Origin of the sequence: Selenomonas sp. WCT3 (genome assembly GCA_900100835.1) — a bacterium.
Lineage (GTDB): Bacteria > Bacillota > Negativicutes > Selenomonadales > Selenomonadaceae > Selenomonas_A > Selenomonas_A ruminantium_E.
In genome coordinates, this window is sequence record FNCM01000003.1 from 57,672 (window position 1) to 115,342 (window position 57,671).

Genomic DNA, 57,671 nt, shown 5'->3' on the forward strand with positions numbered 1-57,671 from the left:
ATGATGAATAAGACGTTCCGTCTGCCAGTGGATTTGGTGGAGCGGCTCACTGAGGTGGCAAAGGCGCAGGATGTATCGGTTAATAATCTGGTACAGCAGTGCTGTGAGTATGCGCTGGGGGATATGGATGGTGAGGCGCACCAGGAGGCGAAGCAGAGGATGTGAGCGAGAGCGAAATAGAATCTTTTCCGGCTGATTGATTTTGAGTTGCAGGATAAGGCAAAAACAGACTATAAAAAACCATCGTTCTCGGATGAGTGAGAACGATGGTTTTTCGGTTATTTTTGTAGAGCAAGTTTTTCGACTTCTTCACGCGAGAGATTGACGAGTTCGATGATTTCCTCGATGGATTTATTTTTGGCTAACATTCGTTTGGCTGTACGAAGATCAGCATTTCGTTCACCTTCGGCACGGCCCTCAGCACGGCCCTCGGCACGGCCCTCAGCACGGCCCTCGGCACGGCCGTCATCGTGGGCTTCACGCATTTTCATTTCGTAGGTCATATAACTCACCCTTTCCTCGTGGTTGGTTTTTGTTTCGGTGATACAGGCATCGATTTCTTTGATGAAATCATCAGTTGCTGGTAGTCCGTTCATATAGTCAAGGAATGCGCGTACATCTGGAGAGATGTCGTTGGCAGTACCTTTACTGCTGAGAAATATCTTGGTGGCACCGTCGTTTAATTCAAGGCTTTTATCTTCGATGCAGATATTGCGGAATGTATAGATGTGACGGTTCCGGTCAAAGAGTTCAAAGGGACAAAGAAAGATGATGATGGAGGAGCGAAGCTCCTTGTACAAAGCCCCTCTGGCTAGGGAATCAACATCAATCATGGACTGATAGTATCTAGTACGCTGGGCAAGTTCTTGATCGCCGTAATCGCGTACTTGCATCTCGATATCATAAATCGTCTCATCACCTTCGACGTAAACATCAAGACGTATGCCTTTGCTATCGTATTTCAGCTTTAGTGATTTTTCTTCTTCCAGATATTTGATGTCTCGGATTTTAATGTTGAGAATTTTTTCGATAAGCCGTTTGCAGAATCGCTTGTGGCGCATGACGAGTTTGAACATGTAGTCATCGATGATGGTAAGTTCTTCCCAGGGTTTAATCTCACGACGATAAGCAGACATGGTAGATACTCCTTTCTTATATTATATAGAATGATGAATTTCTCTGCAATATGCAGAGAAATAAGTAACAAAACATATATTCTCCACACATATATTCTAACACAATCCAAACATAAATTCCATATGGCGCAATGTATACATAGCAGGATTTTGTCTTTGAGGAGGCGAATAGTTTAGGCATGATTTTATCGTGGGGGGATTATTATGAACAGTCAGCTGCTTTGTGAATTCTTGGAGAAAAAGACGGCATCTTGCAAGGTGTTGGTGGTCGGCGATATCATGCTGGATAAATATTATTATGGGGAGGTTACACGTATCTCTGGTGAGGCACCGGTGCCGATTACGCGGGTGAATTCCTCTGCGGAAAAGCTTGGCGGCGGTGCTAACATTGCCTACAACTTGTCGGTGCTTGGCTGTCAGACGGGACTTTCGGGATTTGTTGGCGATGATGCCCATTGTGTGAGCATGGTGGAGAAACTGGCCGATTATGGTATCGATAGTGCTGGCCTTATTCGGACTGACCGGCCGACTACGACGAAAGTGCGTATCATGAGTGGCAATCAGCAGATGTTCCGGTTGGATTTTGAGCAGGTGGGGCCCATGGCGGATGAGGATGCGGAGTCCTTCCGCCGCTATATTGCCGAAAGGCTTAACGAGAGTCTGGACTGCGTGGTGATTTCCGACCACGATAATGGGGCCTGCACGGAAAAAACTTGTGCCAAAATCATTGAGCTTTGTCATAATCACGGGGTGCCAGTGGTGGTGGATATGAGTGGCCATAACTGGGTGAATTACGCTCATGCCGATTATATCGTGGCCAATATGAAGCGCGTGAATCAGGCGCTTTTGCAGCCTATCGATAATGAGGATGCCAAGGTGGAGAAGGCTGCCCATTATCTTATGCGGAAGTATAAGGTACGCAATGTAATCATGACCCGATCGGAAAAAGGGCTGTCGCTGGTGGGGGATACCATCATAAAGCATATTCCGACCAAGGCCCAGGAACTTTTTGATGTATTGGGTGCTACCGATACGATTGCCGCTGTTTTTGCCTTGACGTTAGCAGGCGGATTAAGCCCGCAGGAAGGGGCTTATCTGGCAAATCTGGCAGCCAGCCGTGTTGTGGCAAGGTTGGGTACTTATGCGGTGACCCGAGAAGAGCTTCAGGGGTTACTGCAGGAAGGTTCTATGGTATAATAGATAAATAGTATTAATTAAGGAGGCCTTTTGTTGGACGTAAAAGACATAATACATGGATTTAGAGTTGTACGTAAGAGTGTCATTCCTGAGACGGATTCTACGGCTTGGTTCTTCGAGCATGAGAAGAGCGGTGCGCAGCTGTTTTTTTTGCAGAATGACGATGACAATAAAGTTTTTTCGATTTCTTTCCGCACGCCGCCGGTAGATGATACGGGAGTTGCGCATATTGTGGAGCATTCTACGCTCTGTGGCAGCCGCAAATATCCGCTTAAGGAACCCTTTGTGGAGCTCGTCAAGGGATCGCTTAATACTTTCCTCAATGCGATGACCTATCCGGATAAGACGATGTACCCGGTGGCCAGCCGTAACGATAAGGATTTCCAGAATCTCATGGATGTTTATCTCGATGCGGTATTCTATCCGAATATGCGGGAAAATCCGCAGGTCCTCATGCAGGAGGGCTGGCATTATGAGATTGAAAATCCGGAGGAGCCGCTCACGTATAGTGGTGTTGTCTACAATGAGATGAAGGGGGCATTGTCCGCACCGGATGATTTGTTGCAGAGCCGCATCATGTCAGCCCTTTATCCAGATACTACCTATGGGTTTGAGTCCGGTGGTGACCCGGAGGCAATTCCCCAGCTGACCCAGGAGATGTTCACGGGGTTCCACAGCAAGTATTATCATCCTTCGAACAGTTATATTTACCTCTATGGCGATATGGATATCCAGGAGAAACTTGCTTATCTGGATAGGGAATACCTCAGTCAGTTTGACCGCATTCCGGTGCCATCACGCATTGATCGGCAGCAGGCCTTTGACCAGGTTAAGCGGGAGCAGCTTTCTTATCCCATTAGTGCTGAGGAGGAGACGGCGGAAAAATCTTTCCTTTCCCTTAGCTGGGTGGTGGGGGAGAGCCTCAACACGACGGATATGATGGGGCTGGAGATTCTCGAACACGCTTTGTTGCGCACGCCGGCAGCCCCCTTGCGCAAGGCGCTGATTGATGCCAAGCTGGGCAAAGATGTGGATTCGGATTTTGAAGAAGATATGCTGCAGCCCTTCTTTAGTATCATGGTTAGCAATTCCGAGGCTGACCGGGCGGAGCGGTTCTATGGGATTGTCATGGATACCCTCAAAAAATTGGCGGATGAGGGGATTGACAGCACGCTGATGGAAGCGTCGATGAATCTTTTGGAGTTCCGTCTGCGTGAGTCGGATTTCGGTTCTGCTCCCAAGGGACTCATCTATGGCATTCGGGCGATGAAGACCTGGCTTTACGGCGGCATTCCGGAGGAGAGCCTTTTCTATGAAAAGGTGCTGAGACAGCTGAAAGAGGGCTTGGATAATGGCTACTTTGAGGGACTTATCCGCAAGTATTTCCTCAATAATTCTCATGCCGTGCTGCTGACCCTTAGCCCCAGCACTACGATGGCGGCTGAGCGCGAGGCACAGCAGGAAAAAGAGCTGGCGGCGAAAAAAGCTGCGATGTCGGCGGAGGAAATCCAGCAAATCATCGAAACGACCAAGGCCCTTAAGGAGCGCCAGCAGAGTCCGGAGACGGAGGAAGCACTGGCAACAATTCCGGTGCTGAAGCTTTCGGATATCCGCAAAGAGGCGTATGATTTGCCGCTCAAGGAATTGGATCTTGACGGTACGAAGGTGCTTTTTAGTGATGTAGAGACCCACGGGATTGTCTATTTGACGTTGTTTTTTGACGCGTCGACTATCACCAAGGAGCAGCTTCCCTATGCCTTCCTGCTCAGTGAACTCATCGGCAATGTGGATACGGAGCAGCATACTTATGCAGAACTTGCCAATCTCAAGAATCTGCACACTGGCGGCATTGCCTATGATATTGTGACCTATACGAAAAACGGGGAACCGGATTCCTGTCAGCCGACTTTCCGCATCAAGGCGAAGGTGCTCAAGGAGAAAATGCCGGAGCTGCTTTCCCTGTTGCAGGAAATTCTCACGAAGAGTCAGTACAGCGATAAAAAACGTGTCCGCGAATTGTTGGACCAGGAACAGGCTGCGATGGAGCTCAATCTCCAGCGTTCGGCACATCAGGTGGTGGCGTCCCGGCTGGCATCCTATCTTTCTAAGGCTGGCCGCTTTGCGGAAGAGGGGGGTCTGCCTTTCTATCAGTTTGTAAAGGGGATTTTGGATAATTTCGACGAAGAACTTGCGAAAATGCAGCGGGTCTTTGCCGATATGCTGCCGAAACTCTTCAATACCAACGGACTGATTGTGGCGCTTACGGAGCGGGAGGCCGATTATCCGGCGACGGCAAAAGAGGTGGCTGCTTTCCAGCAGGGACTTTGCCATGCCGCTTATCCCGTACAGGAATACAGCTGGGAGCTTACGCCGCTCAATGAGGGCCTTACGTCTTCAAGCCGCGTCCAGTATGTGGGCAAGGGAGCAAATTTCCTGAAGCTTGGTTATGAATTTACCGGGACCATGCATGTTTTGGAGACGCTGCTTCGCTATGATTATTTCTGGACGAAGATTCGTGTCCAGGGCGGTGCGTATGGTGCCTTTACGAGCTTTAACCGCAATGGCATGATGTATTTTAGCTCTTATCGTGACCCGAACCTTGCAGAGACCCTTGATGTCTTTAACGGCACCGCGGATTATATCCGCAATTTCGAGGCTTCGGAGCGCGAGATGGATAAGTTCATCATCGGTACTATGAGCGGGGTGGACACTCCGCTGACGCCGCAGATGAAGGGGAGTGCTGCCGTTACCTGCTGGATGCGCGGCATTACAAAGGAAGACCGCCAGCGCAATCGCGACCAGATTCTCGCGACTCGTCAGCAGGATGTTCGCAATCTGGCTGACCTGGTAGATGCCTGCATGAAACAGAACATCCTCTGTGTATTTGGCGGCCAGGAAAAAATTGACGCCAATAAGCAGGTATTTGGTACGGTTCATTCTGCACTTTAAGGATTTATATGCGTTGACTTTGCATAAATATCATGGGATAATGATAAGAACGATTGAAAGCTAAATCGAGACTCATATGTGGGAGGCTTTTTCATGAAGAAACCAATTTTCAAGGGCGCTGGTGTCGCAATTATCACGCCGTACACGGAAGATGGTATTAATTTTCCGGAACTGGGCCGCATTATCGAGGACCAGATTAAAGGCGGTACGGATGCAATCGTAATCACGGGCACGACGGGCGAGTCGGCTACGATGTCGGATGCCGAGCATCGGGCAGCCATTAAGTTCGCAGTTGAACAGGTCAAGGGCCGCATTCCGGTTATTGCTGGTACGGGGTCGAACGAGACGTCCTATGCGATTGCTTTGTCGAAGTATGCAGAAGAAGTTGGTGCGGATGCCCTGCTGGTGGTTACGCCGTATTATAACAAATGCACGCAGAAGGGCTTGGTGGCTCACTACACGGCTATTGCTGATGCGGTAAATATCCCAATCGTTCTTTATGATGTGCCGTCTCGCACGGGAGTAGCTATTTCCACGGAGTCTTATGTGAAGCTCTCGAAACATCCGAATATCGTAGCGGTCAAAGAGGCAAATGGTGATTTGTCGAAGATTCTTCGCCTCAAAGCTGCTGTTGGGGATGATTTGGTGCTTTATTCCGGCAATGATGACCAGATTGTGCCGATCCTTTCCCTGGGGGGCCAGGGGGTTATCTCGGTGCTTTCTAACGTGGCACCTAAGGAAACCCATGATATGTGCCAGGCTTTCTTTGATGGGGATACGGAAAAAGCAGCCAAGATGCAGATTGAGTATACGGACCTCATCGATGCACTGTTCTGCGAAGTCAACCCGATTCCGGTTAAAGTTGCAATGCGCAAGCTTGGCTATGATGCTGGTCCGCTGCGTATGCCCCTTTGTGAGATGGAGCCGGAAAATGAAGCAAAACTTGAGGCAGCCCTCAAGAATCACGGCCTTTTGAAATAAGAAGCAAAAGCATAAATAGCAAAGCCTTCCCCTGCGGGGGAAGGCTTTGTCGTTCGAGGTGATAAATTCATGCATGGAGTGTTTGATATTGTCGGGCCAGTGATGATTGGTCCGTCCAGTTCCCATACAGCTGGGGCTGTGCGGCTAGGGTTGATGGCTCGGAAGATTTTAGGGGAGCCGGCCGTGAAGGCAGAAATTAATCTGCATGGTTCTTTTGCCCAAACCTATCGGGGACATGGTACGGATAAGGCGCTGATTGCGGGGATTCTTGGTTTTTCCCCGGAGGATGAACGCATTCGCGATGCTTTGACTCTGGCTAAGGAGCGGGGGATAGACTATAGTTTTCAGACGGTAAATCTTGATGATGCCCATCCCAATACGGCGGTTATCTATCTGGTGGGAAATACTGGCCGGGTAGCCCGCGTTCGTGGGGCGTCAGTGGGAGGGGGTAATATCCTCATTACGAATATCGATGGGTATTCGGTGGAACTTACGGGCCAATATCCCGCCCTTATTACTATTCATCGCGACCGTCCCGGGGTTATTACCCAGGTCACCCAGATTTTGTCCCGTTATGAGGTGAATATTGCCTTTATGCGCGTATCGAGGCAGAATCGCGGGGAGACGGCCATGATGATTATGGAGCTGGATGACCAGCCGGCTGATGATGTGATGGAGGAGTGCCGCGAGGTCTACGAGGTGGAAAATGCCTTTACGATTCCGGCAATCTGATGTGAGGATGGAAGATTACGATGATTAATTTCAATACGATGGGGGAACTCATCGCCATGGCCGAGGAGAAAGAATTGCCAATCCATGAAATCGTGATTGCTCGGGAGATGCATGTGAGCCAACGGTCTCGGGAGGACATTCTCGAGGGGATGAAGCAAAACTGGACGGTCATGCAGGCTTCGATTGAACGCGGTATCCAAAATACCGAGCATTCCGTAAGCGGGCTTACGGGTGGGGATTCGAAGAAGTTGTTTGCAGGCAGGGAAAACGGTTATTTGGGAACACAGGCTTTAGCGGCTGCCGCCTATGCAGTGGGAATCAGTGAAGTCAATGCGGTCATGGGGCGGATTGTTGCCTGCCCGACGGCAGGTTCCTGCGGAATTGTGCCAGCGGCTCTTTATGCCGCTCGGGAGGAACGGCACCTTTCCGATGAGGTGGTTATCAAAGCTCTCTTTACAGCAGCTGGAATCGGCATGGTGGTAGACCAGAATGCTTCGATTGCTGGTGCAGAAGGAGGATGCCAGGCTGAGTGCGGCACGGCAGCTGGCATGGCTGCGGGGGCTCTCGTGGAATTGGCTGGCGGTACGCCTTCTATGGTGGGCAATGCCTGTGCGCTTTCCATTAAGAATCTGTTGGGACTGGTTTGTGACCCTGTGGCGGGGCTGGTGGAGGTGCCCTGCGTCAAGCGCAATGGCTTTGCGGTGGTGGAGGCGATGCTGGCGGCGGATATGACCCTTTCGGGAATCCAGTCGGTGATTCCGGTGGATGAGGTAATCGATGCTATGAATCGCATCGGCAAGGCGTTGCCGAAATCCCTTCGCGAAACCAGCGAAGGGGGCCTGGCCACAACGCCGACGGCCAAAGCGGTGGAACGGCGGATTTACCCGGATTCATGATCCCTTTATCGGATTAAAGTTTCATGAGTTGCTGGAAGATTCGACGAAAATAGTGTAGAATAAGTAGTAATGCGAGATGAATTCGCAAACAATCTATATTATGGAGGGAAAGTCCATGAAGAAAATCGTTCAGATGCTGATCGTTCTTTGCCTGGTGGTGTTTGGCACTCAGGCAGCTTTTGCCAATGCGGATAAGACGACCGTTCAGGATGGAGCCGATATCACGTCAATCAAACGGCTGGCGGTTGCTGCACCACGTTATCAGCAGGTTGATCCGCAGTCGCCGGATAAGGCGATGCTGACTCAGATTATCTTTGATGCCAGCCGGGTATCGCATAGCTATGTGGCATCCTATGATAAGGTAGCTGCTGACATCAAAACGGCATCGAATGTTGATATCAAGTCCTTGGATCGCCGTCAGGCCGCCAAGGTTTTCAAGGAAAATGTCGGCAACTATGCGGATGCATATGTTGTTTTGACGGTGGCCAACAGTGGCCGCACGACGTTCTTCTTTGACGTTTATAAAGCAGGCAGCGACGAGCTTCTGTTCACCTATGAGATTCGTGCCAACAGCAATGAAGGCAATACGGTTGCTACGTATAACAACATGTGCGAGCAGTTCTATAAGCACTTCGAGCGGGCGGCTACGGATCAGTACAAAAACAGCATCAAAAAGAAATGATTAAAAAAGACTTCCCGGTGCGGGAAGTCTTTTTTAATGGGCTAGATAGATTGGTTTGATTTTGGCGGAGGCCGCCGTGCTCTCATCGATGTAGCCGTTGTGTTCCATGGCATCGATGACGATGAATTGACGTTTCTTGGCCATGAGAAAATCGACATAAGGGGAGTAAAGGGAAGGCGCATTGGGGAGCCCTGCCAGCATGGCCGATTCCGGCAGCTGCAGTGCCGAAGGTTTCTTGCCGAAATAGCCTTCAGCTGCTGGCCCTATTCCATAATAATTGGAACCATAGTAAATGGTATTGAGGTAGAGCTCGAGGATTTCATCTTTGCTGTAGTTGGCTTCAAGGTCAAGGGCCAGCAGCAATTCTTCGGCTTTGCGCCCGTAGGACTGCTCGTTGGAGAGGAAAAGGTTTTTGACCAGCTGCTGGGTGATGGTGCTGGCGCCTTCTTCAATCTGACCGTATTGGATGTTGACCAGTGTGGCTCGCATGATTCCCTGGATATCAAAGCCGTGATGGCTGTAAAAGCGGGTGTCTTCTACGGCGACGATGGCCTGCTGCAGGGATTCGGGAATATCGCGTATCTTGACATAGTTTTCGTGATTGATGCGGGCATCAACGGCTCGCTTGATGAAGATAAAACGACTGATGCGGTCTGTCGTGCTGACAACAACCTGCGAATCTGTCTGCTGGATAGCGGGAAGCTGGGCTTCGACCTTGGGCAGGAAGTCGCCGAGATGCTGCCAGGTCTTCGGCGAAAATACCGAGGTGCCGCCAGCTAAGAAAAAGGCGAGGAAAAATATCAAAATGAGTAAAAAGACGAAGCGGAGGAAGCTTATAGCTAACCTTCGTTTTTTTGTTTTTTTCATAGAAATCTCCTTTATTTGGTGGATTGCTCCTTATTATAACACGACTAGCCGGTCTTTTCTCCATCAATTTTTGCAGAAAGGAATACTTTTAGAAAAAACGCTTGCAATAATATACAGGATAGATGTATAATTATAAACATCATTTACAGAGTACGGCAAATAGCGGTACAATAGAGTTGCAGTATCCATTCCAGCAGAACAAAGTTCTAGATATTCGAAGGAGGAACCAGAATGAGAGTCAGTGTCTTAGGCGCTACCGGTTATGCCGGTGCCGAGCTTTTACGCATTCTTTACAATCATCCGAATGCGGAGGTGGTACATATCACTTCTGAAAGTCATACGGGTGAGAATATTTGTGATTTGTATCCTCATTTGCGCGGATTGTATGATATGAAGCTTGAAAGCATGAAGGATATCGAAGCCATTGGCAGTGACAGTGATTTCGTATTCATCGGCTTGCCTCATGGTCATGCGATGGAAGTAGGTAAGGTGCTGGCGGATAAACCAGTTCGCATCATCGACTTGGGGGCGGACTACCGATTTGCCGATACATCAGTTTATGAAGCCTGGTATCATGTGCCCCATACGCATACGGATGCGGTTCGGGTCTATGGCTTGGCAGAACTTTATCGGGAAGATATTCGCGATGCAAAGATAATTGGCAATGCAGGCTGCTTCACGACGGCGAGTATTCTCGCCTTGGCGCCGCTGGCCAAACAGCATTTGATTGATGTGAATACTATCATTGTCGATGCGAAATCCGGTGTATCAGGCGCTGGTCGTTCGGCCAAACAGCCCAATCATTTCCCGGAACTCTACGATAATTTCCGTGCCTATAATGTGGCAAAACATCGCCATACGCCGGAAATTGAGCAGGCCATCACAGATCTTTCCGGTGAGCAGACCGTGCTGAATTTTACGCCGCATCTGGTGCCGATGTCCCGAGGCATCCTGTCTACCTGCTATGCAACTTTGAAGGAAGGCGTATCGCCGGAGCTGGTGGATGCGGCCTTTGAAAAGCTATATGGCAAGGAACACTTTATTCGTCTGCTGGGGCGAGGGGCCTATCCTTCAACGAAAAATGTCCGAGGGTCGAATTTCTGTGATATTGCCTGGCACATTGATGAGCGGACGAACCGTGTAATCATCCTGTCGGTTATTGACAATCTGGTTAAAGGCGCTGCCGGTCAGGCGGTGCAGAATTTTAATATCGCTTGTGGTTTTGAGGAAAATACGGGACTGGATTTTGTTCCGATGTATCCATGATAGAAAGGACTTGTTACTATGTTTTCAGAGAAAAATGTAAAAGCTGGCGTTACGTTCCCGAAGGGGTTTAAGGCTGCTGGTGTCAAAGCTGGCATCAAAAAGAGCGGCAACCTGGATGTGGCGGTTATCTATACAGAGAAGGAAGCAGCGATTGCGGGAACCTTTACCCAGAATGCAGTGGCGGCTGCGCCGGTATTCGTATCCCGAGATGTGGTAAAGACAGGTTCGGCTCATGCAATTGCGGCAAACGCAGGCTGTGCCAATGCCTGCACGGGCGAGCAGGGCATGAAAGATGCCTTGGCTATGCAGAAAATCACAGCTGAGGCACTGGGCTGTGGTGCTGATGATGTGGTTGTTGCATCTACAGGTGTCATCGGCGTGAACCTGCCGATGGATAAGATGGAAAAAGGTATTCAGCAGGCCGTGGCTGAACTGGACGAAAACGGCAGTGAAAAAGCTGGCAATGCCATTATTACGACGGATACTTATTCGAAGGCCTGCGCCACGACGGTTACCATCGGTGGCAAGGAAGTCCGCTTTGGCGCCATTGCCAAAGGCTCGGGGATGATTCAGCCCAATATGGCAACGATGCTTTGCTTTATCACGACGGATGCTGCCATTGACAGCAAAATGTTGCAGAAGGCCCTGTCGGAAATCGTTGAGGTTTCGTTCAATATGATTTCGATTGATGGCGATATGAGCACCAATGATATGTGCATCGTATTGGCAAATGGTGCCGCTGGCAATGCGCAAATCACGGCGGAAGGCGACGATTACGAAACCTTCAAGAATGCCCTGCAGTCCATCTGTCAGGGGCTGGCGAAACGCATTGCTGCCGATGGCGAGGGGGCCACGAAATTCCTGACGGTCAATGTCAAGGGGACGAAGTCCTTTGCCGATGCTAAGACCATTGCCATGAGCGTTGCGAAGAGCCCGCTGGTCAAGACGGCGTTCTTCGGGGAAGATCCGAACTGGGGGCGTGTCATCTGTGCTGTAGGATATGCTGGTGTGCCTATGGACCCGCAGAAAACCGTGGTAAAATTCGGCGGGATTCCGGTTTATGCCAATGGCGTCGGGGCGGCTTTCGATGAAGAAGCCCTGCGCAAGGTTATGTCTGCCCATGACATCGTTATTGATATCGATATGGGGGAAGGTGAAGCCGAGGCTACGGTCTGGACTTGTGATTTCTCCTATGAATATGTGAAAATCAACGGAGAGTATCACACCTGATAGCATGGCAAAGGGGATGAATGGATTTGTTTAAACCAGAAGATAAGGCGGCAATCCTTGTGGAAGCACTCCCGTACATCCAGGAGTTTTACGGCAAGACGATTGTGATAAAATACGGCGGCAATGCCATGATCAACGATGCTTTGAAGGAAAAAGTCATGCAGGATGTGGCTTTGATGAAGTACGTCGGCATTCGTCCGGTCATTGTTCATGGCGGCGGCCCGGAAATTACCGGGTTCCTCAAGAAAGTCGGCAAGCAGTCCTCCTTTGTGGCAGGACTCAGAGTCACCGATGAGGAAACGGTGGAAATTGCCGAGATGGTCTTGGACGGCAAGGTCAACTCGGAGATTGTCAATCTGTTGAATCGCCGCGGCGTCAAGGCCGTAGGCCTGAGCGGCAAGGATGCTGGGCTTATCCAGGCTCGCAAGAAATTGGCTACCGTCTATGAGGGTGAGGAATCCAAAAAGGTGGATATCGGCTATGTGGGGGAAGTGGCGGCGATTCATTCGGGAATCATCGAAGATCTTTTGGATCAGGACTATGTGCCAATTATTGCCCCTATCGGTGTTGGTGAGAATGGCGAAAGTTACAACATCAATGCGGACTATGTCGCTGCAGAGATTGCCGGAGCCCTCGAGGCAGAAAAACTACTGCTGCTGACAGATATTGAGGGGATTTATAAGGATTTCCATGATAAGAGTACGTTTATATCTACCCTGCATTTGCCGGAGGCACGGCAGTATATCAAGGAGGGAATCATTGCTGGCGGCATGATTCCTAAGGTAGAGGCATGTCTCACCGCGCTGGAAAAAGGCGCTGGAAAAACGCATATTATCGACGGACGTCTTGACCATTCCATTATCCTCGAGGTATTTACCGAGCAAGGTATTGGCACGCAGGTTGTCAGATAAGGAGAATACTGTTATGAAAGAAACGGATCAGCTTATTTTTTCGGAAGATAAGGATAATTATCTTCCGGTCTTTAACCGCTATAAGATTGTTCTTGACCATGGCAATGGTGTATATGCCTGGGATAACAATGGCAAGAAGTATATCGATTTCCTGGGGGGGATTGCGGTCAATGTCCTGGGGCATAATTATCAGCCGCTAGTTCAGGCGGTGGCTGAGCAGGCTGGCAAACTGATTCACTGCTCGAACCTCTACTATACCCAGCCACAGGCAGATGCCGCCAGCAAATTGGTTAAATTGAGTGGCCTAGGCAAAGCTTTTTTTGGCAATTCCGGTGCCGAGGCCAATGAAGGTGCTATTAAAATTGCCCGCAAATATGCGCATAACATCAGCCCGGACAAGTCGCAGATTATTACGGCTTGGGATAGTTTCCATGGCCGTACGATTGCAACCCTTACCGCTACCGGGCAGCCCCATTATCACGAAGGGGTGGGGCCGCTGCCGGAAGGATTTGATTATGTTCATTACAACGACATTGACGAATTGGAAGCCATGATGAGCGACAAGACGGCGGCTGTCATGCTGGAGACGATTCAGGGTGAGGGCGGCGTCCATACGCCGGAAGGTGATTATCTGAAAAAAGTCCGCGCCCTCTGCGATAAGTATCAGGCTTTGTTGATTTTTGATGAAATCCAGGCTGGTATCGGCCGCAGTGGTAAGTTCTTCGCCTATGAGAAATACGGTGTCAAACCGGATATTGTCACCCTGGCCAAAGGTCTTGCCGGTGGCGTTCCTATCGGTGCCTTTATCGTTACGGATGAAGTTGCCAAAGCCTTTAAGCCGGGAGATCACGGTACGACTTTTGGCGGCAATCCGCTGGCGTGTGCCGCTGCGAATGTGGTTTTGGAAACGGTGCCTCAAGCAGAGTTCCTCAAACAGGTTGAGGAGGTCGGTGACTACTTCAAGGGCAAGCTGGAAGCGTTGATGAAAAAATATCCAGCCTTAATTAAGGAGGTACGCGGTACCGGATTGATTCTGGGGGCGGAGCTTTCTGGCCCGGAACACGGCCGTGATATCGTCAATGGCTGCCTGGAGAAAGGCGCAATCATCAACTGTACAGCGGGCAAGGTGCTCCGGTTTATCCCGCCCCTTATTATCACGAAGGAACAGGTAGATGAAGTGATGGGGATTCTGGATGAAGTTATGAGTCAATATGCATAATTTTTGTATATGTATACAAAATATTTGCGATTTCCTCTTCACAAGCAAAAAACAAAGTGTTATAATATGCAATAGTGACGGACATAAGTTACAGTAACGGAGGTTAAAGTATGCTGAAAGGAAAAGATATGTTATCCATCCACGATTTGTCGGTGGATGAAGTGCAGGAAATCCTGACACTGGCAAAAGAGCTCAAAGCCAAGCAGAAAGCAGGGATTGAGCATCATTTGCTCAAGGGGAAAACCTTGGGTATGATTTTTGAAAAATCCTCGACGCGTACGCGAGTTTCCTTCGAGACTGGTATGTATCAGCTAGGGGGACAGGCTTTGTTCCTCTCCAACCGCGACCTTCAGCTTGGCCGTGGTGAGCCGATAAAAGATACCGCTCGTGTCCTCTCACGCTATCTTGATGGCATCATGATTCGCACTTTTGGTCATGAGCGGGTGGAGGAGTTGGCCCAGTGGGCGGATGTCCCCGTTATCAATGCGCTGACGGATCTCTTGCATCCCTGCCAGGTGCTTACAGACCTGTTGACGATTCAAGAACATAAAGGCAAGAACCTCAAGGGGCTCAAGATGGCATACGTTGGTGATGGCAACAATATGACCAACTCGTACATGTATGGCTGCGCCAAAGCTGGTATGACCTTTGTGGCGGCAACGCCGGAAAATTATCGTCCGGATGAAACGGTTAGGAAGAATGCCATGGAAGATGCGAAACAGACTGGGGCTTCCATTTCCGTTATCACCGACCCGAAGGAAGCTGTCAAGGGGGCAGATATCGTGGTTACTGATACCTGGGCCAGCATGGGACAGGAAGACGAGCACGAAGCGCGCAAGAAAATCTTTGCTCCCTATCAGGTCAACAAAGAATTGATGGCATTAGCCGATAAGCGCGCCATCGTCATGCACTGCCTGCCGGCATACCGTGGCGAAGAGATAACCGAGGAAGTCCTGGAAGCAAATGCAGATGTCATTTTTGACGAGGCGGAGAACCGCTTGCATACCCAGAAGGCTGTCATGGCATTGACCATGTGCTGATACTCTTATAAAAGCTTCATGTATTGAATGTAAAGGAAAAGAGGTAAATTTCTATGGCTAAGAAACAGATTAAGAAAGTCGTACTTGCTTATTCCGGTGGTCTTGACACCTCCGTTATCATTCCCTGGTTGAAAGAAAACTATGATGGCTGCGAAGTTATCGCTGCTTGTGCTGACATCGGCCAGGGCGATGAACTCGATGCGGTACATGATAAAGCATTGGCATCGGGCGCATCGAAAGTTTATATCTGCGACCTGACGGAAGAGTTCCTGACGGAATATGTGTGGCCGACGCTTAAGGCTGGTGCAGTATATGAGGATAAATATCTGCTCGGCACGTCGTTCGCTCGTCCGATTATCGCCAAAAAACTGGTGGAAATTGCCAAGAAAGAAGGCGCAGATGCCATTGCTCATGGTGCTACGGGCAAGGGCAACGACCAGGTTCGCTTCGAATTGACGGTTAAGGCTTTAGCACCGAATATTACGCTGATTGCGCCCTGGCGTGAATGGGATCTTGATTCTCGCAGTGCTGAGATCGAATATGCCAAGAAACACGGGATTCCTATCGCAACGGATAACAAGAAATATTCCATGGACCGCAATATCTGGCATCTGTCCCATGAGGGTTCTGACCTTGAGGACCCGGCAAATGAGCCGGACAGCAGCATGCTGCTGATTTCTAAACCGGTTGAGGAAGCTCCGGACAAAGCCGAGTACGTTACCATTGATTTTGAAAAGGGTGAGCCGGTGGCTGTCAATGGTGAGAAGCTCGGTGCCGTTGAATTGCTGACCAAACTCAATGAGATTGGTGCCCGCAACGGCGTCGGTGTCGTAGATATCTGCGAGAACCGTCTTGTGGGCATGAAGTCCCGTGGCGTTTATGAGAATCCGGGCGGAGCACTTCTTTACTATGCGCATCGTGAGCTGGAGTATCTCTGCCTTGATCGCCAGACCTATCATTATAAACAGCAGGTTGGCATCCGCTATGCAGAACTCGTCTATGATGGCATGTGGTTCTGCCAGCTGCGCGAGGCTCTCGATGCCTTTGTCAACAGCACCCAGCAGACGGTAACGGGTTCGGTCAAACTGAAACTCTATAAGGGCAACATTATGTCTGCCGGCAGCAAGAGCCCGTATTCCCTCTACAGTCAGGAGTTTGTAACCTTCGAGCATGACGATGTTTACGACCAGGCCGATGCTACGGGCTTCATCAACCTCTTTGGCCTGCCGCTCAAAGTCCGCGCTCTCATGCAGGAGAAAGCAGGAAAATGAGCGAGGCAATGTGGGGAGGCCGGTTCACGAAGACCACCGATGAGATGATCAACGAGTTCCAGGCGTCCATAGGCTTCGACAAGAGAATGTATCACGAGGATATCGCTGGCAGCATCGCCCATGCAACGATGCTGGCTAAGGCTGGTATCATCTCGGCAGAGGATAAGGATAAGATTATCGCGGGGCTCAAGGATATCTTAAAGCAGATTGAAAATGGGGAGTTTGACTTTTCCGTTGACCTAGAAGATATCCATATGAATATCGAAAAGCGCCTGACCGATGCGATTGGTGAAGCTGGAGGCCGCCTTCATACGGCCCGCAGCCGCAATGACCAGGTGGCTTTGGATACGCATATGTATGTGCGCCGTCAGGTAGTGGAGGTCCAGAAGGAGATTCAAAATCTGCAGCAGGCACTAGTCGAGACTGCCGAGAAGTATGATGATGTCATCATGCCGGGGTATACGCATCTGCAGCGGGCCCAGCCAATCTTGTTTGCCCATCATCTGATGGCTTATTTTGGAATGCTATCCCGTGACTTTGCCAGATTTGAAGGTGTCTATAAACGGGCAGATATCATGCCACTGGGGGCCGGAGCGCTGGCGGGGACAACTTTCCCTATTGACCGGGAGTTTGTGGCCAAGCAGCTCAATTTTGAGGCGATTTATAACAATAGCCTGGATGCGGTCAGCGACCGGGATTACATCCTGGAATTTTTGAGCGCAGCTTCCATCTTGATGGTTCATCTGTCGCGTTTGTCGGAGGAGACGATTCTCTGGTGCAGCCGCGAGTTCTCCTTTGTGGAACTTGATGATGCGCACTGCACGGGTTCCTCCATGATGCCGCAGAAGAAGAACCCCGATGTATCAGAATTGGTACGTGGTAAGACGGGACGGGTTATCGGTCATCTGATGGCGATGTTGACGACGGTAAAAGGCTTGCCCCTGGCTTACAACAAAGACCTTCAGGAAGATAAAGAAGGTATCTTTGATGCCATTGATACGGTCAAATTCAGTCTGGCTGTTTATGCCCAGCTGATTCGTGGCATGAAAGTCCGCAAAGAGGTCATGATGACGGCGGTGGCAGAGGATTTCTCCAACGCTACGGATTTGGCTGACTATCTGGTTAAGAAGGGAATGCCGTTCCGTCAGGCTCATGCGGTATCGGGGACGGCTGTGCATAACTGCATCGCTCAGGGCAAATACCTGAAGGATATGACACTTCAGGAATTCCAGGAACTATCCCCACTTTTTGCCGATGATATCCAGGAGGCAATCAGCCCCGAGACTTGTGTGAAGAACCGCAATTCCTTTGGTGGAACTTCATATAAGCAGGTTGAGCTGCAACTCACGGCGGCCAAAGAGCTGCTTGCGGCGGAACAGAAAATCTGCGATGCGGCCCAGAAGGCCCAGGTTAACGTGGAGTAATCATGCCTGGAAGGCATAAATAAACCTTGAAGGAGACTCTGATTTTTAGTAGTATAGAGGTGTATGTACTTCTATATTTCTAAAGATTGGAGTCTTTTTTGATGGATTGGTTGCATAGAGCAGTAAAACCCATGGACGTTCTCATTGCGGCAGTTGGTTTGTATGTTTTTGTGTTTGGAATTAATTACAGTGACATGTCAATCATTGACACAGCCTATGCTGTCTCCTTTGGAATTTGGGGAGTACTGTTCGTAGTTCGTTGCTATATCTGTTGGAAAGGTTCGAAATGACAAAAGCTGTATTCTTTGATATCGATGGGACGCTTATCAATATTCATCGCGGGCGGACCAGTTTGACGGAACCGGTGAAAAAAGCTATTCGCGCTTTGCGGCAGGCTGGACATCATACTTTTATCGCCTCAGGGCGGCCCTGGGCATATCTCGGAAAAGAACTCACGGAGTCCGGACTGTTTGATGGTTTTGTGCTGCTCAATGGTGCAGTAGTTCTGTTAGATGGTCAGGTAATATTCCGTAAGGACTTGCCTTTGGACGTAGTTCGCGCTATTGTTAAGAGAGCAGAGGAGTGTGGTGTTGAGTATATCCTCGAAAGCAATCCTTCTGTTTATTTGAAACAGGAATATAAGGCGCTGGAGGAAGTATACACATCCATCGATATCTCCCTGGATGATTTTGTGCGCCATTACGATGCGAGCTTGGAAGGCTTGCAGATTGGCAAGATTGAATTTCTGTCCGAGACGCCAAATGCCGGCGGTCTTTTTCATGAACTCTTGGCCTGGCCGGGACTTACGGGACTTATCGACCCGACATTGTTAAAATACATGGAACTCTATTCGGCGGATATATCCAAGGGAACCGGTATTCTTGAGGCACTAAAATACATGGAAATTCCGGTGGAGGCAAGTTATGCCTTTGGCGATGGATTGAATGATTTGGAAATGATGGATACGGTCGGCACGAGCCTGGTCATGGGTAATGCTGGCAATGAACTCAAGGCTAAGGCAGATTATGTGCTGCCAAGCGTTGATGAAGATGGTGTAGCGGATGGGATATATCGCTACATCTTAAAGACAATCTGAGGTGTTTTTCATGCGAAAAAAATTAGGACTGATATTGGGGGCTCTGCTGCTCCTTACAGCTATGTTAGCGGGCTGTGGCAAGGCTCCGGATCACTCAGCTTCCAGCAGCCAGCCGGCAGCTGAAACGACTGCTGCTGCGGGAAATCTGGTGGTCAAGATGTTAAACGTGGGGCAGGGAGATGCCATCTTGATACAGTCGCCAGAGCAGACGGTCCTCATCGATACCAGTGACTTGGATGAACGGGATAAGCTGCGTCAGGAGCTTAAAAAGGCTGGTGTCACGAAAATCGATAAGGTGATTTTGACCCATCCCCATGCGGATCATATTGGCGGTATGGATGTGGTGCTTAATGAGTTTGAAGTAAAAGAAGTCTATGACAACGGCATGCCGTCTACGTCGAAGATTTACCTTGGTTATATGAAACAGCTCAAGGCTAAGGGGATTGCCCATAAGGCACTGAAGGCTGGGGATGTGGTAGATTTTGGCGGCGGAGCCAGCTTCCATGTCTATGCGCCGACGGAATCCCATCAGCAGGAAGGCCGTCAAAAGGGGTATAAGCATGACCCGAATAACGAGTCCGTTGTTGGCAAGCTTGTTTTTGGTGAATTTGCCATGATGTTTACAGGGGATGCGGAGAAGAAAGAAGAGGTGCCCATTGTGGGCGGCTTCGGCAGCGATTTGAAGGCGCAGGTATTAAAAGCCGGACACCATGGCAGCAAAACGTCTTCTTCGAAGGAATTCCTGCGGGCTGTTCAGCCGGAAACCGCTTTGATTTCCTGTGGGGAGGGGAATGATTATGGTCATCCCCATAAGGAGACCATGAAGAAATACAAGGCCCTTCAGCTTAAGATTTTCGAAACAGACAAGAATGGAACCATAACCGTTTCGACGGATGGCAAGACCTATACGGTTACGCCAGAACAGGGGGGAGAGCAATGATTTCTGCATACATTGACCGTCTCGAGGGGGATTTAGCTGTCCTCCTGCTGGGAGACGAAATGAAAAAAGTCAATTTTCCCGTTTGTTTCTTGCCGGATGAGGTAGGAGAAGGGGATTATCTGAAGTTGGATATTTCCTATGATAAAGAGGCAACCGAGCAGGCAGAACAGGAAGCCTTGGATTTATTGAAAGAGTAAGGAAAATGAGGAGGAACGATTTCATGAAGATGCTATTCCGCTGGGCAAGATTGGCGGGAGCACTAATTCTGGCAGCTATGGTGCTTTTGCCAGGATGCTCAGAGGCAGCCCGGCATGTACGGAACCATGAGCTCAATTATTTTCAGACGTCGAATGTCAAAGTAGATGGACGGGATGCACTGCGTATCGAAATTGGTATGGATAATGATAAGTTGGAGTACGAGACCAGCGTAAAACCTTATGCGGAGAAACAGCTTATCATCGACTTGGAGAATACGAAGCCCGGAGACCTTCGCAAGACGATTATGCTCAAGAGCAAATTGGCTTCCAAAGTTCGCATCGCCGAGTTGCAGCGCAATCACACGCAAATTCGGGTTGATTTCACGAATCAGGCCGTAGCGGATAACTATCGGATTTATACCCAGGAACGCGACCGCAAGGCCAAAAAGCCGTACCGTCTCGTTATCGATGTGTTGGATAATGGAACAACCGGCGGCAAAGTGACTGGGATAGCTGGCCGCACGATTGTGTTAGATGCCGGTCATGGTGGTACGGACAGCGGTGCTGTCGGGCCTACGGGGGTTATGGAAAAAACGGTAACCTTGGCTGTAACCAAAAAGGTTGAGTCGATTCTTAAAAATTCCGGCGCGCGAGTTGTCATGACGCGTACCCGGGATGTTGATGTTTATGGGCCCAATGATACGGCCAGCCAGGAACTTCAAGCGCGCTGCAATGTGGCCAACTTTGACCCGGCGTCGGATATCTTCGTGTCTATTCATTGCAATTCCTTTTCGAGTCAGGACGCCAAGGGAATGGAAACGTACTATTATGCTTCCTCCTCCCGGGGAAAACGGTTGGCAACCCTGTTAAACGAAGAACTGGAAAAAGCTGGCGGTCTTTTGAACCGCGGCGTTAAGACGGCCAACTTCTATGTGCTAAAGCACACCAATGTGCCGGCATCGCTGATTGAACTGGGTTTTATTTCCAATTACCGGGAAGAGAGACTGCTCAATACCGACAGTTATCAGCAAAAACTGGCTGGTGCTGTGGCGCGGGCAATTGCTCGGTTTTTTAACTAAAAGATGATGGATATGAGGTGATAGAATGAAAAGATTGAGAGTGATCCTGCTGGCTGTTTTAGCAATGACGCTTTTGGTGACGGCAGGTTGTGACCCAAATAATGAGAAAGGCACGCCCGGTGGTTCTTCGGCTTCAATCAGCGGGAACAGCGGTGCTTCTGCTGGCAGTGCAGCATCCTCTGCTGGAACGGAGAACGCTGCGAAAAAAATGAACATCAAAGTCTACTATCCGGACGAACAGGGTATGAAACTCATTGCCGTGAAACGTACGATTAAGGCTGATGGTTCGAATAAATACACAGAGGCAATGAAGTCTCTGCTTCAGGGACCGAGGGATAAGGGCCAGATTGCCGTTATTCCGAAACAGGCAAAACTCAAAAGCGTAAAGGTGAAGGGCGATGTGGCCTATGTCGATTTTAGTCAGGATTTGGTGAAACAGTTTACGGGAGGCTCCACCGGGGAAGAGATGCTGGTGGGTTCCATCGTCAATACCCTTACGGAGTTTTCGGAAATCAAGAAAGTCCAGCTCCTCGTTGAGGGAAAAGAAATCGAGACCTTGGCTGGTCATATGGATCTTTCTAGCCCGATTGCCCGCATGGCAGGTCTTTTGAAGTAAAACTTGATATTTTGACTTTTTCGGTTGGTACGCGCAGAAAACCTTGTCTTTCTGCGCGTTTTATGTTAAGATGACAAGAGTATGGCATACTAGAGCCTAGAGTGGCTTTGGGTTGTCACTACCTAAGAAACAGATATTACAGGAGGTCATTTCAGACAATGAAAGTTACGGTTGAGAATGGTGAGAACCAGCAGGTTACTCTGACGATTGAGGTTGAAGCAACAGAGGTTTCCAAGGCAGTTGAGCGTGCATGCAAACGCCTGGCTAACCGTGTAAATATCCCGGGTTTCCGTAAAGGCAAAGCTCCGCGTATGATCGTTGAGCGCCACGTTGGTAAAGATGCAGTAATGCAGGAAGCTTTCGATCTCGTAGCTCCGAAAGCATTCGGCGATGCTCTGGAAGAGCAGAAAATCGATCCGGTTACCCGTCCGAACATTGATATCGTTACCCTCGAAGAGGGCAAAGACCTCGTATTCAAAGCTACGGTTACGCCGCGTCCGGAAGTTAAACTGGGCGAGTATAAAGGCCTCAAAGTTGAGAAGGCTGCTGTAGAGATTAAAGACGAAGACGTTGAGAAACAGCTCAAGAACTTCCAGGATCGTCAGGGCAAGATGGTTGATGCTCCGGAAGGCGCTGCTGTTGCTGATGGCGACTTCACGACGCTGGATTTCGAGGGCTTTGTTGATGGCGAAGCTTTCGAGGGCGGCAAGGGCACGGATTACCCGCTGCAGATTGGTTCCGGCAGCTTCATCCCGGGCTTCGAGGAGCAGCTGATTGGCGCTAAGATTGGCGAAGAAAAAGAAGTAAACGTTAAATTCCCGGAAGAATACCATGCAAAAGAACTGGCTGGCAAAGATGCTACGTTCAAATGCACGGTCCGCAGCATCAAACAGAAAGAGCTGCCGGCTATCGATGATGAACTCGCTAAGAAAGTAAGCACCTTCGAGACGCTCGATGAGCTTAAGGCTGATATCCGCAAGAACCTGCAGGAGAATGCTGAGCGCAAAGCAGAGAACGACCAGAAGAGCGCTGCTATCGAGCAGGCTACGAACAACATCACGGTTGATATCCCGGCTGTCATGATTGACAACCGCGTAACGTCCATGATCCAGGAAATGGCTATGCGTCTTGAGCAGCAGGGCATGAAGCTCGAACAGTATCTGCAGTATGCTGGCACGGATATCGCAAAGATTCGTGAAGACTATCGTGAGACGGCTGAGAAGAACGTTAAGACGGATCTCATGCTGGAAGAAGTTGCTAAGGCTGAGGATATCAAAGTCGAAGCTAAAGATTTGGATGCTGAGGTCGCTGCTATGGCAGCTGCTTATGGTGCTACGCCGCAGCAGGTCCAGAAAATCATCAAGGAGCAGGGCCGCATCGGTGATCTGGCTGCTTCCGTTCTCCGCAAGAAAACGGCACAGTTCATTATCGACAACATTGCTGAATAAGCAGCCCTGATAATGGGGGTATTTCAATGAGTTATGTACCTATGGTCGTAGAACAGTCCAGTCGTGGGGAGCGCGCTTATGATATTTATTCGCGTCTCCTTAAAGACCGCATCATTTTTCTGGGCGGTCCGATTGACGACAATGTAGCCAATGTAGTTGTGGCACAGCTCCTGTTCCTCGAGTCTGAGGACCCGGATAAGGACATCTATCTCTACATCAATAGCCCAGGTGGCGTGGTCACTGCAGGCTTGGCTATCTACGATACCATGCAGTATATCAAACCGGACGTATCGACCATCTGCATCGGTCAGGCAGCCAGCATGGGCTCGCTGCTGCTGACGGCAGGTGCCAAGGGCAAGCGTTTTGCCCTGCCGAATTCGCGTATTATGATCCATCAGCCGCTGGGCGGTGCGCAGGGCCAGTCGACGGATATTCAGATCCAGGCTCGCGAGATCCAGCGTATCCGCGATGTTATCAACGATATCATCGTGAATGCTACCGGCAAAACGGTTGAAGAGGTTAATAAAGATACGGAACGCGATAATTTCATGACTGCTGAAGAGGCTAAGGCTTATGGGCTGGTTGATGAAGTTATTGTTCGTCCTAAGAAGAGCAAGAAATCGGAATCTAAGGATTAAGGGGGTGGCATGTTGAAGTTTGGGGATGAAAAAGGTCAGCTCAAGTGCTCCTTCTGTGGCAAGACCCAGGAGCAGGTGCGCAAGCTGGTTGCTGGTCCGGGTGTCTATATCTGCGATGAGTGTATTGAACTCTGCAATGAAATCATTGAAGAGGAATTCAGCGAAGATGTAGAGGTAGAGCTTAAGGACGTCCCAAAACCGAAGGACATCCGTGCTACCCTTGACCAGTATGTAATCGGACAGGATGAGGCCAAAAAGAGTTTGGCTGTTGCTGTCTACAACCATTACAAACGCGTTACCATGGGTTCTACCAAAAGCGAAGATGTTGAACTGCAGAAGTCCAATATCCTCATGCTGGGGCCGACCGGCAGCGGCAAAACGCTGCTGGCGCAGACTCTGGCGCGCATTCTGAATGTTCCCTTTGCCATCGCCGATGCTACATCACTTACCGAAGCTGGCTATGTGGGCGAGGATGTAGAGAATATTCTCTTGAAACTCATTCAGGCTGCGGATTATGATGTGGAAAAGGCCGAGCGTGGTATCATCTACATCGATGAAATCGATAAGATTGCCCGCAAGTCGGAAAATCCGTCGATTACCCGCGATGTATCCGGTGAGGGCGTTCAGCAGGCATTGCTGAAGATTCTTGAGGGTACAACGGCTTCGGTTCCGCCACAGGGCGGCCGCAAGCATCCGCATCAGGAGTTAATCCAGATTGATACGACGAACATTCTCTTCATCTGCGGTGGTGCCTTTGATGGCATCGAGAAGGTTATCGAGGCTCGCCTCGGCCAGAAGCAGATGGGATTCGGTGCGGATATCAAGTCCAAGCGCAAGCGCAGTGTAGGCGACAGCCTGCGGAAGCTTTTGCCGGAGGACTTGTTGAAGCATGGTCTTATTCCAGAGTTCATTGGCCGCCTTCCGGTGGTTGTCACGCTGGAATCCTTGGATGAAGAGGCCCTTGTCAGCATTTTGACGAAGCCGAAGAATGCTCTGGTGAAACAGTATCAGAAGCTTCTGGATATGGATGGCGTCAAACTGGAATTTGATGACGATGCTCTTCGCCAGATTGCCAAGGAGGCGCTTAAGCGCAAGACTGGTGCTCGCGGCCTTCGTTCTATTATCGAAGCCATCATGCGCAATGTAATGTATGATGTGCCGTCGATTCAGGGCGTAACGGCTTGCCGCGTGACGAAAGATGTCGTTACCACCAAGAAAGACCCTGTTCTGACCGTTGCGAAAAAAGCAAAGGACAGCGAAGAGGAAACTGCCTGATGGCAGCTTAATAGAAAGAGGCGCTGCTAAGGCAGCGCCTTGTTCTTTTTGAAATAGATTTTTGATGTAAGGATGGAAAATATCGAATAAGGAGGGATACATATGACGCAAACACGTACTTTGCCATTATTGCCGCTTCGCGGTATGATGGTTTTCCCCTACATGATGATTCATCTGGATGTGGGCAGGGAACGTTCGATGGCGGCGTTGGAGCAGGCGATGGTCGAAGACCGGGAAATCTTTTTGACGGCCCAGCTCGATGCCGAGACGGATAAGCCTGGTCTGGCAGATATCTATACGGTGGGGACTGTGGCTGAAATCCGTCAGCTGGTGAAAATGCCGGGGGAAAGTGTCCGCGTTCTGGTAGAAGGCCAGCATCGGGCGATTATCCGGGATTACCGTGAGACGGAAACTTATGCCGAAGTGGATGTCGAAGAATTCAAGGATAAGATTGACACTTCCATGAAGATGGAAGCTTTGAATCGTGCGGTGGTTCATCAGTTTGAAGAATGGGTCAAGCTGTCGAAAAAGATTCCGCCAGAGACGCTGGTGTCGGTAGCAATCATCGATGATGCGGGACGGCTGGCTGACCTTATTGCCAGTCATTTGAATCTCAAACTTGAGGTTCGCCAGGAACTTTTGGGCGCAATAGACATCAAAGAGCGTCTGGAAAAACTCTATGAGGTATTGACCCGCGAATTGGAAATCCTGCAGTTGGAGCATAAAATCGGCCGCAAGGTTCGCAAGCAGATGGATAAAATCCAGAAGGATTACTATCTGCGGGAACAAATCAAGGCCATTCGTGAAGAGCTGGGGGACAAAGACGGTAAGACCGCTGATATTGAAAACGCCAGGGAAAAGCTGGCGGAGGGGGATTACCCCGATGAGGTCCGCAAGGTTGTTGAGCGGGAAATTAACCGTCTCGATGGCATGAGCGGCATGAATGCCGAAAACAATGTCATTCGCAACTACATAGATTGGCTGCTGGAACTCCCTTGGCGCAAAGAGTCGGAAGACAATGTGGATATCAAAAAAGCACAGAAAATCCTGGATAATGACCACTACGGTTTGAAGAAAGTCAAAGACCGCATTCTGGATTATCTAGCTGTCCATCAGCTGGCGAAGGATAAGAGTGCGCCGATCCTTTGCCTGGTGGGGCCGCCAGGTGTTGGTAAGACTTCCCTGGCTTCTTCTGTGGCAAGGGCCACGGGACGCGAGTTCATCCGTGCTTCGCTAGGCGGCATTCGCGATGAAGCAGAGATTCGCGGTCATCGCCGGACTTATGTAGGAGCAATGCCGGGGCGCATCATCGAAGGAATCCGCAATGTGGGAACTCGCAATCCGGTGTTCCTGCTGGATGAGGTCGATAAAATCAACATGGATTACCATGGAGACCCATCGGCAGCCTTGCTTGAGGTTCTTGACCCGGCACAGAATTCCACTTTTAGTGACCACTATATTGAGGTTCCCTTCGACCTCTCCAAGGTCATGTGGATTGTCACCGCCAACAATCTTGGCAACATCCCGCGTCCGCTGCGGGACCGCATGGAAATCATCCAGCTTTCCAGCTATACGGAACTGGAAAAACTTGAAATTGCCAAGCGCTATTTGGTGGCGCGTCAGCGTGAACAGAATGGCCTCAAGGCAAAGGATATCCATTTTGGCGCCGGTGTGCTGGCCAAAATCATCCAGGATTACACCAAAGAATCCGGCGTCCGGGAATTGGAGCGGGTCATCGGACAGGTATGCCGCAAGGCTGCCCGCAAGATTGTCGAGGGAGAGGAAGCGCCGATTAAGGTCTCCAAGAAAAATCTCAAGGATTTCCTCGGCAAAGTTAAATTTGTTGACAGCAAGGCCAACAAAAAGCCTCAGGTCGGTGTGGTAACCGGCATGGCCTGGACGGAAGTAGGTGGTACAATTCTGCCTACGGAGGTATCGGTATTAAAGGGCAAGGGCAAACTGATTTTGACCGGTCAACTGGGGGATGTTATGCAGGAATCTGCTCAGGCTGGCCTTACTTATATCCGGAGCTGCTCGGACAAGCTGAAGCTGCCGGAGGATTTCTATGAAAAAGAAGATATCCATATCCATCTGCCGGAAGGAGCAATCCCGAAGGACGGGCCGTCTGCTGGTATTACGATGGCTACCGCCATGGTTTCGGCGTTGACGGGCCGCAAAGTCCGCAGTGATGTGGCTATGACCGGCGAAATTACCCTGCGGGGAACGGTGCTGCCCATTGGCGGCCTCAAGGAAAAAGTTCTAGCTGCTTATCGCGAGGGGATGAAGACTATCATCCTGCCGAAGGATAACGAACGGGATATTGAGGATATTCCGGAATCCGTTCGGGAAAAACTGGAATTTGTTCCGGTGGAAACGATGGACCAGGTATTAAAGACTGCATTGATGTAAAAAGAAAAGCCGACCCCGGGGATGCACTGGCATTCCGCGCCTGATGGCGTCCCTTTGGGGACGGCTTTTTTCGCTAAGGAGATGAAAAAATGGCCAAAGACCGTGTAATCATAACGCAGGGGAAATATATAGCCTCGGCGGTAAAACCGGATCAGTATCCGGAAAATGACTTGCCCGAAATCGTTTTTATCGGGCGTTCTAATGTGGGCAAGTCGTCCCTTATTAATTCCCTTACCCGTGTCAACAACCTGGCCCGGGTGTCGTCACAGCCAGGCAAGACTCAGACCATCAACTTCTTTGAAGTCGGGGTCAAAATCGAAGGCGTGGAAGGCCGTAAGGCCTTTTATCTCGTGGATTTGCCGGGATATGGTTACGCCAAGACCGGCAAGGAGAAGCGCAAGATTTGGTCGAAGTTTATCGAAGAATATTTCCTGACTTCACCGCGGCTTCAATTTGTCTGCCAGCTCATCGACATTCGTCATGACCCCATGGCGTCAGATGTGGAGATGTTCGAATGGTTGGTAAAGAACAACATCCCGGTACTCATTGTAGCCACTAAGGCGGACAAGATTGGCAAGAATGCCCGCCAAAAGAATATCGCGGCTATCAAGAGAAAGCTGGGGATAGCTGAGGTTCCCGTACTGCCCTATTCGTCGTTAAAAAATGAAGGCCGTTCAGATTTGCTTGACGTTATCGGGGATAGTTTGGTAGAATAAGAGTAAAGAAATGTGAATCTGATTCATATCTATCGGATTGAAGGGGAGGTATACCATGACAGAGCTTACGTCGTTTGACAAATCTTTACTCAACCTGTTGCAGGGAAATCTGCCGGTATGCAGCCATCCATTTGCCGTGTTGGCCGAGCAGCTCGGGGCGGATGAGCAGACGGTTTTGAGTCGGCTGCAGCACTTGAAGCAGGAGGGGTACCTGCGCCGGATTGGAACGTTTTTCAATTCCAATAAGCTAGGTTACAAGGGAACGCTGGTGGCGCTAAAAGTAGATCCCGCTTATATGGAGTCGGTAGCAGAAGCCATTAACCAGTATCCGGGAGCCACGCATAACTACGAGCGTGAAGGGCGTTATAATCTGTGGTTTACCTTACTGACACCTTGTCTGGAGATGGAAAAGCAGATTCTCGATGAGGTCGAGGCTCTTCCAGGCGTGGAAGACCTGTTGAACTTAAAGGCAAACAAAAAATATAAAATTAACGTGCAGTTTAAACTGCATTAAAGGGATGTTGGGGTAAGAGAAATGGCACAAGAAGTTGCAATGACAGAGCTCGATAAGAAAGTCATTCGGGCGCTTCAGGGGGATTTTCCTTTGGTGTCCGATCCTTATCAAGTGCTGGCGGACCAAGTGGGGATCTCGAAAGAGGATTTTCTGGCCTGCGTGAAAAAAATGGAAGAGAGCAATGTGATTCGTAAGATGGGAGCGGTGCTGCGTCATCGGGAAGTGGGGTTCCGCGCCAACGTCTTGGTGGCTTGGGCTGTTCCCGCGGAGCAGTTGGATGAGATTGCAAAAAAAATGGCAGCAAGTCCATCGGTATCCCATTGTTATGACCGCAATACAGCGCCGGATTGGCCGTATAATCTTTATACGATGGTTCATGGCCATAGCCGCGAAGAATGTGAGCGCATTGTGGAAGAACTCGGAAAAGCGTGCAAGGTTTATGAGCATACGATGTTGTATTCCAAAAAGGAATGGAAAAAAACTTCGATGCGGTATTTTATGGAAAAATAAAGAAGAGCAAAAGTCCGGTAGACAAGAACAAATAATGTTCGGTCTGCCGGGCTTTTTTAATTGCAGTAAAAGATATTGACAATCATTATCATTAATGATAATATAATGCATGCGTAATTGATAATAACTATCAGTTACGAATAAGATTCAAAAATGAACATCATTCATATTTTAGGAGGATTGAGGGCATTCGTATGAAGTTAGAAGCTTATTTGACGGGATTGCCGCAAGAGAAACGGCAGGCATTGCTAGGGCGGGACACGGAGGACTCCCTGCATCAGGCCTTTTCCCACAAGCGCGTGGTACACGCAGGATTGATTGGTGAAGCGATAATGCCGGCCAGGCAACAGCAGGTTTGGCAGGCAGCCATGCAGCAGCCGGCGGACCTTAGCAGCCAGCACGCGGTTTACATTCACATACCTTTTTGCCAGACACGGTGTCTCTACTGTGGGTTTTACCAAAATGCCAGCCGGCAGGAAGTGGAAGATGCCTACGTGGATGACCTGGTGGCAGAAATTGCGGCGGAAGCGGGAGCGGTTCAGCTGCGCAACACGCCTATCAAGGCAGTTTTTATCGGCGGCGGAACGCCTACATCCTTGTCGGCGGTTAATGCCAGCCGGCTGCTGGCTGCAATTCAGCGCAGTTTTTCCTTGGTGCCAGACTGTGAGGTGACTTTGGAGGGGCGCGTCCATGATTTGGTGCCTGAGAAAATTGAAGCCTGGCTTTCCCATGGCGTCAATCGTATTTCCTTGGGGGTGCAGTCCTTTGACACGGTTTTGCGCCAACGGGTGGGCCGCATTGATTCCCGGGAAGAAGTGCTAAGGCGGTTGGCTTTGCTGAAAACCTACGATGTCACGGTAATTGTGGATTTGATTTACGGATTGCCAGGGCAGACTATGGAGACGTGGATGGAAGATGTCAGGACACTGGAGCTGGCGAATGTGGATGGCATGGATTTATACCAGCTAAATGTCTTTCCCAACGGGCCGTTGGATAAGGCAGTGGCAAATGGCAGTGTGCCGCCGTGTGCGACGGTGGCTGAGCAGGCGGATATGTATGTGGCGGCACGTGACTATTTGCTGGCTGCAGGTGTGGAGCGGTTAAGCCTTTGCCATTTCCGGCGCAGCAAACGGGAGCGAAGCCTCTACAATACTTTGGCTAAGACCGGTGCAGCTATCTATCCCTTCGGCTGTGGTGCTGGTGGCAACTTTGGCGGCCTGACCTTTATGCAGCTTCGGGAGCTAAAGGCATATCATGCCGCTAGAGCCAAAGGGGAAAAGCCCCTGATGATGTTAGCACGGCAGGTGGAACCAAAGTTAAAGCAGGCTGCCGACAACATCATCGCCGATTTGGAAAAGGGATTTGTGGACTTCCGGCGGCTCAGCATGCTGGACTGTCGTTTAGAGGAGTTGGAAATCCTTTTGACTCTTTGGCAGCAGCGCGGGTTGATGACAGAGGATTTAGGCGTTTATCGGTTGACGAAAGCAGGAGAATTCTGGTATATCAGTCTGACCCAGAGTTTGGTTGAAGCAGCTCAAGTAGTCATGAAGGATAAGGAAGAGCCGATGTCATTGCCAGCTTGGATGCCCCCGGCAATGCGGGAGAAAATAATGGCGAAAATGGCAGAGAGTTAATTTTTTTGTTTCTATTATGATAATGATTATTATTATAGGAGGTTAGCCATGGAGGTTTTGATGACAATTGGCCACTGGTTTTCACAAGGTGGTGCGGTGATGTATTTGCTGTTGTTGGCTTCGATTGGTGCCGGTACGGTGATTATCGACCGCATGCGTTATTATCGCAGCCGTCAGACAGATTTTAAGCAGCATGCGGCAGAAGTCCGGCAGGTTTTGCAGACGAATAGTCTGGCAGAAGCGGCAGAACTGTATCAAAAGCGGCACACGTCCTTGGATAAACTGACGGCTGCGGCCTTTAAGGCCCGACTGAAGGGGAAAAGCGTTGAGCTGGCGATTGAAGGAGCTGCTCAATTGGAAGCCGCGCAACTGAAGAAGGGACTGCCATTGCTGGGAATGATGGTTACGTTGGCGCCGATTCTGGGCCTTATGGGAACCGTTATCGGGATGATTCAGACTTTTTCCGTTTTCAATCTGCAGGCCGGTTCCCCCATGGCGATTACTGGTGGTGTGGGCGAGGCCTTGATTGCTACGGTGACGGGGTTGGCAGTGGCAACCTTTGCCCTTCTCGGACACAGTTATTTTGGCTATCGGCTCGATGGCATGGTAACGGACATGGAACGCTTGGGCACTTGGCTGGAGGACAAGCTTAGTGCTGGTACGGCGGAACGGATTGTGAAACGGGGGCAGGAAAAGCATGAGGCTGCATAATGCCAGAATGTCGCAAACGCCACAGATTATGATTATTCCGATGATTGATATCATCTTTTTCCTGCTGGTGTTTTTTATGATGAGTACCCTTTATATGACAACTCAGGAAAGCATTCCGGTAAATCTGCCAGCCGCGGCCAGTGCCAAACAGGATGTGGTCAAAAGCTTTCAGGTAACGGTGTCTGCCGATGGCAAGTTGTATTTGGGCAAGGATGCTATGGATTTGCCACAGCTCAAGGCCAAATTGGCAAGTGAGGCGAAAACCGCTGATCTGGTGGTGACCCTGCGGGCCGATAAGGCCGTTGATTATGGCACCTTTATTGCCGTGATGGATGAGTTGAAAACCTCAGGGATTCAGCGCATCAGCCTGGCGGCGAAACAGTGAGGCATGGTATGACAGTCGTTCGTTTATCGTTAAAAAGAAGGGTTAGGCCGCTGCCACTGTCCTGTGCCTTCCATGGGGTCATTTTGTTGGCTTTGGGGCTTTTTATGAGCTTCCATCCCGAATGGCAGGCAGAGCCACCTGTGGCTGAAGTGGAAATGGAGGTAAGTCCAGATGAGCTGCCAGAGCGCCATGTGCCTCAAGCGGGAAGTCTGAACCCCTTTGCCGAAAATTCCGTCTGGAAACCGCCAGCGCAGAGTCCTGCCAATAGCGACCCGGTGAACCAGCCCAGTGGTGGCAGCGATGATGGGATGGTGGCGCCATCTACAGAGACTCCGGCAGCCAACGGTGATGGGGTGCCAGTGGGAAGCACCGGCGAAAGCGGTACTGGCAGTGGTACTTTGGGCACTGCAGGGAAGGCGGCTGGCAAAACCAGTACAGGCTCCGGTGACAGCGCCCCAGTCGCAGGAGACAGCGGTGCTGGCAGCGGCCCGTCAGAAACCTTAGCAAGTATTGCCAGCCGCTTTGCCGCTCGTGTCGAAGGAAATAAAGAATATCCGTATATGGCGGTGAAACGTGGGCAGACTGGTGTGGTGCGGGTTACGGTCACGATTTCTGCCGACGGGGATTTGGCCAGTGCTTATGTCAGTGGCTCAGCTGGCAGCAGTCTGCTGGATAACGCTGCCATGCAGGCCGTTCAGCAGTCTTGTCCCTTTTCCCATGGGGCTGGTAAAAGCATAACGCTGACTGTTCCGATTCATTTTGATTTGCAAGGGTAGGAGGATTTATGAAATTATTGGTTGTTTATTCTAGCAAAACGGGCAATACGAAAAAGGTTGCCATGGCTATTGGGGAAACGCTGGGGGTAGAGCCCGTGGCGGTGACAGATGCGCCGTCCCCCGATGACTATGATTGGATTGTGGCGGGATTCTGGGTGGATAAGGGCACCGCTGATGCGGCCATGAAAGCCTATCTGTCAAAGATTACCAACAAGCAGGTGGCGCTCTTTGCCACTCTGGGGGCTGAACCGGATTCAGACCATGCGCGGCAGTGCCTAGCGAATGCGGCAAAACTTTTGGGGCCAGGCTGTACCTTGACCGGTCAATTTATCTGTCAAGGGAAGGTGTCGGATGAAATGGTGTCAATGATGAAAAAGATGTTTCCGGAAGGGCATCCTCATGCTATGACAGCGGAGCGGTTGGCGCGAATTGAAAAAGCCGCCAGTCATCCTGATGCGGAAGACCTTTCAGCTGCCCAGGCGTATTTTGCCGATTGGCGGAAGGAGTGGATAGCTGGCTGAGAAGCAAAGGATAAAGGGAGGAAGTTTATGTCGGTGTTAGTGGAGCAGGTGACTTGCTCGCGCCATGGACAAGTGATTTTGCGCAATGTTTCGCTGGAAATGAAGACCGGTGAAGTCATGGGACTGTTGGGGCCCAATGGCGCCGGGAAGACGACGCTTATCCGCCTGATGGCTGGGCTGGCCCGGCCTGATGCTGGCCATATCCGCGTATTCGGAGAAGATGCAGCTCGGCGTAGTGTTAAATTCCGCCGCTTGATTGGTCTGGTACCACAGGAAAATACCTTTGAAAGTGAGCTGACCATCGAGCAGAGCATGTTGTGCACCGCTAAGTTGTATGGTATTGTCGATGCCCGGACGCGGGTGGAGGAGGTTTGTCGCCAGTTTCAAATTGGCAGCTGGCGCAAAAAATATCCCGAGAAGCTGTCCGGTGGGATGAAGCGGCGGGCGATGATTGCCCGGGCGATGCTGCCAAGTCCTGACGTACTGCTGCTAGATGAACCAAGTGTCGGCCTTGACCCGGATATGCGTCAGGATATTTGGCAGGCGGTTCGAAATTTAAAGGCCGCCGGCAAAACGGTGCTTTTGACAACGCACTACATGGAAGAGGCGGAGGAACTTTGTGACCGGATTGCTTTTTTGCGGGCGGGACAGGTCCTCTATACCGGGACGACAACTGGCATACGTCAGCAGATTTCGCCGGAGCAGGAGATAAGCCTGGAAGACGCCTTCCTGGCGTTGGCCCTTGAAGGGAGGCGAATCGGATGATGGCAGGGGTGCAAGCGGTCTTTTACCGTGAAATGCTTATGCTCATCCGTCGGATTGGCGGCCTGGGGTATTTGTTCTCAGGGCTGCTATTTCCGATGATTTACCTCTTGGCCTTCGGCTGGGGCCTGGGGGACAGCGTAGCGGTGGCCGGTGGTTATATCGCCTATTTGGCTAAGGGCATGTTAGCCGTAACCGTGATGATGAATGCCTTTCAGCAGACAGCCCTTTCGGTCAGTGCGGCAAGGTTTTATTACCGCACCTTTGCGGTCTTGCGGCTGAGCCCCATTCATGACGGTGCCATTGTTTTAGGTATTGCCCTGGCGGGAACGGTCCGGGCGCTGCTGGCGGCAGCCGTAGTCTTTGTGGCGGCAAAATTATTTTTTGGGATTGCGATAGTAACGGGGCCGGGACTGCTGGGACTGGTGCTTACCGCCTTTGCCTTTGCGGCCTTTGGAGTAGCGGTAGGCTTGTCCATAAAGGGGCAGGAACAGTTTTCGATTGTGATAAATTTCTTTATCACGCCGATGACATTTTTCTGCGGTTCCTTTTTCCCCATTACCAATTTGCCGTCAGTAGTACAGCAAATCGTGCGATTTCTGCCGCTGTCCCTTACCAATCAGTTGTTGCAAGCCACAAGTTTGGTGGGAGAGGCTGGTATCGCCGCTTTCGCGTTGGTGTTTTTTATGATGGTTATTTATCTGTACAGTACCTATCGGGTACATAACTACAGTGAATTTTGATGGATGTTTTGAGATTTTTAGAGAAAGAGGATTTACATGATTAGAAAACTTGCAAAAAAGAAACGCACTTTATTCGCAGCAACGGTTTTAGGAACCATGACGATGGGAAGTTGCGTTGCAGCCGAGGCGGCTGCTGACGATACGATACAGACCCGGGATGTGGTGGTAACGGCCTCCCGGACGGAGCAGCAGGTGAAGGAAGCACCGACTGCGGTGGAAGTCATTACTCGGGAAGATATTGAAAACACCGGTGCCGAGACCCTGGCCCAGGCCTTGGAGATGGCAACGGGAATCAACGTACTGGAAAATGGCATGGTGGGCAATCAGTCCTCCATCCGCGGGATGAATACCAACCAGACCCTTATTCTGATTGATGGCCGCCGGGTGCGCACGGAAAACACCAGCGAGACTCAGAACTATTACGAGCTGCAGCGCGTCAATATGGATGAGGTGGAGCGCGTGGAAATCGTGCGCGGTGCAGTAAGCTCCCTCTACGGTTCCGATGCTTTGGGTGGTGTCATCAACATCATCACGAAAAAGCCCGGCAATCCAGGTGGTTCTGCTTCGGTGGATTGGACTTCCCGTCAGCAGGATACGGGATTCCGTTATGATTTAGGCAAGGATGGCAAATGGGCCTGGGCCATGAACGGCAAGGTGTCGGATGTACGCCGCCGCATGAGTGGTGCTTCGTCGAATCAATATGGCCAGCGCTATTACTTTGGCCTTGATGGCCGCATGGATGTGGCAGAAAATAAAAAACTGGATTTCTTTGTCAGCCATTTGTACGAGGATCTCTATATGATTGATTCGGCAGCGGCCGGTACCGATTATGACCACCGCCGTCTTTCCACTGGTTTGAAGTATTCCGGAAAAGACCATTTGGGCGAATACGAAGCGCAGGCCTATTATACGTATTTTGACAAGGACCAGCGCACGCGTAATCGCACGACGAATGCACTCAACAGCTTTGACGATATGACCTTTAATTCCTATGTGGCTGATGCCCGCCGCACCTTTGATTTGGATGACCGGAATACGCTGACCGTTGGTGGAGAATTCCGTCAGGAAGATTATGAGAGCACCCGTATCAAAAATGGTTCCCTAGGGACGGTAACCCGTGAGGGCATCACCAATAACATCGGCAAGGTATCCATGGATTATGGTGCGCTTTATTTGCAGGATGAATATGCCGCTAACAAACGCTGGCTGTTGATTCCTTCGGTGCGTTGGGATCATAACAATGCCTTTGGGAATGAAGTAACGGGCAAACTCGGTACCACATATAAACTCAGTAAACATACCCGTTTCAAAGCAAATGTCGGCTCGGCCTATCGCGCCCCGACGGCTTCGGAACTCTATTTCTTCTGGAAGCACACGCCGACAGCTCGTATGACGGTGAACATCCAGGGTAATCCGGACTTAAAGCCGGAGAAGGCTTTGATTTTTGATGGCGGCTTTGAGGCGGAAAAAGGCCGTACGTCAGGCAAAGTAACGTATTTCCACAACAAAGTCGATGACCTCATCAATCTCAATACGGTGATGGGCTATGTGCCGGGAACCGGTATGGTCGCCAACGGCAAATATGAAAATGTTGATAAAGCCACGGTACAGGGCGTGGAGTTTGAGGGAAAACAGAAATTGGGCAGCCGTTTCACACTGCGCAGTACCTATACCTATCTCGATGCTCGCGATGACAACAGCGGGGAGCGCTTGACCGGCCGCGCCCGTCACAAGACTTCCCTGCAGCTCCTGTATAAAGATAAGGCCCATGGCTTGGATGCAACCCTTTGGAATGATTGGTTGGATGGGTATAACTATTCTTCTAGCGGTAAAAATGGCACGACTGGTGCCAGCATTATGAATGTGGTGGTCAATAAGAAAATCGGCAAACAGGCCAGTGCTTATTTTGGCATCAACAATCTTACCAATCGCAAAAATGACATCCTCTATTACGATGGACGCATCTGGCGTGGTGGTGTGAAAGTAACGTTTTAACGGTTTTTCTGGGGAGGTTATTTGATGGAACTTGCGGTAACACCAGTGCATCCTAAGGCACGAAAACGGTTTTGGGCGTTAGCTGGCGGCCTGCTCCTGTTAGGAGCGGCGTTGCTGTTTAGTATCTGTCAGGGGGCAGCGGTGTTTTCACCGCTGTCAGCCTGGCAGATTTTGTCTGGGGGGGCTGGGCAGGAAAATTTTACGATTCTCTACCACGTCCGTTTGCCACGTTTGATTACCGGGGCTTTGACCGGCGTAAATCTGGCACTGGCTGGCTGTATCCTGCAGGGGATTTTGCGCAATCCCTTGGCAGACCCAGGGATTATCGGGGTGTCAGCAGGGGCGGGACTGGCGGCAATGGCTGTTATGATTCTACTGCCCAATTTGGCCTCGCTGGTGCCAATGGCCGCTTTTGTGGGGGCGTTGGCAGCGGTGGCCTTGGTGTTTTTCCTGTCCTGGGAAAATGGGATTCATCCGCTGCGCATGGTGCTGGCCGGAGTGGCAGTGGCAGCTTTCTTCGGCGGTGCTATGACGGCGTTGATGGTGTTTTATTCCGATCGGGTGCAGGGAACAGTCAACTGGATGGCAGGGGGCTTTGCGGCTAGGACTTGGAGTCATGTGTATATGGTGCTTCCCTATACGCTCCTAGGGCTGGCGGGAACTTTTGCTGGCAGCCGTTGGCTAAATGCCTTGCAGATGGGAGAGGAGACAGCACGCAGTCTGGGGGTGCGCGTGGAACGCGTGCGCCTCTATTTGCTGGTGTTGGCCGCTTTGCTGGCGGCATCGGCCGTCAGCGTGGCCGGTATGCTGGGCTTTGTGGGGCTGGTAATTCCCCATATGGTGCGGCTGCTGACGGGGGCAGATTTTGACTATTTGCTGCCATCAGCGGCGATCTGGGGGGCGGCCCTAGTGGTGGGGGCAGATGCAGCGGCCCGAGTTGCCTTTGCTCCTATAGAAATTCCCGTGGGCGTTTTCATGTCGTTTTTGGGAGCGCCGTTTTTCCTGTACCTGCTGCGGCAGGGCATGCAAAGGGGGCGCTAAAGATGGCAGAACACGAAACCCTGCTTTTGGCGGAGAAGCTGCGCTTGGATTATGGTGGCAAGGTGGTGGCCGATGGTTTGAATCTTGCCATTCACCGGGCGGAAATCACGGCGATAATTGGGCCGAATGGTTCGGGCAAATCGACCCTCTTAAAAGCGCTGGCCAGATTGCTTCGGCCAGGGGCAGGCAGCCTCAAGCTGCAGGGAAAAGATTTATGGGCCCTTCCGGAAAAAGAGGTGGCCCAAAAAATTGCCTTTATGCCCCAGAGTGCTTCGATACCGCCGGATTTAACGGTGGCTGAGGTGCTTCGCATGGGGCGGCTTCCCTACCGCAGTTTTTGGAGTTCTTGGCAGGCAGGCGATGATGTCATCTGTCAAAAGATGATGGAGCTTACTGGACTGGAGGCATTTGCCCAGCGTTCAATGGGGGAGCTGTCCGGTGGCGAACGCCAGCGGGCGCGATTGGCGCTGGCGTTGGTGCAGGAGCCGCAAATCTTGCTTTTGGACGAACCGACCACTTATTTAGACATTTGTCATCAGTTGGAACTTATGGCAATTGTGACAAAGCTCCATGAAGAAACGGGGCTGACGGTGGTTATGGTCTTGCACGACCTAAATCAGGCCGTTCGCTATAGCCAGCGGCTGGTGGCCATGAAAGAAGGGCGTATTCTTGCTGATGGTGAGGTGGATGAGGTCTTTTCCTGTGAGTTAGTGCGTCAGTTGTATGGCGTGGAAAACGAAATCAAGACCGTAGAGGTACAGGGAGAGGTGCAACAGGTATTTTTTCCGTCGGCAGTGATGGGATTATGAGCGATAAAAGGAGATAATTATGCGAAAACTAATGGGCCTGCTGGCATTGCTTTGCTTGCTGGGCGTGGTGGCTTGCTGGCTATTGCCGCGGGCAGAGACGGCAGTCAAGGAAACGGATACCCGTCAGGTAATTGATAGTGCTGGGCGCGAGGTGACGATTCCAAAGCATCCTCAACGGGTGGTTATCCTCAATGCGTCCAATTTGGATCTTTACGTTGCCGCTGGCGGCGCGCAGGCGGTGGTGGGAAAGCCAGTGTCCCAGGCACTATCCCCTAGTGTAGCGGAAGCGGTGGCCGGAGCAGAAGAAGTTGGAATCATTCATTCGCCGGATGTGGAGAAAATCCTTAGTTTAAAACCGGATTTAGTCATCGGCACCAATGTGCCCTATCATACGAATTTGGCAGATACCTTGTCCCAGGCAGGGATTCCCCTATACGTGCAGTCCCTGGACAGCATTGAGGACTTGAAGACAGCGCTGGGTTTTTATGGTTCACTGACGGGCAAAGAAGCCCAGGCGCAGGAGGTGGTAGAGAAGCTTACAGCGGATATTGCTTCGGTTAAACAACGGGCCGCAGGAAAAACGCCGCCTAAGAGTTTAATTATCTTCGGCTCTCCGGAAAGTTTCAACATGGGAACGGCCAAGTGTTTCACAGGAAATCTGCTGAATGAATTAGGCGGTGGAAATATTGCCGATAGAGCTGTTGGCGATGGTGGTTATTTGCCCCTTAGTATGGAGTTTGTGGCCCGGGAAAATCCCCAGGTGATTTTTGTCATCACCCATGGCAACGCGGCAGAACTGGAAAGTAAACTGCGGCAGGAACTGGCTGCCAATGAGGTTTGGCAGAATGTGGCGGCTGTACAGAGGGAAAAGGTGTATGTGCTGCCCTATGAGTTTTTCGCGGTAAATCCGGGGATACGGACTGCCGACGCGATGAAGGTGTTGGCTAAGGCCTTATATCCTTGATATAGGACTGTGATTGTGTTTGGATGATAAGGATGGCTTTTTTTTACCGCTTTTTTATGGTAGAATGTAAACAGTGTTTTTTTACAAAAGATATTGTTTACATATAGAGGGAGTATCGCCATGATTAATCAAAAAATGTATGAACTCGGTACAAAGAAATCCACAATCCGCACAATCTTCGAATTTGGTCGCAAGCGGGCAGCGGAAGTGGGGGAGGAAAATGTCTACGATTTTAGCCTCGGCAATCCCAATGTGCCGACGCCGGAGGTTATCAAGGCAGCAGCTGTCGATATTCTGACGAATATGGAGCCTAGTGCTGTCCACGGTTATACGGTGGCTCCAGGTGCCCCACAGACCCGTGAGGCATTGGCCAATAGCGTCAACAAGCGCTTCGGCACGAATTTTGCGGCGAAGAATTTCTTTATGACGGCTGGTGCGGCAGCGGCCATTACGATTTGCTTTAAGGCATTGGCCCAGCCGGAGGATGAATTTATCACCTTTGCCCCCTTCTTCCCGGAGTACCGTGCCTTTGTTGAGTCGGTGGGGGGCAAGCTGGTGGTGGTGCCGGCACAGCCTGCTGATTGGCAGATTGATTTTGCGGCCTTTGAAAAACTCGTGACGAATCATACCAAGGCGGTTATTGTCAACTCCCCGAACAATCCCAGTGGTGCTGTCTATTCGGAGGAGACTATTCAAAAACTTGCGGAGATTTTGCGCCGGAAAGAAGAGGAGTATCATCACCCCATCTTCATCATTTCTGATGAACCATACCGCGAGATTGCTTTTGAGGGCTATACGGTTCCCTATGTGCCGAAGTTCTATGACAATACGCTGGTTTGCTATTCGTACAGCAAGTCCTTCTCCCTGCCAGGCGAACGTATCGGTTACATCATCGTTCCCGATGAGGTGGCTGATTTTGGTAAAGTATATGGTTCGATTGCCGGTGCTGCCCGCGTGCTCACCCACGTTAACGCGCCGTCGCTTTGGCAGCTGGTCATTGGACGTTGTGCGGATATGCCTTCGGATATTTCCACCTATGTCAAGAACGGTCAGATGCTCTATCAGGGGCTTATCGATGCTGGCTTTGAGTGCGTGAAGCCTCAAGGCGCCTTCTACCTCTTCCCGAAATGCTTGGAGGAAGATGACTACGCATTCTGCGAGCGGGCGAAAAAATATGACCTTTTGCTCGTGCCGGGTACCGACTTTGGCTGCCCAGGCTATTTCCGCGCGGCTTACTGCATCAAGACCGAAACCATCGAAAAATCCCTGCCACTGTTCAAGAAGCTGGCAGAGGAATATAAGAAGTAAGATCTTTCGAAAATGACTTGTCAATTGACAGGTCATTTTTTTATATGTAGGAAAGATATATTTGCTGGGATTTGACAGGAATTTGACATCTGAGAGCGAATATACATGTTAGAATTGTTTGAAAAATCACAAATAAAAGGAAGGTTTGTGATGATAATGTCCGGTAATTGGATTTTTGATGTAAGGGAGTGATGACTGGTGGCAGAAAATGAACCGATGGTAGAGGTCTTTATCTACGAGACGCGTCAGTTCCTAGAGCAGTTGGAGCAGGTCGCGCTTGCAAGTGAGGACAGCGGCAGCTTCCAGCCAGAGGATGTCAATGAGGTGTTCCGGGCCATGCATACCATCAAAGGCTCGGCGGCTATGATGCTCTACGATGAAATCTCGCATCTAGCCCATGCGGTGGAGGATATCTTCTTCTATATCCGGGAGCTGCATCCGGAGAAAATTGATGTATCGGCCGTGACGGACATCGTACTGACGGCTGTGGATTTTATGAATGGGGAGATGGATAAGCTTGACAGTGGAGCTCAGCCGGATGCCTCCAGTGAGGAACTGCAAAAATCCACCCAGGAATTCTTGCGGAATTTCAAATTGGAAAATGGCCATGACCCCGATGTGGATTTGCGCAAGGCGAAAAAGACGTCACCCAAAGCGGTAGAAGCGGCGGAACCGGCAGAGCCTGCCAAGCAGCAGTATTTTATCCAGGCGGTGAAACCCGAAGAGGTCAAGACGGAATCTGGCAGCAATCATGTCTATAAAGCTGTGTTGCACTTTGACCCTGAGGGCGGCATGGTAGAGGTTCGTGCCTTTGGGGTAATCAATCGGTTGGAGGATCAGGCAGGGGAGCTCCATTATCTGCCGGAAAAGATTATTGAGGATGAAACGGCGGCTGATACCATCCTCAAAGAGGGCTTCAAGCTCTGGTTTACCACGGGACTGGGTGTGGAAGAGGTTCGCAAGCTGTTGGATGAGACGATGTGTCTGACGGGATTGGAACTTACGGAGCTTTCGTCGACAGCTGAGTGTGAGTATTGGCCGACGCCTAAGCAGAAAGCTGTCCAGGTAGTGGAAGAATCCTCGCCGATTGTGCCGGTAAAACCTGAGGCCAAACCTCGGCCAGCCCCCATAAAGCAAGCGGGGCATGATGGACACGAATCCCAAATGATTAGCGTCCGGGTGGATAAACTCGATCGTCTGATGGAATTGGTGGGGGAGATGGTCATTGCCGAATCGATGGTGACCCAGAACCCCGATATTCGCGGAATGGAGCTTTCGAATTTCGATAAGGCGGCCCGGCAGCTGCATAAGATAAACGGCGAGTTGCAGGATCGCGTCATGGCACTAAGGATGGTGCCATTGGAAGCAACCTTTAAGAAGATGAACCGCATCGTGCGGGATATGACCAAAAAACTTGGCAAACAGGCGAAACTGGTATTGGTGGGAGCGGATACGGAGGTTGACAAGAATGTCACGGAACATATTGGCGACCCGTTGATGCACATCATCCGCAATTCCATCGACCATGGCATTGAGATGCCCGATGTGCGCGTGGATGCCGGTAAGCCGGAACAGGGAACCGTGGTGCTGTCGGCACAAAATGCCGGTGGTGAGGTCGTCATTCGCATTGAAGACGATGGCGGCGGCATGAACCGCGACCGCATCATGAAGAAGGCCAGGGAGAAGGGAATCCTGACAAAACCAGAGGAGGAATATACCGATCAGGAGGTCTATAGCTTTATTTTTGCACCGGGGTTTTCGACGAAGGAACAGGTCACGGAATTTTCCGGCCGCGGTGTTGGGATGGATGTCGTCGTATCGAATATCAAAGCTTTGGGCGGAACGATAACGGTGGACAGCAATCCTGGCAAGGGAAGCGTAACCATCATCCGGATTCCTCTGACGCTGGCAATTGTGGAAGGAATGTGCATTAAGGTGGGGGGCTCTGGGTATACGATACCCATTAGCTCAATTCGCCGCTCCTTCCGGCCGGAGGAGGGAGATATTTTCCTGGATGTATCGGGACAGGAAATGTTCATGGAGGCGGGAAGCCCCTGTCCGATTGTGCGGCTTCACAGGTTATATGATATTGGAACCGCTAAGGAGCAGCTAACGGAGGGGATTCTGCTGGTGACGGAGGCGGATGACCACTATTTGGGAATCTTTGCCGATGAGCTGGTGGGGGTTCAGCAGATTGTCGTAAAGCCGGTACCGGGGTATATCCAGGCTATGACAAAGATGACTGGTATCACGGGCTGTACGATTTTGGGCGATGGCAGCATCAGCCTGATTATCGACCCGGGAAAACTTATGGGATTGCTGGTTGAGTAATAGGAGGAACGGAAATGGATGAAGAACTCCTGCAAGAGGAAGATACCCAAAAGGATAAATATTTGACCTTCACGTTGGGGGAGGAGCTCTATGGCATCGATATCCGCGTAGTTATCGAAATCATTGGCATCCTGCCCATTACCAAGGTACCGGAGGTGCCGGATTATGTGCGCGGTATTATCAATTTGCGCGGTAAAATCATTCCGGTTATCGATATGCGACTGCGGTTTGGCCGGGAGTTCCGGCCCTATACGGATCGTACCTGTGTCATCGTTATTGAGGTCAAGGATATACTGCTGGGACTTATTATCGATGGGGTCAGCGAAGTGCTGTCCATACCGGAAGGCCAGACTGTGGCTCCGCCGGAACTGAAGGCTGCCAGCAATCGCTATATACGGAATATCGGCAAGCTGCCGGATGCGAAGGTGGTACTTTTACTGGACTGGGAAAAATTATTTGATGTGGAAGAAGAGAAGATGCTCAGCGGGATGAATGAGGAAAGAGGGACAGAACATGGAACTGTTTAAGAATATGAAAATCAGTACCAAATTAGTGACTTTGACCGGAATACTCGGTGCTTTGGTGGTGCTTACCGCTGCTTGCTGTCTCTATCTTTTGAGCTCGGTAAGTGAACAGTATCAAAAGGTTTATGACGAAGATGCCTATGCGGCAACACTGGCGACACAAGCAGGGAAACTTTTTACCGAGTCCCGCAACGAGTATACGCGTTTTTTGACCCGGGTTGACCCGATGCTGCGGCAGGAATCCTTGACCAATATGCAGAAATGCGATAAGGAACTGGATGTGGTCTTTGGCGAACTGGAAAAACGGGCTATTTCGACTGAGGCCAAAAGGGTGATGAGCGACATCCGCGGGCAGATTGATACCTTCCGCAGCCAGCGCGATGCCTTGATTAAAGCTCAGTCAGCACCGGGGGCACCAGTGGAGAATCTGCCCGAGGCGAAAAAAGCATCGGAAACGGGATATAAACTGGCCCAGAGTTTTGACTCGGTGATGGAGATGGGCAATAAGGGAACCCAGGCAGAGTTTAAGAAAATCAAAGAGGAAATCGATAAAGCCATACTGATTTCGGTCATCAATATCACGGTTGTGGTCATCCTGGCGATGTTCTTCGGTCTGCGGTTGGCCCGCAATATCAGCGATCGCATCAACCGCATGGCTGACGCGGCTGAAGTGATTGGAGGCGGTGACCTCAGTCAGCCTATGAAGTCGGAAGGAGACGATGAAATTGCCCTGGCCGTGGCGCACTTTGAGAGTATGCGTCAAAATCTCAATCAGTCCATGAACAATATTCATGTGGCGGCGGAGCAGGTGGCGGCAGGTTCGCGTAATGTTTCCGAGGCCAGTGTATCCCTTTCCCAAGGCGCTGCCGAGCAGGCCTCTTCGGTGGAGGAACTGTCGGCGTCGATTTCGGAGATTTCGTCCCAGACGGCCAGCAATGCGGAAAATGCTGACAAGGCAAATAATCTTACGATACAAGCCCGCCAGCAGGCTGCGGTTGGGGATGCGGATATGAAGGAAATGCTGGCGGCTATGGAAGATATCAATACGTCTTCGGCTAATATCTCTAAGATTATCAAGGTGATTGATGAAATCGCTTTCCAGACCAATATCCTGGCACTCAATGCCGCCGTGGAGGCTGCCCGTGCCGGACAGCATGGCAAGGGCTTTGCCGTGGTGGCGGAAGAGGTGCGGAACCTAGCTGCACGCAGTGCCAAGGCAGCCAAGGAAACCACGGAGCTTATCGAGGATTCCATTACGAAGGTGGAATCTGGCCGGGCTATTGCCGGTAAGACCGCTGAGGCCCTTATGACAATCATGAATAATGTCTCGGAAGTGGCCGATATCGTAAGCTCCATTGCCAAGGCTTCCAGTGAACAGAAGCTGGCCTTAGAGCAGATTGACCAGGGTGTATTGCAGGTATCGCAGGTGGTACAGGCAAATTCGGCAACATCGGAGCAGGCGGCATCGGCCAGCGAGCAGCTCAATGCCCAGGCATCCCGGCTGCGTGAGACGGCTGACCAATTCCGTTTGGCACCAGGCAGTTCGCGGGGGACGGGAAGCTTTACACCGCCAAAACCTGTGGCCCGTGCGGCTGTAAGCCCGGCACCGCTGCCGGCACCGGCGGCAAAGCCTGCCGAACCAAAAGGGTACAAATTTGACGATGATGAGGAAGGATTTGGGAAGTACTGATGGAAGATTCGGTATTTCTGGCATATGCGAGCATTGTGGATCGTGAATTTGGCATCCAGCTGCCACGGGAGAAAAAGGCACTCTTGGAATCCCGTCTGCAACGGTTGTTCCACGAAGGGGAGGAGACGGCCAAATATCACGATGCCGCAGGCTTCTTGAAGGCCCTGAAACAAGATGGCACGGGAAAGCTCTTAAAGGCGCTGGCCGAGGCTATTACCACGCACCATACGTTTTTTATGCGTGAGGCGGACCATTTCTGGTTCTATCGGGATACGGTGCTGCCCTGGATTGCATCATCGGTTCAGGATGGCGATATCCGTACCTGGTGCGCGGCTTGTTCCACAGGGCAGGAAGCTTATACGCTGGCGATGCTGATGCAGGATCAATTTGGCCTGCAAGGATCCCGGTGGGAAAAGACCTTGCTGGCTACCGACCTATCGACGGAGGTGTTAGAAGTAGCCAGGGCGGGAATCTACGAAAAGGAATCCCTGGTTGGCATGCCGGATAACTGGCTGCGCGGTTATTTCCATGCCGTGGGCAGTGGGAAGATGCAGGTCAATGATGGGATACGGCAGCAGGTGTTGTTCCGGCCCTTTAATCTGATGACGCCGGGCTTTCCCTTCAAAAAGCCCTTCCATGTTATCTTCTGCCGGAATGTCATGATTTATTTCGATGCCCAGGTTCGAAACCGGCTGGTACGGCAGTTTTATGAGTATCTAGAGCCAGGCGGCTATCTTTTCGTGGGACATTCCGAAACGGTAGAGCGTCAGGCGGCGCCCTTTCAGTATGTGATGCCGTCGGTTTATCGCAAACCCTTGGATGCGGCGCCCAGCGAACCACGGCAGAATCTGGCAGGCATATACCAGCGGACGCGGGAAGCAACTGCCGGCATGCAGCACAATCTGCAGCTGGCAAGGCAGGCCGTTGGCAAGGATGAGGGCGTGGAGCCGCCCAAGAGAATAAAACTCATTGCACTGGGAGCATCTACCGGGGGCACGGAGGCTCTGGCAAGCCTTATCCAAGGCTTGCGGCCGCCACTGCCGCCTATTGTCATTGTTCAGCACATTCCCTATGGCTTTAGCCGGTTATTTGCAGAACGGCTCAATAATGAGTCGGAATTTACCGCTGCCGAGGCTGTGGATGGGGAGCGCTTGCAGCCCAATCATATCTATGTGGCCCCAGGTGACCGGCAGATGCGGGTGCGGCGGTTGGGCAGCGAGTTTTTCGTTTACTGCCGTGGCACGGAGCAGGTGAGCGGCCATTGTCCTTCGGTGGATGTGTTGTTTGATTCCGTGGCCGAGACAGCGGGGGCTGAGGCGTTGGGGGTAATCCTTACGGGGATGGGCAGCGATGGCGCCGAAGGGCTGTTGAAAATGCGGCAACAGGGGGCGCGTACCCTTGGACAGGATGAAGCTTCCAGCGTAGTCTACGGCATGCCCCGGGCGGCTTTTGAACGGGGGGCAGTCATGCGTCAGCTGCCACTTTCGGCCATGGCTGGATGCATTATGAGTTTGTCACATCAGCAGGGTTCTGTTGGAAAGGATGAAAGCGATGGGCAATGAAGTACAAGGACAGATACCCGATTCCGTTTTGCGCGGTCTGTTGGGAAGCCTGGGGGATGGGTTGATTCTGACGGATTTGGAGGAGCGTGTCACCTATATCAATAAAATGGCAAAACGCATTTTAGGCTGTGAAGAAAAACAGGTGATTGGCTGTGCCTTTCGAGAACTGTGCCCACTGGTGAATTTAAAGACAGGACGCAGCTTTGATAGTCCGTTGAAGGTAGCGTTAGCTGAGAAGCGCTCGGTGGGGTTGGCGCGCAATATCGGTATCTTTCGTGGGGAGCAGCAGAAACCAATCTTTTTGTCGGCAACCTGTTCGCCGCTGCATCTGGATGAAGGGGAAATCGTAGGCTGCGCAGTGATTCTTCGCAACGTGACCCACCTTCGCCGGCTGGAGGTTCGCATTGAGGCGGATCATGTCTACATGCGGACGGTGTTTTCGGCTGCACAGGTAGGCTTGTGTGTCCTCGATGAAAAGGGGGCCATTATCGATATTAACGATGCTGGCCTTGAAACTATGGAGACGACTTATAAGGAATCGGTGGGAAAACAGTTTGGCGATGTCTTTCGCTGTGAAAATAGCATTGAGGGGGGATGCGGGCATGGACAATACTGTGCAACCTGCCCGATTCGGCATCAGATAGAAACTGCGATTGCTACGGAAGGGTATACAAGCCAGATTACCGCAGCGATGCACAGCATTCGACGCAGGGAGAAAATATGGCTGCGGATGTTTTTTTCTCAGGCTTGGTCGGCGGAAATCGGCAAGCAAACGATTGTCACTATGATTGACGTCTCACAGCGCAAAAAAAGGGAGGATGCTTTGGAAGAGGCCCGGGAGCGGGCTGAGGCAGCCAGCCGGACGAAGAGTCAGTTCTTGGCCAATATGAGTCATGAAATCCGCACTCCTATCAATGGGATGAATGGCATGATTGACTTGACCCTGCATACCGACTTGACGGAAGAGCAGCGGGAAAATCTCATGAGTGCCAAGCAGTGCTCGGAGGATTTATTGCGAATCATCAACGATATTCTCGATTTTTCCAAATTAGACTGTGGGAAGATGGAGCTGGAATCCCTGGATTTTGACCTGCATAAGACTATGCGGCGGGTATGCACCGTTCACCGCAAGGTGGCGAAGGGCAAAGGGTTGTTCTTCCGACTGCCGGATTTGCGGGGAATCCCCCAGTTCATCACCGGAGACCCGATGCGGTTCCGTCAGATTATGCATAATCTGCTGACCAATGCTGTGAAGTTCACCGGTGAAGGCGGCGTGGCCGTGGAGGTGTCCAAGACTTTTCGCAAAGAGATGCCGGTGCTAAACATCGCCGTACATGATACGGGAATCGGTATGTCCTTTGAGGAACAGAAGAAATTGTTCCAGCCCTTTAGCCAGGTGGATGGTTCCACCACCAGAAAATTTGGCGGCACTGGGTTGGGGCTTATGATTGTGAAAGACCTTGTGGAAGCTATGGGCGGTGAAATCAGCGTGCATTCGGCGCCCCTTTGCGGCAGCAATTTTACCTTCTGGATTCCCCTTTATGAAGCAGATGGTGAAGATGAAGAGAGTCAGGAACGTTCGGTGTTCATCAATGATCGTTGGAATACTGATAGCGAAAAACAAGAGGCACCAGCCAAGGAAGAAGAGACGGATATCAGCGATATTGCGAATTTGCTTGCCTATTGCGAACAGCGTCTCGATGAAGATGGAGGAGATGCGACATGAAAATACTGATTGCAGAGGACGACCGGCTCAGCCGGATTTTCCTCAAGAAGTTCTTGGGAAACTACGGGGAATGTGATGTGGCAGTGGACGGCATGGAGGCTTTGGACCTTTTCATGGATGCGATAAAGGATAAGCAGCCCTACGAGTTGTTATGCTTAGATATCATGATGCCCCGCATCGATGGTTTAAAACTATTAAAGGCCATCCGGGTATTGGAAAAACAACATCAGTTGCAGCATACCTACATCATTATGATGACGGCGCTGGCGGATGTGGAATACGTGGATCAGGCATTGGAATTAGGCTGTGATGCCTATGCGGCTAAGCCAATTGATACCGATAAAGTGACTTTGGTTATGAAGAATCTCGGCTTGATAAAAGAATAGTGAATGCGAAAGAGCTTTTCTTCCGGGAAAGGCTCTTTTTCACTGGATAATGCCTTGTGGCTATGATAAAATGAAATTATCTAGAATTGTGCATAAAATGAGAATCTGTTAGAGAATAGATATAAGATTCTTAGCACAACGGAAATAAACTGAATGAAGCTATTGCAAGCCAGGGGTAGCGTGTATGGGGGTCTATTGATGGAGTTTCGGCAATTAGAGTATTTTTGTACCATCAGTGAATTGGAGAACTTTACGCGGACAGCTGAGGCACTGCATGTGTCTCAGCCGTCAGTCACCAAAGCCATCAAGGCATTAGAGGCAGAACTTGGAGTGATGCTTATCAATCGCAGCCAGAAGCATGTAAGTCTCACCGAGCAGGGAAAGGTGTTTTTGCTTCACGCCCAGCGAATCATGCAGGATGCGGCCTTTGCGAAAAAAGACATGATGCGGTATCGCTCAGATCGGCAGGACATCATCCACTTTGGTATGCCGCCGATGGTGGAGGGGTATCTTTTCCCGGACTTCTTTATGAAGTTCAAGGAGCAGGTACCTGATGTCATGCTGGACGTGCAGGAGTATAGCGATTCCGATGAAGTGCGTCAGCGGGCGGAAAATGGCGAGTTGGATTTCGGCATTGTCATGGGAAGTGATGAGGAACATCCGGAGCATGCCATGCCGTTGCTGCAGGATACCATGGTGCTCTGCCTGCCGCCGGAACATCCACTGGCAGAAGAGCCATCGGTATCCTTTGCGGAACTTCGCCATGAGAAGTTCATCATGCAGCAGCCCAATACTTATCAGTATCGTCAGATTATGGATCACTGTGGGGAGTATGGCTATGTGCCGGATATCGTTCTGTGCACGTCGCAGCTCAAGACCATAAAACAGTTGGTGGCCAATGGCAGCGGGATTTCGGTGCTGCCAAATTTCGTAACGCAGATGGAAAGCATCTTTGTGCGTAGGCCACTATCGCCGGTTATGGGGGTGCAGGCGTCGTTGTTCTGGGGCGAGAATAAGAATTTATCCAGGGCCGATACGCGGTTCATGCAGTTTATGAAGGAATATACGGAGACGCCGGATTTCCAGCAGCATTTCCGGCATTGTTGAAGAGGCAGGTTAGATTGTGCAATTAAAACGTCTTGAGGCATATGGATTCAAGTCCTTTGCGGATAAGATAACGATAGATTTTGACAAGGGCATCACGGCAATCGTTGGGCCGAATGGTTCGGGCAAGAGTAATATCACCGATGCAATCCGCTGGGTTCTCGGTGAGCAGAATGTCCGCAATTTGCGTGGAACCAAGGCAGAAGACATCATCTTCACGGGTTCGGCATCGCGCAAGGCCCTCGGTGTGGCTGAGGTATCCTTGTTTTTTGCCAACGATGGCACACTGCCGGTGGATTTTCGGGAAGTTGTGGTCACGCGCCGGCTTTATCGTAGTGGCGAGAGTGAATTCTATATCAACCGTTCCCGCTGCCGTTTGAAGGATATCTATAATCTTTTTGCCGATACGGGCATTGGCCACGATGGTATGAGCATCATCGGCCAGAACCGCATCGATGATATCCTAAACAGCCGTCCGGAGGAGCGCCGGGCCTTCTTCGAGGAGACGGCGGGTATCACCAAGTACCGCAACCGCAAGCGGGAGTCGGTGCGCAAGCTCACGGATACGGAAAATAACCTGATTCGCGTACAGGATATTATAAACGAAATCGAGAATCAGCTTGAGCCATTGGCGCGTCATGCCGAGAAAACCCGCGTGTTCAATGAACTCGACGAGGAGTACCGGAAATGCAAGATGACGAAGCTGGCCCAGGACTATGCCAGGGAAAGCCAGCGCAAAACGGATAACGATGGCAAACTGACTGAGGCCCGGGATGCGGCGGTAGCGGCGGAGACGAAGGTTAAGGCGGTGGCTGCCCGGAAAGAACAGCTGGGCAAGGAAATCATCGACTTTGAGCAGCAGCTCAAGGAACAGGCCGATAAAAACGAGGCCATCCGGCAAAAAATCGAAGCAGCTTCCACCGAGATGGCTGCACTGCAGGAGCGGCAGGAGCAAAGTGATGCGGCAAAGGCGCGAATCCTTGCCCGTCGCCAGGAGCTCAACCATGAGGTGGCTCAGGCCGTGGCTGATATGGCGAAGCTTTCGGAAAAAGAAGCCCAACAGAAAAAAGACTTGGAGTTGGCGGATAGTTTGCTAAGCCAGGAAAAGGAGAAAGCAAAACGCATTGCAGACCGCATCCGGGAACAGAAAGAAGTCGATAAAAACGCTGCCGAGAAACGGGAGAAGGCCCAGGCGGACCTAACCCAGAAACAGCAGGAACTGGCTCTTATCGAGCGGGATATTGAAAACGGCAGCGGGGACCAGGAAGCCCGGCAGGCAAGCCTTTTGGAAGCCCGGCAGGAACTAGAGCGGCTGGAAACTTTGCAGGAGCAGCTCACAGCGGAAATCCATCAGCAGGATGAGGCAATAAAAGCGCGGGTAGCTGAGCAGCAGCAGGCCCAGACTGCCCAGCGGGAAGCGGCCCAGAAGATGGCCGATTGCCAGCAGCGCTACAATGAGACAAGTCAGCAGATAAAGTCGGCGGAAAGCAAGCTTCAGTTCCTCTCCCGCATGCAACAAGATTATGAGGGCTTTGGCAAAGCCGCCAAGGCGGTGCTAAAAAGCCGGGAGAGCTGGCGTACTGGCGTAGCCGGTGCTGTAGCGGAGCTTATCGATGTTCCCCGCGACTATGTGACGGCGTTGGAAATCGCCCTAGGAGGCAACCTGCAAAATATCGTCACCGAAGATACCGATACGGCTAAAGCTGCTATTGCGTATTTGAAGCGGGAACGGCAGGGGCGTGTGACCTTTTTGCCACTGTCCACCATCGTATCCCGGCCGCCCAAGGATATCGCCTTTTCAGCTAATGAAGGCGTGATTGGCTGGGCCAGCGAACTGGTAAAGACGGAGGATAAGTTCCGCAAGATTGTGGACTTCCTGCTATCCCGGACGCTGGTGGTAGATACGCTGGATAACGGCCTTAAACTGGCGAAAAAACACAACTACAAACTCCGCATCGTCACCAAGGAGGGCGAACTGCTGAATCCAGGCGGTTCCCTTTCGGGCGGAAGCCGTCAGCATCAGGAGTCCAGTTTCCTCAACCGCGGTGGTGAGATTGAAGAACTCAAAGAAAAGCTGGCGGGCGGGAAAAAATTGCTGGAAACCCTCGTGGCTGAGCGAAAGGCCGCTGAGCAGGCCCAGGTGGAGGCCGCCAAACGGCAGGATGAAGCCATGGAGGCCCTCCACGAGGCCAACGTCCATCGGGCTGAGCTTCGCGTGAGCCGGGAGCGTCTGACCGAGAATTTGACAAGTCAAAATTTGACCGTTAACGAGTTGGAAGAGGCTGCAGAAAAAATCAAGGCGACCTTTGCCAAGATTCAGGAAAAGCGCACCCTGGCAGCAAGAGCGGTGGCAACTGCCCAGCGTGAGTTCGACGAAGCGGATCACGCTGCGGAAGATGCAGCTATTGAACTGGAAGACTTGGAACAGGATGCGGACGATTTGTCCGAGTACATCCAGAAGCGCGAAGTCAACCGGGCGGTATTGGAGCAGGAAGCCCTGCGGTCGCGGGAGCATTTGCTCTTGCGAACCCGGGATAAGGAGCGCAGCGAGCAGTCCCTGCGGGATAATGAGGCCGAGGAGCGGCAGTTGGTGGCAGGCCTGGAAGAAAGTGTCAGCCGCCTCGAAGTCATCCGCGGGCAGAATGCGAACTGGCAGAACCTCTTTGCCGAGGGACAGGCGGCCCATGATAAGCTCTATGCCCAGCGCATGACGAAGCTTACGGAGAGTCAGCAGGCGGACAAGGATGCCCATGAGGCAGCAAGAAAGCTCAATCAGGCCCAGGATCATGTCCACAAGCTGGAAATCATCGAGACGAAACTCCAGCTGGCCTTGGAAGAATGGCAGGAGACCATCCTTTCGGAATATGGACTTACGCCGGAGCGAGCTGCCGAAGAGGCCTTGGATATGGAACCGCCAGCGGTGCATCATCGCATGAAGGAATTGGAGCGCAAGATAAAAGAACTGGGCCCGGTCAACCCCAATGCCTTGGAAGAATATGAGGAACAGCAAAAACGCCATGACTTCATGGAGGGGCAGGCAAAAGACCTGATTGAGGCCAAGGAAAATCTGGAACATATCATCGCCGATATGGATGAAGCGATGACCAAACAGTTCAAAGAAGCCTTTGCCCAGATTCAGGTTTACTTTGCCGATATCTTTGTGCGCCTCTTTGGCGGTGGCAAGGCCGAGTTGAAGCTTTTGGATGAACACGATGTGTTAAACACCGGTGTCGATATCTTGGTGACCCTGCCCCAGAAGAAGCGGCAGAACCTCTCGGCTCTCTCAGGCGGCGAGCGCGCGCTGACTGTCATTGCACTGTTGTTCTCGTTCTTGCGCTATCGTCCATCGCCGTTTTCGGTACTGGACGAAATCGATGCGCCGCTTGATGAAGCAAACGTCGTTCGTTTTGGTTCGTTCCTGCGGGAATTTGCCGAAAATACGCAGTTCATCGTCGTAACGCATCGTAAGGGCACGATGGAATCGGTGGACACCATGTATGGCGTCACCATTGAAGATGCGGGTGTATCCAAGATACTGTCCGTCAAACTGGATGATATAGAATAAACGGAGGCAATCCATGGGATTTTTTGATAAACTGAAAAAAGGTTTGAACAAGACGCGGGAAAACCTGACCAATAAGATTGAAAAGCTCGTCATCGGCTATGCGGATATCGATGAGGACTTTTTGGAAGAGCTGGAAGAAACGCTGATTATGGCTGACGTCGGCGTGCAGACTACCGAGACGCTGATGACGGCGGTTCGTAAGGGCATCAAGAAAAAGGAAATCAATACTCCGGAGGATTTGAAACCCTTCCTGCAGAAAACGATTGTGGACATCCTCAATCGCGGCGAGGATACGACGCGCAAGGCCGAAGAAGGCCCCACGGTGCTGCTGGTCATCGGTGTCAACGGCGCCGGCAAGACGACCACCATCGGCAAGCTCAGCGCCTACTACAAGGAACAGGGCAAATCGGTTATGCTGGCGGCTGCCGATACTTTCCGGGCGGCCGCTATCGACCAGCTGGAAGTCTGGGGACAGCGCACCGGCGTTCCGGTAATCAAACACGAAGAGGGCTCCGACCCGGCAGCGGTGGCCTTTGATGCCGTAAAGGCGGCCAAAGCGCGCGGCATTGACATGCTGATTATCGACACTGCTGGCCGTTTGCAAACCAAGTCCAACCTCATGCAGGAGCTTGAAAAAATCAATCGTGTCATCGGCCGCGAGATTCCGGGGGCACCCCATGAGACCCTGCTGGTGCTCGATGCCACCACGGGCCAGAATGCCATCAGTCAGGCCGAGCTCTTCACCAAGGCCGCACCGATTTCTGGTGTTGTGCTCACGAAACTCGACGGCACGGCCAAGGGCGGCGTGGTTATCGGCATCAAAAACCAGCTTTCCATGCCAGTAAAATGGATTGGCGTCGGCGAAGGTGTCGAAGATCTGCGTCCCTTCAACGCCGATGATTTTGCCAAGGCCTTGTTCGAGGGATAAAAGTCATAAAGATGCCACCTTCCAGATTTCTGCACCGGACAAGAAGGAAGTAACTAGTAACGGTAGTGAGATTGCATAAAAAACTCTCGGACATTTGATTGGCTTACGTGTGAAGCAATCGAATGTCCGAGAGTTTTCTTTTCGTAATTTGGGAGCCGGCTGCAGGACCGTCAAACCGTGGTTGGCGTCGGGTTATTGGACGGGACAGCCGGCATGATTGGTTTATACATTAAGTATACCATATATTCTGAATAGTTGCACTATATTAGGGGGATATTTTTGCCGACAAGATGGCGATGTTTCATAAACATTTCATAGGTATCGATTATAACGTGTTTAAGGATTCATATTTGTATTTATTTCAAATATGAGGTATTATGATTAGGTAATAAAAACAGTGCAGGAAAAAATCCATCAAGGAGGCACAACGATGTTGAATCACGAACAGTGGAATGGTTTTACCGGAGGGCTTTGGCGCGAGGAAATCAATGTCCGCGACTTTATACAGAAAAACTACCAGCCGTATGAGGGGGATGAATCCTTCCTGGCTGCTCCGACGGATGCTACGAATAAACTGTGGGGAAGATTGCAGGAACTGCAGAAGGAAGAACGCCAAAAGGGCGGCGTTTTGGATATGGATGTGGATATCGTATCCGGTCTGACTTCCCATGGGGCAGGCTATATCGATGAATCTATGAAGGATTTGGAACGGGTTGTCGGCCTCCAGACAGACAAGCCGCTGAAGCGTGCCTTCATGCCCTATGGCGGCATTAAGATGGCAGAGCAGGCTTGCCAGAACTATGGCTATGAGCCAAGTGCGAAACTTCATGAGATTTTTACGAAATATCATAAGACCCACAATCAGGCAGTGTTTGATGCCTATACGCCGGAAATCCGCCGTGCCCGTCACAGCCATATCATCACGGGCTTGCCGGATACCTATGGCCGCGGCCGCATCGTGGGCGACTACCGCCGCGTAGCGCTTTATGGTATCGACCAGCTGATTGCTTCCAAAGAAGCGGACAAGGCGAATGTCGGTATTGATGGGGTTATGACCGACGATGTCATCCGCCAGCGGGAGGAGCTCACGGAGCAGATCCGTGCGCTGCAGGGCATGAAAGAAATGGCTGCCATCTATGGCTTTGACATCTCGGCCCCGGCCAAGGATGCCCGCGAGGCTGTACAGTGGCTCTATTTTGGCTATCTGGCCGCCATCAAGACCCAGAACGGCGCTGCCATGAGTGTTGGCCGCATTTCGACCTTCCTCGATATCTACATCGAGCGCGACATTCAGAACGGCAAGCTGACGGAAGCGGAGGCCCAGGAGCTCATCGACCATCTTGTCATGAAGTTCCGCATGGTAAAATTTGCGCGCATCACATCCTATAATGAGCTGTTCTCAGGCGACCCGGTCTGGGCGACGCTGGAAGTTGCCGGCATCGGCATGGATGGCCGCAGCCTGGTAACGAAGAACGACTACCGCTTCCTGCATACCCTTGAGAATATGGGCCCGGCTCCAGAGCCGAACCTCACGGTGCTCTATTCCTCGGCGCTGCCGGAGAACTTCAAGCGCTATGCGGCCAAGATTTCGGTGACGACGAGCTCCATCCAGTATGAGAACGACGATGTCATGAAGGTGGAGTGGGGCGATGACTACTCCATCTGCTGCTGCGTATCGGCTACCCAGACGGGCAAGGAGATGCAGTTCTTCGGGGCGCGCGCGAACCTGGCCAAGTGCCTGCTCTATGCCATCAATGGCGGTGTGGACGAGAAGTCCGGCGAGCAGATTGGGCCGGAGTACCGCGGTGTCACCGGGGATATCCTGGATTACGAGGATGTCGTGAAGAAATTCGACCGCATGATGGATTGGCTGGCAGGTCTTTACGTCAATACGCTGAACCTCATCCAGTATATGCACGATAAATATTACTATGAGGCCGCTGAGATGGCCCTTATCGATACGGATGTGCGCCGCACGTTTGCTACGGGTATTGCTGGCTTCTCCCATGTGGTTGACTCCCTGTCGGCCATCAAATACGCCAAGGTCAAGGCTATCCGCAACGACGCGGGCATCGTGACCGATTACGAGACGACGGGGGATTTCCCGCGTTACGGCAATGACGATGAGCGTGCCGACGAGATTGCCAAGTGGCTCTTAAAGTCGTTCCTCGACAAGATCAAGTCCCGTCACACCTATCGCAACTCGGAGCCGACGACGTCGATCCTTACGATCACGTCGAATGTGGTCTATGGCAAATACACGGGGGCAATGCCGGATGGCCGCAAGGCTGGCGTACCGCTCTCGCCGGGGGCTAACCCAAGCTATGGTGCCGAGCAGAATGGCCTGTTGGCATCGCTGAACTCCGTGGCAAAACTGCCCTATGAGTGGGCCCTTGACGGCATCTCCAATACCCAGAGCATGACGCCGGAGGCCCTCGGCCATAATGACGAGGAGCGTTCCGCGCAGCTTGTGAATGTGCTTGACGGCTACTTCGACCAGGGCGCCCATCATCTGAACGTCAACGTCTTTGGCCGCGAGAAACTCCTCGATGCCATGGAGCATCCGGAGAAGGAAGAGTATGCAAACTTCACGATCCGCGTCTCGGGCTATGCGGTCAAGTTCATCAACCTGACCCGCGAGCAGCAGCTTGACGTCATTGCTAGAACCTTCCATGCACACATGTAAGGGGTATATCAATGCGGTAGAGAGCTTCGGCTCGGTGGACGGGCCGGGGCTTCGCTACATCTTCTTCCTGCAGGGCTGCCCGCTGCGCTGCAAGTACTGCCATAATCCCGAAACCTGGCAGGGCACAGGCGGCACGGAGATGACGGCCCCAGAGGCACTGGCTAAGGCCCTGCGCTACAAGTCCTATTGGAAAAATGGCGGTGGCATCACCGTGTCGGGGGGCGAGCCGCTGCTACAGGCAGAATTTGTCACAGAACTGTTTACGCTGGCCAAGGAGCAGG

General features: G+C 51.2%; 51 protein-coding genes (2 of these 51 cut by a window edge). 49 read left to right on the forward strand and 2 right to left on the reverse strand.

Features of this window, described 5'->3' with window-relative positions:
• Window positions 1-165 carry the 3' portion of a toxin-antitoxin system HicB family antitoxin gene (locus BLQ36_RS03500; protein ID WP_074513998.1) on the forward strand. It extends 27 nt beyond the left edge of the window, so the window shows 165 of its 192 coding nt (coding positions 28-192); its start codon lies beyond the left edge, outside the window; its stop codon occupies window positions 163-165.
• Between the two features lie 113 nt (window positions 166-278).
• On the opposite strand, the gene BLQ36_RS03505 is transcribed toward BLQ36_RS03500, so the two are convergent.
• A complete protein-coding gene (locus tag BLQ36_RS03505) occupies window positions 279-1,136 on the reverse strand; it encodes an Rpn family recombination-promoting nuclease/putative transposase (protein ID WP_074513999.1) in 858 nt (285 codons plus the stop codon).
• A gap of 204 nt (window positions 1,137-1,340) precedes the next feature.
• Here BLQ36_RS03505 and BLQ36_RS03510 point away from each other — a divergent pair, with 204 nt between their 5' ends.
• From BLQ36_RS03510 to BLQ36_RS03535, 6 genes are all read left to right on the forward strand, one after another.
• Window positions 1,341-2,333 (forward strand): bifunctional heptose 7-phosphate kinase/heptose 1-phosphate adenyltransferase, encoded by a 993-nt coding sequence (locus tag BLQ36_RS03510; RefSeq protein WP_074514000.1) that lies wholly within the window; start codon window positions 1,341-1,343, stop codon window positions 2,331-2,333.
• Window positions 2,334-2,366: 33 nt separating this feature from the next.
• Window positions 2,367-5,282: an insulinase family protein gene (locus BLQ36_RS03515; protein ID WP_074514001.1), complete on the forward strand. Its 2,916-nt coding sequence runs from the start codon at window positions 2,367-2,369 to the stop codon at window positions 5,280-5,282.
• Between the two features lie 93 nt (window positions 5,283-5,375).
• Window positions 5,376-6,263, forward strand: coding sequence for a 4-hydroxy-tetrahydrodipicolinate synthase (gene dapA / locus BLQ36_RS03520; protein ID WP_074514002.1), 888 nt, complete (start codon window positions 5,376-5,378; stop codon window positions 6,261-6,263).
• 69 nt (window positions 6,264-6,332) lie between these two features.
• Window positions 6,333-6,995: an L-serine ammonia-lyase, iron-sulfur-dependent subunit beta gene (sdaAB, locus tag BLQ36_RS03525; RefSeq protein WP_074514003.1), complete on the forward strand. Its 663-nt coding sequence runs from the start codon at window positions 6,333-6,335 to the stop codon at window positions 6,993-6,995.
• Between the two features lie 20 nt (window positions 6,996-7,015).
• Window positions 7,016-7,891, forward strand: a complete 876-nt coding sequence (gene sdaAA, locus BLQ36_RS03530; protein WP_074514004.1) for an L-serine ammonia-lyase, iron-sulfur-dependent, subunit alpha — start codon at window positions 7,016-7,018, stop codon at window positions 7,889-7,891.
• Window positions 7,892-8,006: 115 nt separating this feature from the next.
• Window positions 8,007-8,573 (forward strand): coenzyme F(420) biosynthesis enzyme, encoded by a 567-nt coding sequence (locus tag BLQ36_RS03535; protein WP_074514005.1) that lies wholly within the window; start codon window positions 8,007-8,009, stop codon window positions 8,571-8,573.
• A 33-nt stretch (window positions 8,574-8,606) separates the two neighbouring features.
• Here BLQ36_RS03535 and BLQ36_RS03540 read toward each other — a convergent pair whose 3' ends face one another.
• Window positions 8,607-9,440 carry a transglycosylase domain-containing protein gene (locus BLQ36_RS03540; RefSeq protein ID WP_074514006.1) on the reverse strand — a complete coding sequence of 278 codons (834 nt, stop codon included), beginning with the start codon at window positions 9,438-9,440 and terminating at the stop codon, window positions 8,607-8,609.
• Window positions 9,441-9,671: 231 nt separating this feature from the next.
• Here BLQ36_RS03540 and argC point away from each other — a divergent pair, with 231 nt between their 5' ends.
• The 42 genes from argC to pflA form a co-directional block, all read left to right on the forward strand.
• Window positions 9,672-10,706, forward strand: a complete 1,035-nt coding sequence (argC, locus tag BLQ36_RS03545; protein ID WP_074514007.1) for an N-acetyl-gamma-glutamyl-phosphate reductase — start codon at window positions 9,672-9,674, stop codon at window positions 10,704-10,706.
• A gap of 18 nt (window positions 10,707-10,724) precedes the next feature.
• On the forward strand, window positions 10,725-11,936 hold the full coding sequence (gene argJ / locus BLQ36_RS03550) for a bifunctional glutamate N-acetyltransferase/amino-acid acetyltransferase ArgJ (protein WP_074514008.1): 1,212 nt from the start codon (window positions 10,725-10,727) through the stop codon (window positions 11,934-11,936).
• Window positions 11,937-11,956: 20 nt separating this feature from the next.
• Window positions 11,957-12,847, forward strand: coding sequence for an acetylglutamate kinase (gene argB, locus BLQ36_RS03555; RefSeq protein ID WP_412582293.1), 891 nt, complete (start codon window positions 11,957-11,959; stop codon window positions 12,845-12,847).
• Between the two features lie 13 nt (window positions 12,848-12,860).
• The gene (locus BLQ36_RS03560) at window positions 12,861-14,066 is read left to right on the forward strand and encodes an aspartate aminotransferase family protein (protein ID WP_074514009.1); all 1,206 of its coding nucleotides are present in this window, start codon (window positions 12,861-12,863) and stop codon (window positions 14,064-14,066) included.
• Window positions 14,067-14,176: 110 nt separating this feature from the next.
• A complete protein-coding gene (gene argF / locus BLQ36_RS03565; protein ID WP_074514010.1) occupies window positions 14,177-15,106 on the forward strand; it encodes an ornithine carbamoyltransferase in 930 nt (309 codons plus the stop codon).
• 53 nt (window positions 15,107-15,159) lie between these two features.
• Complete coding sequence (locus BLQ36_RS03570; RefSeq protein WP_033169034.1) at window positions 15,160-16,377, forward strand: argininosuccinate synthase; 1,218 nt, start codon at window positions 15,160-15,162, stop codon at window positions 16,375-16,377.
• A complete protein-coding gene (argH, locus tag BLQ36_RS03575) occupies window positions 16,374-17,801 on the forward strand; it encodes an argininosuccinate lyase (protein WP_074514011.1) in 1,428 nt (475 codons plus the stop codon). The genes BLQ36_RS03570 and argH overlap by 4 nt, the downstream gene beginning before the upstream one ends.
• Before the next feature lie 286 nt (window positions 17,802-18,087).
• Window positions 18,088-18,897 (forward strand): Cof-type HAD-IIB family hydrolase, encoded by an 810-nt coding sequence (locus tag BLQ36_RS03585; protein WP_074514013.1) that lies wholly within the window; start codon window positions 18,088-18,090, stop codon window positions 18,895-18,897.
• Between the two features lie 10 nt (window positions 18,898-18,907).
• A complete protein-coding gene (locus BLQ36_RS03590) occupies window positions 18,908-19,837 on the forward strand; it encodes a ComEC/Rec2 family competence protein (protein WP_074514014.1) in 930 nt (309 codons plus the stop codon).
• A complete protein-coding gene (locus tag BLQ36_RS03595; protein WP_074514015.1) occupies window positions 19,834-20,034 on the forward strand; it encodes a DUF3006 domain-containing protein in 201 nt (66 codons plus the stop codon). The genes BLQ36_RS03590 and BLQ36_RS03595 overlap by 4 nt, the downstream gene beginning before the upstream one ends.
• Window positions 20,035-20,057: 23 nt before the next feature.
• A complete protein-coding gene (locus tag BLQ36_RS03600) occupies window positions 20,058-21,113 on the forward strand; it encodes an N-acetylmuramoyl-L-alanine amidase family protein (RefSeq protein WP_074514016.1) in 1,056 nt (351 codons plus the stop codon).
• A 25-nt stretch (window positions 21,114-21,138) separates the two neighbouring features.
• Entirely contained in the window at window positions 21,139-21,729 is a 591-nt protein-coding gene (locus tag BLQ36_RS03605) for a GerMN domain-containing protein (RefSeq protein ID WP_074514017.1), read from the forward strand.
• A gap of 158 nt (window positions 21,730-21,887) precedes the next feature.
• A complete protein-coding gene (tig, locus tag BLQ36_RS03610) occupies window positions 21,888-23,177 on the forward strand; it encodes a trigger factor (RefSeq protein ID WP_074514018.1) in 1,290 nt (429 codons plus the stop codon).
• 26 nt (window positions 23,178-23,203) lie between these two features.
• Window positions 23,204-23,815 carry an ATP-dependent Clp endopeptidase proteolytic subunit ClpP gene (clpP, locus tag BLQ36_RS03615; RefSeq protein ID WP_074514019.1) on the forward strand — a complete coding sequence of 204 codons (612 nt, stop codon included), beginning with the start codon at window positions 23,204-23,206 and terminating at the stop codon, window positions 23,813-23,815.
• Window positions 23,816-23,824: 9 nt separating this feature from the next.
• Complete coding sequence (gene clpX / locus BLQ36_RS03620) at window positions 23,825-25,090, forward strand: ATP-dependent Clp protease ATP-binding subunit ClpX (protein WP_074514020.1); 1,266 nt, start codon at window positions 23,825-23,827, stop codon at window positions 25,088-25,090.
• A gap of 102 nt (window positions 25,091-25,192) precedes the next feature.
• Window positions 25,193-27,499, forward strand: coding sequence for an endopeptidase La (gene lon / locus BLQ36_RS03625; RefSeq protein WP_074514021.1), 2,307 nt, complete (start codon window positions 25,193-25,195; stop codon window positions 27,497-27,499).
• An 89-nt stretch (window positions 27,500-27,588) separates the two neighbouring features.
• Window positions 27,589-28,215 carry a ribosome biogenesis GTP-binding protein YihA/YsxC gene (gene yihA / locus BLQ36_RS03630; protein WP_074514022.1) on the forward strand — a complete coding sequence of 209 codons (627 nt, stop codon included), beginning with the start codon at window positions 27,589-27,591 and terminating at the stop codon, window positions 28,213-28,215.
• Between the two features lie 55 nt (window positions 28,216-28,270).
• Complete coding sequence (locus tag BLQ36_RS03635; RefSeq protein WP_074514023.1) at window positions 28,271-28,729, forward strand: AsnC family transcriptional regulator; 459 nt, start codon at window positions 28,271-28,273, stop codon at window positions 28,727-28,729.
• Between the two features lie 21 nt (window positions 28,730-28,750).
• The gene (locus BLQ36_RS03640) at window positions 28,751-29,239 is read left to right on the forward strand and encodes an Lrp/AsnC family transcriptional regulator (protein WP_074514024.1); all 489 of its coding nucleotides are present in this window, start codon (window positions 28,751-28,753) and stop codon (window positions 29,237-29,239) included.
• 194 nt (window positions 29,240-29,433) lie between these two features.
• Window positions 29,434-30,873 (forward strand): heme anaerobic degradation radical SAM methyltransferase ChuW/HutW, encoded by a 1,440-nt coding sequence (gene hutW, locus BLQ36_RS03645; RefSeq protein ID WP_074514025.1) that lies wholly within the window; start codon window positions 29,434-29,436, stop codon window positions 30,871-30,873.
• A gap of 48 nt (window positions 30,874-30,921) precedes the next feature.
• Entirely contained in the window at window positions 30,922-31,584 is a 663-nt protein-coding gene (locus tag BLQ36_RS03650; protein ID WP_074514026.1) for a MotA/TolQ/ExbB proton channel family protein, read from the forward strand.
• A complete protein-coding gene (locus tag BLQ36_RS03655; protein ID WP_074514027.1) occupies window positions 31,571-31,969 on the forward strand; it encodes an ExbD/TolR family protein in 399 nt (132 codons plus the stop codon). Before BLQ36_RS03650 ends, BLQ36_RS03655 begins: the two co-directional genes overlap by 14 nt.
• An 8-nt stretch (window positions 31,970-31,977) precedes the next feature.
• Window positions 31,978-32,745, forward strand: coding sequence for a TonB family protein (locus tag BLQ36_RS03660; RefSeq protein WP_081342203.1), 768 nt, complete (start codon window positions 31,978-31,980; stop codon window positions 32,743-32,745).
• 8 nt (window positions 32,746-32,753) lie between these two features.
• Window positions 32,754-33,266 carry a flavodoxin family protein gene (locus BLQ36_RS03665; RefSeq protein WP_074514029.1) on the forward strand — a complete coding sequence of 171 codons (513 nt, stop codon included), beginning with the start codon at window positions 32,754-32,756 and terminating at the stop codon, window positions 33,264-33,266.
• A gap of 27 nt (window positions 33,267-33,293) precedes the next feature.
• On the forward strand, window positions 33,294-34,031 hold the full coding sequence (locus BLQ36_RS03670; RefSeq protein WP_074514030.1) for an ABC transporter ATP-binding protein: 738 nt from the start codon (window positions 33,294-33,296) through the stop codon (window positions 34,029-34,031).
• A complete protein-coding gene (locus BLQ36_RS03675; RefSeq protein WP_074514031.1) occupies window positions 34,028-34,771 on the forward strand; it encodes an ABC transporter permease in 744 nt (247 codons plus the stop codon). The genes BLQ36_RS03670 and BLQ36_RS03675 overlap by 4 nt, the downstream gene beginning before the upstream one ends.
• A 36-nt stretch (window positions 34,772-34,807) precedes the next feature.
• Window positions 34,808-36,766, forward strand: a complete 1,959-nt coding sequence (locus BLQ36_RS03680) for a TonB-dependent receptor plug domain-containing protein (RefSeq protein WP_074514032.1) — start codon at window positions 34,808-34,810, stop codon at window positions 36,764-36,766.
• A 24-nt stretch (window positions 36,767-36,790) separates the two neighbouring features.
• Window positions 36,791-37,807 carry a FecCD family ABC transporter permease gene (locus BLQ36_RS03685; protein WP_074514033.1) on the forward strand — a complete coding sequence of 339 codons (1,017 nt, stop codon included), beginning with the start codon at window positions 36,791-36,793 and terminating at the stop codon, window positions 37,805-37,807.
• A gap of 2 nt (window positions 37,808-37,809) precedes the next feature.
• A complete protein-coding gene (locus tag BLQ36_RS03690) occupies window positions 37,810-38,616 on the forward strand; it encodes an ABC transporter ATP-binding protein (protein ID WP_074514034.1) in 807 nt (268 codons plus the stop codon).
• A gap of 19 nt (window positions 38,617-38,635) precedes the next feature.
• Entirely contained in the window at window positions 38,636-39,580 is a 945-nt protein-coding gene (locus BLQ36_RS03695; RefSeq protein WP_074514035.1) for an ABC transporter substrate-binding protein, read from the forward strand.
• 120 nt (window positions 39,581-39,700) lie between these two features.
• Entirely contained in the window at window positions 39,701-40,888 is a 1,188-nt protein-coding gene (locus tag BLQ36_RS03700) for a pyridoxal phosphate-dependent aminotransferase (RefSeq protein ID WP_074514036.1), read from the forward strand.
• Window positions 40,889-41,086: 198 nt separating this feature from the next.
• The gene (locus BLQ36_RS03705) at window positions 41,087-43,219 is read left to right on the forward strand and encodes a chemotaxis protein CheA (RefSeq protein WP_074514037.1); all 2,133 of its coding nucleotides are present in this window, start codon (window positions 41,087-41,089) and stop codon (window positions 43,217-43,219) included.
• Between the two features lie 14 nt (window positions 43,220-43,233).
• A complete protein-coding gene (locus tag BLQ36_RS03710) occupies window positions 43,234-43,746 on the forward strand; it encodes a chemotaxis protein CheW (RefSeq protein WP_074514038.1) in 513 nt (170 codons plus the stop codon).
• Window positions 43,733-45,433, forward strand: coding sequence for a methyl-accepting chemotaxis protein (locus BLQ36_RS03715; protein WP_074514039.1), 1,701 nt, complete (start codon window positions 43,733-43,735; stop codon window positions 45,431-45,433). The genes BLQ36_RS03710 and BLQ36_RS03715 overlap by 14 nt, the downstream gene beginning before the upstream one ends.
• The gene (locus BLQ36_RS13520) at window positions 45,433-46,995 is read left to right on the forward strand and encodes a chemotaxis protein CheB (RefSeq protein WP_074514040.1); all 1,563 of its coding nucleotides are present in this window, start codon (window positions 45,433-45,435) and stop codon (window positions 46,993-46,995) included. Before BLQ36_RS03715 ends, BLQ36_RS13520 begins: the two co-directional genes overlap by 1 nt.
• Window positions 46,985-48,721, forward strand: coding sequence for an ATP-binding protein (locus tag BLQ36_RS03725; RefSeq protein WP_074514041.1), 1,737 nt, complete (start codon window positions 46,985-46,987; stop codon window positions 48,719-48,721). Before BLQ36_RS13520 ends, BLQ36_RS03725 begins: the two co-directional genes overlap by 11 nt.
• Window positions 48,718-49,107: a response regulator gene (locus BLQ36_RS03730; protein WP_074514042.1), complete on the forward strand. Its 390-nt coding sequence runs from the start codon at window positions 48,718-48,720 to the stop codon at window positions 49,105-49,107. Before BLQ36_RS03725 ends, BLQ36_RS03730 begins: the two co-directional genes overlap by 4 nt.
• 198 nt (window positions 49,108-49,305) lie before the next feature.
• The gene (locus BLQ36_RS03735) at window positions 49,306-50,214 is read left to right on the forward strand and encodes a LysR family transcriptional regulator (protein WP_074514043.1); all 909 of its coding nucleotides are present in this window, start codon (window positions 49,306-49,308) and stop codon (window positions 50,212-50,214) included.
• A 16-nt stretch (window positions 50,215-50,230) separates the two neighbouring features.
• Window positions 50,231-53,776: a chromosome segregation protein SMC gene (smc, locus tag BLQ36_RS03740; protein ID WP_074514044.1), complete on the forward strand. Its 3,546-nt coding sequence runs from the start codon at window positions 50,231-50,233 to the stop codon at window positions 53,774-53,776.
• 13 nt (window positions 53,777-53,789) lie between these two features.
• Window positions 53,790-54,704 carry a signal recognition particle-docking protein FtsY gene (ftsY, locus tag BLQ36_RS03745; RefSeq protein WP_074514045.1) on the forward strand — a complete coding sequence of 305 codons (915 nt, stop codon included), beginning with the start codon at window positions 53,790-53,792 and terminating at the stop codon, window positions 54,702-54,704.
• A gap of 430 nt (window positions 54,705-55,134) precedes the next feature.
• Entirely contained in the window at window positions 55,135-57,390 is a 2,256-nt protein-coding gene (pflB, locus tag BLQ36_RS03750; RefSeq protein ID WP_074514046.1) for a formate C-acetyltransferase, read from the forward strand.
• On the forward strand, window positions 57,377-57,671 hold the 5' portion of the coding sequence (gene pflA, locus BLQ36_RS03755; RefSeq protein WP_074514047.1) for a pyruvate formate-lyase-activating protein. Its footprint extends 461 nt past the window's final position; the window shows 295 of its 756 coding nt (coding positions 1-295); it begins with the start codon at window positions 57,377-57,379; the stop codon falls past the right edge of the window. The genes pflB and pflA overlap by 14 nt, the downstream gene beginning before the upstream one ends.

What these genes read in the sequence shown, in the direction of transcription:
- BLQ36_RS03505 (WP_074513999.1), bottom strand. Translation starts at nt 1,136, where the DNA reads ATGTCTGCTTATCGTCGTGAGATTAAACCCTGGGAAGAACTTACCATC.
- BLQ36_RS03510 (WP_074514000.1), top strand. Translation starts at nt 1,341, where the DNA reads ATGAACAGTCAGCTGCTTTGTGAATTCTTGGAGAAAAAGACGGCATCT.
- dapA (WP_074514002.1), top strand. Translation starts at nt 5,376, where the DNA reads ATGAAGAAACCAATTTTCAAGGGCGCTGGTGTCGCAATTATCACGCCG.
- sdaAB (WP_074514003.1), top strand. Translation starts at nt 6,333, where the DNA reads ATGCATGGAGTGTTTGATATTGTCGGGCCAGTGATGATTGGTCCGTCC.
- sdaAA (WP_074514004.1), top strand. Translation starts at nt 7,016, where the DNA reads ATGATTAATTTCAATACGATGGGGGAACTCATCGCCATGGCCGAGGAG.
- BLQ36_RS03535 (WP_074514005.1), top strand. Translation starts at nt 8,007, where the DNA reads ATGAAGAAAATCGTTCAGATGCTGATCGTTCTTTGCCTGGTGGTGTTT.
- BLQ36_RS03540 (WP_074514006.1), bottom strand. Translation starts at nt 9,440, where the DNA reads ATGAAAAAAACAAAAAAACGAAGGTTAGCTATAAGCTTCCTCCGCTTC.
- argC (WP_074514007.1), top strand. Translation starts at nt 9,672, where the DNA reads ATGAGAGTCAGTGTCTTAGGCGCTACCGGTTATGCCGGTGCCGAGCTT.
- argJ (WP_074514008.1), top strand. Translation starts at nt 10,725, where the DNA reads ATGTTTTCAGAGAAAAATGTAAAAGCTGGCGTTACGTTCCCGAAGGGG.
- argB (WP_412582293.1), top strand. Translation starts at nt 11,957, where the DNA reads ATGGATTTGTTTAAACCAGAAGATAAGGCGGCAATCCTTGTGGAAGCA.
- BLQ36_RS03560 (WP_074514009.1), top strand. Translation starts at nt 12,861, where the DNA reads ATGAAAGAAACGGATCAGCTTATTTTTTCGGAAGATAAGGATAATTAT.
- argF (WP_074514010.1), top strand. Translation starts at nt 14,177, where the DNA reads ATGCTGAAAGGAAAAGATATGTTATCCATCCACGATTTGTCGGTGGAT.
- BLQ36_RS03570 (WP_033169034.1), top strand. Translation starts at nt 15,160, where the DNA reads ATGGCTAAGAAACAGATTAAGAAAGTCGTACTTGCTTATTCCGGTGGT.
- argH (WP_074514011.1), top strand. Translation starts at nt 16,374, where the DNA reads ATGAGCGAGGCAATGTGGGGAGGCCGGTTCACGAAGACCACCGATGAG.
- BLQ36_RS03585 (WP_074514013.1), top strand. Translation starts at nt 18,088, where the DNA reads ATGACAAAAGCTGTATTCTTTGATATCGATGGGACGCTTATCAATATT.
- BLQ36_RS03590 (WP_074514014.1), top strand. Translation starts at nt 18,908, where the DNA reads ATGCGAAAAAAATTAGGACTGATATTGGGGGCTCTGCTGCTCCTTACA.
- BLQ36_RS03595 (WP_074514015.1), top strand. Translation starts at nt 19,834, where the DNA reads ATGATTTCTGCATACATTGACCGTCTCGAGGGGGATTTAGCTGTCCTC.
- BLQ36_RS03600 (WP_074514016.1), top strand. Translation starts at nt 20,058, where the DNA reads ATGAAGATGCTATTCCGCTGGGCAAGATTGGCGGGAGCACTAATTCTG.
- BLQ36_RS03605 (WP_074514017.1), top strand. Translation starts at nt 21,139, where the DNA reads ATGAAAAGATTGAGAGTGATCCTGCTGGCTGTTTTAGCAATGACGCTT.
- tig (WP_074514018.1), top strand. Translation starts at nt 21,888, where the DNA reads ATGAAAGTTACGGTTGAGAATGGTGAGAACCAGCAGGTTACTCTGACG.
- clpP (WP_074514019.1), top strand. Translation starts at nt 23,204, where the DNA reads ATGAGTTATGTACCTATGGTCGTAGAACAGTCCAGTCGTGGGGAGCGC.
- clpX (WP_074514020.1), top strand. Translation starts at nt 23,825, where the DNA reads ATGTTGAAGTTTGGGGATGAAAAAGGTCAGCTCAAGTGCTCCTTCTGT.
- lon (WP_074514021.1), top strand. Translation starts at nt 25,193, where the DNA reads ATGACGCAAACACGTACTTTGCCATTATTGCCGCTTCGCGGTATGATG.
- yihA (WP_074514022.1), top strand. Translation starts at nt 27,589, where the DNA reads ATGGCCAAAGACCGTGTAATCATAACGCAGGGGAAATATATAGCCTCG.
- BLQ36_RS03635 (WP_074514023.1), top strand. Translation starts at nt 28,271, where the DNA reads ATGACAGAGCTTACGTCGTTTGACAAATCTTTACTCAACCTGTTGCAG.
- BLQ36_RS03640 (WP_074514024.1), top strand. Translation starts at nt 28,751, where the DNA reads ATGGCACAAGAAGTTGCAATGACAGAGCTCGATAAGAAAGTCATTCGG.
- hutW (WP_074514025.1), top strand. Translation starts at nt 29,434, where the DNA reads ATGAAGTTAGAAGCTTATTTGACGGGATTGCCGCAAGAGAAACGGCAG.
- BLQ36_RS03650 (WP_074514026.1), top strand. Translation starts at nt 30,922, where the DNA reads ATGGAGGTTTTGATGACAATTGGCCACTGGTTTTCACAAGGTGGTGCG.
- BLQ36_RS03655 (WP_074514027.1), top strand. Translation starts at nt 31,571, where the DNA reads ATGAGGCTGCATAATGCCAGAATGTCGCAAACGCCACAGATTATGATT.
- BLQ36_RS03660 (WP_081342203.1), top strand. Translation starts at nt 31,978, where the DNA reads ATGACAGTCGTTCGTTTATCGTTAAAAAGAAGGGTTAGGCCGCTGCCA.
- BLQ36_RS03665 (WP_074514029.1), top strand. Translation starts at nt 32,754, where the DNA reads ATGAAATTATTGGTTGTTTATTCTAGCAAAACGGGCAATACGAAAAAG.
- BLQ36_RS03670 (WP_074514030.1), top strand. Translation starts at nt 33,294, where the DNA reads ATGTCGGTGTTAGTGGAGCAGGTGACTTGCTCGCGCCATGGACAAGTG.
- BLQ36_RS03675 (WP_074514031.1), top strand. Translation starts at nt 34,028, where the DNA reads ATGATGGCAGGGGTGCAAGCGGTCTTTTACCGTGAAATGCTTATGCTC.
- BLQ36_RS03680 (WP_074514032.1), top strand. Translation starts at nt 34,808, where the DNA reads ATGATTAGAAAACTTGCAAAAAAGAAACGCACTTTATTCGCAGCAACG.
- BLQ36_RS03685 (WP_074514033.1), top strand. Translation starts at nt 36,791, where the DNA reads ATGGAACTTGCGGTAACACCAGTGCATCCTAAGGCACGAAAACGGTTT.
- BLQ36_RS03690 (WP_074514034.1), top strand. Translation starts at nt 37,810, where the DNA reads ATGGCAGAACACGAAACCCTGCTTTTGGCGGAGAAGCTGCGCTTGGAT.
- BLQ36_RS03695 (WP_074514035.1), top strand. Translation starts at nt 38,636, where the DNA reads ATGCGAAAACTAATGGGCCTGCTGGCATTGCTTTGCTTGCTGGGCGTG.
- BLQ36_RS03700 (WP_074514036.1), top strand. Translation starts at nt 39,701, where the DNA reads ATGATTAATCAAAAAATGTATGAACTCGGTACAAAGAAATCCACAATC.
- BLQ36_RS03710 (WP_074514038.1), top strand. Translation starts at nt 43,234, where the DNA reads ATGGATGAAGAACTCCTGCAAGAGGAAGATACCCAAAAGGATAAATAT.
- BLQ36_RS03715 (WP_074514039.1), top strand. Translation starts at nt 43,733, where the DNA reads ATGGAACTGTTTAAGAATATGAAAATCAGTACCAAATTAGTGACTTTG.
- BLQ36_RS13520 (WP_074514040.1), top strand. Translation starts at nt 45,433, where the DNA reads ATGGAAGATTCGGTATTTCTGGCATATGCGAGCATTGTGGATCGTGAA.
- BLQ36_RS03725 (WP_074514041.1), top strand. Translation starts at nt 46,985, where the DNA reads ATGGGCAATGAAGTACAAGGACAGATACCCGATTCCGTTTTGCGCGGT.
- BLQ36_RS03730 (WP_074514042.1), top strand. Translation starts at nt 48,718, where the DNA reads ATGAAAATACTGATTGCAGAGGACGACCGGCTCAGCCGGATTTTCCTC.
- BLQ36_RS03735 (WP_074514043.1), top strand. Translation starts at nt 49,306, where the DNA reads ATGGAGTTTCGGCAATTAGAGTATTTTTGTACCATCAGTGAATTGGAG.
- ftsY (WP_074514045.1), top strand. Translation starts at nt 53,790, where the DNA reads ATGGGATTTTTTGATAAACTGAAAAAAGGTTTGAACAAGACGCGGGAA.
- pflB (WP_074514046.1), top strand. Translation starts at nt 55,135, where the DNA reads ATGTTGAATCACGAACAGTGGAATGGTTTTACCGGAGGGCTTTGGCGC.